Raw genomic sequence first — 57,671 nt, 5'->3', positions numbered from 1 at the left:
CAAAGGAGGGAATCTTGCCTTATATTGTGCATTGACGATGCGTCAAGATTTACAAGAGTTGTTATTAGGCGTTGTCAGCTTTAATGCACCGGGTATCACGAAAGATATTTTTAACCTGTATCAGGAGCGTATTGAAGATAGTGAGTTTCAAAGAAAATTATTAATATTTGAAAATGAAAATGATTGTATATCATCTTTCTTTGAACATATGAAAGAACCATATTATATACGTTCTACATTTCCTTGTGGGACGATGGAAGAACTATATCATAATCATAATCTTTATGCTATGCAGGAATTTCGTCATAATGCATTTCTGTTGGCCGAAAAGAAAACGGCAGTTCCTAAAGTTGTCTATCATTTTGTGAATGATTTTTTTGTGAATTTGAAAGAAGAGCGTTTGCAGAAATTAGTTGCCAGAATGGATGATTATTTTGAAAGTGGTTTATCCATGTCAGAATTGTATCGTGTATTGATCTATCATATCAGTAAATATACATCTTTATTCGAAGATATCGATTATGAGGAAATAAAGACGATTACTTTTCAAGATTTAATCGAGCGTAGAAAAACTAAGCAGTTGTTAGAAAAAGTAAAAGGATTACAGCCGAAAGATGCTTTGCGTAAGGCTTATGATGTAGTAGGAAATTTATCAGCGATCAATAAGCTAAATGAGCTAGATATTTCTCAGATAACCCAAGGGTTTATTCATAATTATGAGCTTTTGATGAATAAGACAACACAAAACTTACAGGATCTGCTGACACAAAATAATGAGCGTATTCTCCAAGCGATGCGCTCTATCCGCAATCGTTCCGCACAAGAAATAAAAGAACAAAACGAGAAAGAGGAAGACTTGCAAAGTGACTGAAAGTATAGTATTCTAATTATGGAATATAGACATCAGAAAGAAGGAATACAATGCCTTTAAAACATGCAATCTTAGGTTTGTTGAATTATGCGGATATGACAGGGTATGACATTGATCGTTATTTTAAATCCAGCATTGCCTTTTTTTGGCATGCGCAGACCTCACAGATTTATAAAGAGCTGACGACATTAACAGATAAGAATTGGGTAGACTCAGATATCGTGTATCAGAGTGATAAACCGAATAAGAAGGTGTTTCATATCACGGAGGAAGGAAAACTCGAATTGCATCGCTGGCTGGCAGATGCAGAGCTATCTGATATTATGAAATATAAAAACCCTTTATTGATTAAAATCTTCTTTTCCAGTGAGATTGATATTGACCAGACCATGCGTTTACTTGAAAAATATATACGTGAATGCTCAGAGGTCATTGATCATATGAATGAGGATTTAAATAAGATACCTGATTTTGAGGCACAGATTCATAAAGATAACGAATCTTTTTATTGGGGAATGACTATGACCTATGGATTTATGTATTATCAGAATGAAATTAAGTGGGCGAATTGGTGTATTGATAAATTAAAAGAAAAGATTTCTTGATCAAAGTGGTGCATGCACATGCATAGAAAGCAAATCCTTGAATTTCAAAGAATTTTTGACACAGCGTGAAAACGTGCTATAATAGCCTTGTAATTACCATATGAAAACAAAGATACGAAGGCAAAGGAGCGTGGAAATATGGAAACGAAGAAGTGGGAAAAACAACAATACTTAGATGTACTTCAAGATAAAAAATGGGAAGCACATAACAAGCAGTGGTTATATATCGAAGTTAACGCAAAAGATTTACTAGAAGAATGTGAACCGGGCATGAAAAATCAGAATGTTTGCTGTAAAGCAATGCTGGAAAGCATGTTAGAGGGTGATGGCTTTATCGTAGAGCCAAAAAATAAAAGTAAATGTGCGGCAAGTCTGACCATTCGCTATTACGTTGATAATCTGAGTCCTGAAAGACGTAAGTATTCTGAAGTAAATTAAGAGTAAAGAAAGCTGTTCTGCAGCTTTCTTTTTAAAGGAGATAAGGATAGATATGGAAAAAATAACAAGTTTCTGTGTAAATCATGATATATTGCCAAAAGGCATGTATATTTCACGTGTCGATGGGGATATCATCACCTATGATTTGCGAATGGTTGTCCCTAATGGTGGAATATATTTGGAGAATGACGGTTTACATACCTTTGAGCATTTATTTGCGACTTATGTACGTAACAGTGCATATGCAGATGAAATTATCTATGCTGGACCAATGGGGTGTCGTACCGGATTTTATTTTTTAGTACGTGATAAAATGACGAAGGCAGAAGCGATTGCCCTTGTTCAAAAGACCATGCAATTCATCAGTAATTATGAAGGAGCTATTCCGGGAGCTCAAGAATCAAAAGAGTGTGGAAACTATTTGGATCATGATTTAACGAAAGCTAAAACGATTGCAAAGGAGTATTTAGAAGTAATTAAGGATTGGCACATCGAGCAGTTAGCATATCCTCAATAATCAAACAAAAGCATGTTGTGGGAAACAGCATGCTTTTGTTTATCTGTTGATAATTAATTAAATGTAATGATCATGGATATCATGATACATGAGGGTAGATGGTATATAAACTTTGCTTAGATCATGGCAGTTACAGTTCTATCCCATATTGCTTAGTAATAAAGTTCAAATCGCTATATAGCTGATCTTTGGAATAGCCATGTGCACGCAGTTCACTGTCTTCTTTTGCGTTTAAATAATCAAAGAAAGCCAAGGCTGTTTTCAAATATTCCAGATTCTTATCTGTGAAATGCTCAACTAAATAGTTCATGGCTTGGGCATAATTGTCTTCTTGGATGAGCTGGTAAATAGTATGATAATAAACTTTTGTCTCTTCGTCCTTTAATTCTTCTTCGACCGTGATTTCTTCAGAGGCCTTGTGGAAAAACATCATGCGAAGCATTTTTGTCATGGAAGAGATTTGCCGCATCATCCAATCGTTTTCAAAGACACTCATGCGATATGATCCGCATCAAATATGATGCCGCCATCCTTACGTGCTGCTTCATAAACTTCCATTACCGTTCGGGAATACTCCAGCTTTTGGTAACAGGTAGTATAATCCTGTTCCGTAAAAAGGCGATTGAATTCTTTTACCTCATAGTACAATGCGATATCGTTTTGCGGCAATGTCAGATTTTCTTCTTTGCCATCCTTATAAATTTTTAATACCGCACATTTACTTGTTTCTGATTCTACAACAGCATAGCCCTTTTCTCCTTGAATCTGCGCCATGCAGCGACTTCTAGTATCTTTTGCCCCAACGCATACAGATGTAAAGCCATCATATTTTAAAATTGCTACCCCACTGGTGTCAATTCCACGCTGGATAGTTGGGAGATACTGTACGGCGTTAGGTTTGCCAAATAAACCAATCGTAAAATGCAGATTATAAATATTAATATCGGATAAAGCACCGCCTGAAAAGGCTGGGCTAAAGACATTTGGAGTCTCACCAGCCAAAAACTTATCATAACGACTGGAATATTGAGAAAAATTACACTGTACCATGCGAATGGTTCCCAGCTCAGGTAATTTCTCTTTCAGCGTCAGATAGTTTGGCATATGAGAAGTTACGATTGCCTCGAATAAAAATAAGTGATGTTCTCTTGCATAGGTATCTAAGATTTGAAATTCTCGGCAATTAGAAGTAAATGGTTTTTCACAAATGACATGTTTACCATGTTGCATCGCCTGTAAGCTATATTGAAAATGTAAGCTGTTTGGTGAAGCTACATAAACAAAATCAATATCCTCACGATTTAACATTGCTTCTAAATCTTCATAGATGTCTTTGATGCCATACTTATCTGCTAGGTTTTGTGCATGCTCTTTCTTCCGGGTATACATGGCAACACATTCCACATCTTCATTTTGTTTTACCGCATCCAAAAACCAGTCAACGATGAATCCGGTACCAATTGTAGCTACTTTCATGATGAATCCTCCTCTTTGTATAATATAAATATATCATAAACCAGAAGGATAATGAATGGACAGTACATATTTTGTTGTAATTGGTGATGATTTTTGTATAATGTAGATGAGGAGAAAAACGGATATGAAAAAAGCATTTACGGTACTTTTTTGTCTGTTGCTTGTTATGGTGATGTCACTTCCTGTTTATGCCAGAGCTGGTGGTGGAGGAAGCGGTGGTGCAAGTGGGGGAGGTGGCTCTTCCGGTGGCACACATACCAATCATACAAGTGATGGTAATAGCAATGTCGGTATACTGGAAGCAATTGCCTTGTTAGTGTTAAGCAGCAGTGCATATTTAGTTTATCGAGGCAAGGTATATAAGAAGAGCAGACAAAGCAAAAAATTGTTAAAAGAAATAGATGATTTAGATGCTGTTTGGGATGAAGATCATATTTACACACGAGTAGAAGAAATTTTTTATGCAGTACAGAATGCTTGGACGATGAAAAGTCTGGAAGACCTTCAGCCATATTTAAGTGATCGGCTTATGGAAAATTGGAAAGCCAAGATTGACTGGATGGATATTCGCAAGGAACGTAATGTTTTGGAAAACATTCAACTATTATCACGTTCATTAGTTGGAATCTATGATGCTTTGGATGACAGTAAAGATATGGCATGGTTTTATATAGAAGGAAAGATGATTGATTATACGATCAACGAGGATGATGGGACCATGCTAGATGGTAATAAACAAGCACAAAGCTTTATCGAGTTTTGGAAGCTGATACGAAAAGAGGATGAATTTTACTTAGATGAAGTGCGTCAAAAAGATGAGATGAACATTCAAGACTTTGTGAATTTCAGTGAGGAGATTGGCAATGAAAACAATGGAAATCGTATGCGGCATCCTTCATGATCAAGAAGGATATTTGATAGCACGTAGAGGAAAAGGCATACATGAAAATATCTGGGAGTTTCCCGGTGGTAAGGTTGAAAGCGGCGAAACAAAGGAAGAAGCTATTCTGCGAGAGTTAAAAGAAGAGTTGAATTTAACCTGTCAGATAATTTGCTATTTGACAAGTATTGAGGATGTGCGTGAAGATGTCATATTGCATGTGCATGCTTATGTTTGTAAGGCAATATGTGGGGAAATGAAGCTAAGTGCACATCATGAGGTGCGTAAGGTTGCCTTAGATGAGATATCTGCATATCCATTTGAAAAAGCTGACACCCCTATTTTGGAAGCTTTAAAAGCGTACGAACACAAGCACCTGTAAAGCTAGTGTATCAAGTATTGAAGATATAAGTGAACTGTATAATCTATCAGTTCTTTTCTTTTGCTTAATGAAACGTGTATAAAAAATTCCTTACATTTCGCAAGGAATCTTTGATGAAAGAAGAAATGCTTTCAGCTTTCCTCATAGGAGGAAGATAGTTTTGTTTTTTTCATTGTCTTCTTTCGTTTTCTGTATTTTATAAGCTGTTCGATTAACATCACTACAGCCAGGTAAATGAAAAGAGGGAATGCAATCGTATTGTTTAGATTCCATAAAGCATGGCAGAAAATAGCGAGCCATAAAGAATGTGTTCTTTCAAATAAGCATATGAAAATAACGGAAATTAGAATGCTTAACACCACAAACCCAAAGATGTCATTTGTATGGCCGCTCATAAGCACAGGAAGGTGTGCAGCAGTAAATAAGATACAACTCATAAGCCCAGCAAAACCCTTACCGCGCTTTGTTTTAAAGGTTGTATACACAATACCGCGATACATGATTTCTTCCCATACCCCAGTCATAAGTAGATACTCGACAACGGTATAAATAAAGCTTGCAGAATCTATGGTTAGATCGCTTGCTAGCAGAAAATAGATAAATATAGAAACTGCAATATACACGATAAGTCCAATAATAGGGGGCCAGAGCATATGTAAATTCAGCCATTGTTTCATTTCCTTACGATAACAAGTAAAAGCCAGTAAAAGAATAGGCAGATAAGAAATTAAAGAAATACCGAATGACGCGAATAAAGATTGCGATGTGGTATCGATAAACAGATAACGGAAAGCGGTAAGCCAACCGATGTACATAAGACAAAAAATAAAGACGCTCTTTTCTTTCTTCAAAATTTGTTTCATAATACTGCCTCCTATATATAAAGAAGATCGTGATATAATAGTTATAGTGTATCATTAAAAAAAGAAAAGATAAAGCTAGCCAATAGTTTTATGCAGCATCTAAATAATAAAACATCTCCTCCATATGCATTAGAATATAGTATAATATACATAATCATAGAAAAGAGGGAACCGTATGCAAAAAACATCTGAAACAAAGGTCTTGCGTGATCCGGTTCATGGCTATATCCATGTGGATCTACAAGTCGTATGGGATTGTATCAATGCCAGAGAAATGCAGCGCTTACGCCGTATTCATCAACTTGGCGGTGATTTTCAGGTTTATCATACTGCAGAACATTCCCGTTTTTCACACTCTTTGGGGGTATATGAAATCGTTCGAAGAATGGTGTATGAAATTGACAGCATTGCAGAATCTTTAAGTGATTATGGCAAAGCAGTTGTTATGCTGGCCGGTTTGTTGCATGATATCGGTCATGGCCCATTTTCTCATGCCTTTGAGGATATTTCTCCCCTTAAGCATGAGGAATATACGGTTAAGATCATTTTAGAAGACAGTGAAATTCATCGCATTTTAGCCAATTGTGATCCCGAATTACCGAATGATGTTGCCAGCATCATTCGGTATGAGAACCCCAAAGAATGTCTAAATCAAATTGTCAGTGGACAACTGGATGCGGATCGTATGGATTACTTATTACGAGATGCTTACTTTACAGGGACAAGTTATGGGAAATTTGATTTAGAGCGCATTCTTAGAACCATTCGTTTAAAGGATGAACGTATTGTGGTAAAACAAAGTGGTATCCACAGTGTGGAAGATTATATCATGGCACGTTATCATATGTATTGGCAAGTATATTTACATCCGGTGGCACGCAGTTATGAGGCATTATTATCAATCATGTTTCAAAGGATGAAGGATGTTGCTAAAAAAGATCCGGATGTTTTGCGTGAAGTTTCGATGTTTCATCCCTTTTTGTTTAAAAAAGAACCTGATATTGAAGATCTCTACCAGATGGATGAGCCAGCTGCCTTTTATGGCTTTTCCCGTTTATTGTATTGCGGTGATGAAATTTTGTGTGACATTGCATATCGTATCTTGAATCGTAAATTATTCGCTTATAAAACAATTGAAAGTGAAAAGGATTATACAGCAATCTGTGATAAAGTAGCGGCAATGGGATATGATCCTACTTATTATGTATATCGCGATGCAGTATCTCAGCGCCCTTACTCACCTTATTCTATTCAGGATAATCCTCATAATATTTTAGTGTTACAAGAAGATGGCAGTATTAAAGAATTGAGTGAAGCAAGTGAAATCGTCAAAGCTTTAACAAGAGCTGATTTAAAGGAAGAACACAAAATTTATTATCCGATTGAACATTTAGCCAATGAAGATGTTCGTATTAAGACGAAAACACACAAAGATTATAAGGAATCGACCATCTGGCAATTATCAGAATAAGGTGTGGCTCTTACAAGATAACGGTTACAAATTTAGCAATTTTACGATTTTCTAGTGAATTCAGATAAGGGATATGGTACAATGAATGAACAGAAAACATGAATGGAGATGAATGCGATGCAACCATCTGAATTAGATATCCTGGAAATCATTTCATCTGTAGGACAGGCACGAAGTTTTTACATTGAGGCTATTCAGGAAGCAAAAAGTAAAAATTATGAGGGATGCAATGAGCTTGTGCGCAAAGGAAATGAAATGTATGCGAAAGGTCATCGGATTCATCAGCTCATGATCCAAGAGGAAGCCGGGGGCAACCATGTAGAGGTAAATTTATTACTGACCCATGCGCAAGACCAGCTTATGAGTGCAGAGAGCTTTAAGATTCTCTGTGATGAATTTGTGGATACCTATCGTCGTCTCGATGAATTAGAAACACAAATTCATCGTGAAAGATAAATCGTTAAAAGCCTTGTTTAGAAGCTAGGATGATAGTAAACATACAGAAGTAGATAGGTGTGCTGCTTCTGTTTTTTTATTCTTACTATTTATGGTACGGTTATCAAGTGTTTATGCCTTTTGCCTCACAAAAGGTTTTCAACAGCGTTCCCTCAACACTTGAGAAAGCGAAAGGTCTGTGTTAAAATGCTCTCAGGAAATAACAGGAGATATGTAATGAAGAAAAAAGCGCTATTTTTTGATTATGATGGTACACTCATTTCTGATGAAACACATACGATACCCAAGAGTGCACGCAAAGTATTGAATAAATTGAAAGATAAAGGATATTTATTGTTTTTGAACACCGGAAGAACAAAAGCAATCCTTGACCCAATCATATCTGAATTGGATTTTGACGGACAAATCTTAGGTTGCGGTAGTTATATCGAATACCATGATAAAGTGCTGTATGATGTGGATGTTGATAAGCAATTATATGAGGCAATTATCCAAAAGGTTGCAGAGTGTCATGTCGATGCCTTCTTTGAGGGAACGCATGCTTTATATATGACACATGGCATTCAATCACCTAGATTATTAAATTTGTTGGAGCGTTATCATGATGCCAATATGGTGATGAAGTCCGTAGATGATTTGGAAGATGATTTTGTGAAGATGTTTGTCAGTTATCAGGATTTGGATAAGGAACAGGAATTTCATGATTTCATCATCCAAAACTTTGAATATATCGACCGTGGGCAGCATTGTGCAGAGTTGATCTTAAAAGGTCATTCTAAGGCAACCGGGATTCAATTTATTATGGATAAATTGAATATTGATATTGAAAACTGTTATGTGTTCGGTGATAGCAACAATGATTTAGCAATGTTTCGTTTTGTGGAAAACAGTGCTTTGTTAGGCAATGCCAATGAGCATCTCCATGAGGAAGTCATGCATGTATGCAGTGATGTAGATCATGATGGTTTAATGGAAGCTGTCAATGCTTTTCAATTATTATAAAGAGCAATCGTAAAGTGTCCTTTCAGTAGGGCGCTTTTTATATACGCAGATATTCAAATATGATATTCTTAAAAAGAAAAGATGGGTTTTAACACAATAAAAATGAATTCTTGTTATCGTAAGGGTAGATATTCTTGCCATTCTTTTATGGTATGGTGTTGGATAAGTAAATGCTTTCTTGTTGGTAAAGAAGATTGCTTTATCGGCTTTTGCAGTGCAACTTATCCCCATAAAATGCAGGTTATAGAAATTAGCTTGTCTTAAAGCGTGAATTCGTTAAACTAAAAGTGAAGAGAGGGAAAGATCATGAAAATAAGGTTGCTGTGTAGAAAAGAAACAGTGGAAAAAGTAAAGACGGCTATCCAAAAGGGTGATGTACAATTTGATGATCATGCGAGTATGGTCTTATATGAAATTAACCATGAGTATGATTACCTGTTGGTAAAAGATGGCGAAGAGCATATGCGCTTGGCAGTGGATGAGATCTTGTATATTGAAAGCATTTCCCAGGAAATACTTGTCCATGCAAAAAGTGGCTGTTATCGTAGTAAGAATACGATGTATCAATTAGAAGCAGGCTTGTATGAAAAAGGTTTTCTGCGTGTTCATAAAGCATATATCGTTAATAAAAAAGCTATTCGTAGGATTCGTACCAATCTTTATATGAAATTCACACTAGTTTTGGATAACCAAGAAGAAATTGAAGTATCACGAAGCTATTATTACCGTTTCAAAGAAGAGATGGGTTTCTAGGAGGTGAACAAGATGAAAGAACAATTAGAAAAAATTTTTGCGCCGCAGAGTACGGAAGGGTTTCTATGCATGCTAGGTATTATAATCTTATTAGGAGTATTGTTGTATGCAGGTTATCGAAAATTTTATGAAAAGCGAATCAATCAAGTGTTGACAGGGAAAAAGGTGCGTATCCTTTCTTTGGAAGCAATCATGATCCTATACTTTATCGCAAGTGTGATTAGCGTATTAGTGTATATGGGAAATGTCTATGCATTACCAAACCAGCAAATTGTAGAAGAAACGTGTAATGTAGAAAATGGCTATGTTGACTTTGGGAACACAAGAGAAGGTGTAGAGAAAAAGATTCAAGAGCTGCATAAGCAGGCAAAAACCTCCTTTATTCATCAAGAGAAAAAGAATAAAGATGGCACGACAAGCATTTATGCGGAAGTAGATGGGAAATCCTATATTTATGCTATCGTATATCCTTACACGTATCCTTTAGAAAATCGTGAGTTCTTTCATGTATCGGTAAATAAGTCAGGAATAGGCGCTAGCTTTTATCAAGAAAGAGTAAAAGGTGAGAATGAGCTAATCGGAATGATCGTAGGGCAGCATAGAAAGAAAAATTGTCCGATTGTTGAGTATGATTTGGAAATCTATAACTTTACCGAAGGTGAAAATAAGCATCCGCTAGATTTAAAACAACATTTCCGTATTGAGAAGGGAGGTATTGAAACAAAATGAAAAAGAAAATAATCGTTATTGTTGTATTGGTTATTCTAGTACTTGGTGGTTATGCCGTTTGCAATGCGACACCGAAAAAGGAAACCATATTGCCTAAAATCAGTTACTATTATGAAATGGATAATGCACATTTCTGGCAGGTTGATTATCTCTATCAGGGAAGTGGAAAATTTGTGGATATTCGCGATTATCAGTGTACTAAAAAGATGGATCCACCTTATAAAATACAGCCTACGAATATCATAAGAGAAGGTACTTGGCAAACATTCTCTGTAATCATGCACCTTTTGGAAAATAGTGATGTGCATTTTAGCGAACTTATATATCAGGAAAAGGATAAGCAAAAAGCTGTGTCAATCGGCGAAGTGCATTTACAAAACCGGAGGGTAAATACATTTGATTTTGATGAAGGAGAATCCCTTGCGATGCGAGTTGAAGGAAAACCAAAAGTGTTAGACCTTGAAATGCATAAGAAAACGAAAGGAAAACTGCAACGTATCGAGTGTGTGAATCCACATGTCAGTGTCAAATGGAAACAAGGAAAGTCAAACGTTGAAGAGAAGAATGTCGGTTATGAGTTAACTTTTCAAATGAAAGATAAAGGATATGATTATTATGCTACCAATCTTCGCTATTATTATTTACAAGATGGTAAAGAAGTCGTCTATAACGGGCAGGCAATCTTTTATTTAAAAGCGGATGGAAGTATCTTTCATGCCAATAATATCGGAGGTAATGCCTTCTTAACAGATGAGATGTCCTAAGGACATCTTTTCTTTTGCCTTTTAATTAGCTAAGATAGGTAAGGAAAGTGGCTGATAAAATCGAAAGAAATCATGCGTAAGGATTAGAAAAGATGACAAGATGTTCATATCCTTAGGAAAGGACAGGAAAAAATGAACAATAAGGAAATCGCCTGTTAATAACAAACGGAAAAGAAATATGGCAGTGGATTTAAAAAGGGTTTCATATTGATAAATAAAACCAATGAAATCATAGAAGGTAGACATAATTAGGATTGTAAAAGTACATGAAATAAAGTAAAATAAATGTGGTAAAACCTTGTATAGTATCATAATTTGGTTGATAGTTTCTACCCGCTGACCTAATCGGTGGACTACAAGGAATCTTTTGACATGGTCATGAAGGTTTCTTGTGAACTTTTCATGTTTTTTTATTTTAGATAACAGAAAGGAAAAGAAAAATGAAGGTATTGGTAATTGGAAAGGGTGGAAGAGAGCATGCTCTTGCACTTGCAGCACATAAAAGTGCTTTGGTAGATGAAGTTTATGCTGCACCGGGAAATCCCGGCATGGCACAGTTTGCGACCTGTGTAGACATCAGTGACAGCGATGTGGATGGTTTGGTTGCATTTGCGAAAAAAGAACAGATAGATTTGACAATCGTCGGACCTGAGGCTAGTCTATCCCTTGGTGTTGTCGATGCATTCCAACAGGCTGGCTTAAAGATTTTCGGGCCTACAAAAGATGCGGCACAAATTGAATCCAGTAAGGATTTCGCTAAGCAGATCATGGTGAAATACGATGTGCCAACCGCTGCTTATGCGACCTTTGATAAAGAAGATGCCGCAGTTGCCTATGTGAAGGCACAAGGTGCTCCTATCGTTATTAAAGAAGATGGTTTAAAAGCCGGAAAAGGTGTTACCGTTGCCCAGAGTGAAGAAGAAGCGTTAGAGGCAATACATATTGCCTTCAGCATTCCCGGTAATAAGGTTGTAATTGAGGAATGTCTGGTAGGTTTTGAGTTCTCTTTAATTTGCTTTGTATGTGATGATATCGTTGTGCCTATGCAGGTGGCACAAGATCATAAATGCGCGTATGATGGAGATAAAGGTCCTAATACCGGTGGTATGGGATGCTATTCACCGGTTAAGAAAATTACACCAGAAATTATTCAAGAGGCAATGGATACCATCATGGTGCCAATGGCCAAAGCAATGGTAAAAGAAGGACATCCATTTACCGGTTTCTTATATGGCGGTTTAATGTTAACGGATAAAGGTATTAAAACTATTGAGTTCAATGCCCGTTTTGGTGATCCTGAAGCAGAAGTAATCTTGCCACGCTTAAAAAGTGATTTCGTTGACGTCATTTTGCATGTGATGAACCATGAGGCTATGGAATTAACATGGGATGATAAGGTAACGCTTGGTGTTGTCTTAGCAAGTGAAGGCTATCCTGCGGGAAGTACTAAGGATGCTGTGATTACAGGCTGTGATGAAGTAGATGCCCTTGTTTATCACATGGGAACGGCAAAAAAAGATGGTAAGTTAGTAACCGCCGGTGGACGTGTCATGATCGTTGTGGCACAGGAAGATACCTTACAGGCTGCATTTGATAAAGCTTATCATGAAGTAGCAAAAATTCAGTGTGAGAAGTTGTTCCATCGCCATGATATTGGCAAAAAAGATATGTAATTGATTACGATCAGAAGGAGGAGCGTCATGTTTAAAACAGATTTGGAAATTGCACAAGAATGCACATTGGAGCATATTCGCGATGTAGCGGCTAAAATTGGTGTTGAGGAAAGTGACTTGGAATACTATGGCAACTATAAGGCAAAGGTATCCCTGGATTTATTAAACCGCAATCAGGATAAAGCGGATGGTAAACTGATTCTGGTGACTGCCATCAATCCAACAAAAGCCGGTGAAGGAAAATCAACGACAACTGTTGGATTGGGAGATGCCTTAAACCGTATTGGTAAAAAGACGATGATTGCATTACGTGAACCATCTTTAGGACCGGTCTTCGGTTTAAAAGGTGGGGCAGCCGGAGGCGGCTATGCACAAGTTGTGCCAATGGAAGATATCAATCTGCATTTCACCGGTGACATGCATGCCATCACAACGGCCAATAATTTAATCAGTGCTTGTTTAGACAATCATATTCATCAGGGCAATGAACTGGATATTGATATTGAACATGTAACTTGGAAACGTTGTCTGGATATGAATGATCGCACGCTGCGCAATATCAATATCGGACAAGGCGCAAAAGCCAATGGTGTAGAGCGTAAGGATGGCTTTAACATCACGGTCGCATCCGAAGTTATGGCGGTGTTGTGCTTAGCTACATCCCTCATGGATCTAAAAGAGCGCTTAGGTCGTATGTTGGTTGCTTATAATACGAAAAAGGAACCTATTTATGTAAAAGACTTAGGCATTGAAGGTGCGCTGGCTATGGTATTGAAGGATGCCATCAAACCAAATATGGTGCAGACATTGGAACATAATCCGGTCTTGATCCATGGTGGTCCTTTTGCGAATATCGCTCATGGCTGTAACTCTATTTTAGCAACTAAGACTTGTCTAAAACTGGCGGATTATACGGTTACGGAAGCTGGTTTTGGCGCAGATTTAGGAGCTGAAAAATTCTTAGATATCAAATGTCGCTTTGGTGGTTTAAAACCAAATGCAGTGGTTATCGTGGCAACGATTCGTGCTTTGAAGCAGCATGGAAATGTCGCTTATGAAGATTTAAAAGAAGAAAATGTCGAAGCTATGTTAGCCGGTTGTGAAAACTTGGCAAAACACATTGATACCGTAAAACAATTCGGTCTTCCTTATATCGTGGCTATCAATGAATTTGCTAGCGATACGCCAAAAGAAGTGACAGCTTTAGAAAATTGGTGTAAAGAGCATCAACATCCAATGTCTTTATCTCAGGTATGGGCAAAAGGTGGCGAAGGGGCTATTGACTTAGCTCAGCAACTGGTTGCTTTATGTGATCAAGAGAATAACTACGCACCTTTATATGCTGTAGAAGACAGCATTGAAGATAAGATTCAGGCAATCGCAACGAAGGTATATGGCGCTGATGGTGTTGATTTTACCGAAGAGGCCAAAGCCCAGATTGCTCTGTATAATGCACTTGGCTGGAATAAGATGCCAATCTGTATGGCCAAAACACAGATGTCTTTAAGCGATGATGCGAAGGTTTATGGTGCACCAAAAGGTTTCCGTATTACGGTACGTGAATTAAATCCATCCTTAGGTGCCGGCTTTATCGTTGCATTAACCGGTAAAGTTTTGACCATGCCAGGTTTACCAAAACATCCGGCAGCCTTAGATATGGACATCAATGAAGAAGGACATATCGTAGGGTTATTCTAATAGAAACAAGTTAAACTATAGTGATTGAAAAAGAAGAAATCATATCCTTGTGTAAGTGATATTAGATTTCTTCTTTTAGGTTGCTTTTTTGTTTTGTACCATAATTCTAAAAGTGTATATCATTAAGATTAAGAAAAGGGGCATACTTACCTTCTTTTTTATAATGCTGTTTTGACTTTTGGTATGCAACAATTCCTACTTATTTTATCGTATCTTTTATGTTTAGAAAGATTATTGTATCCGATAGGGGATAATAAAAGGTTTGCTACTTTCAAGACAGCAAACCTTACGATAGTTCAAGAGTGATCTAATTAACGATGATATAATTTTTTGGTCTGATACTGATCCTCACAAGTCAGATTGACCTTCAGCTTACGGAAGGTTCCTGCATCTACTTGTGATAGGATAACAGTACTATGGGCTTCACAATTCTTTAATTTATCAAGCTGCTGCAATGCCAAATGTGATACCGGATTGGTCGTAGCACTGATAGCAAGGGCGATTAGAACTTCATCGGTATGTAAACGAGGATTGTGATTGCCTAATGACCCCACTTTTAATTTCTGGATTGGTTCAATGATATTCGGTGATATTAAAGGAATGATATCATTGATATTGCCTAATTTCTTTAAGGCATTTAATAATGCTGCCGAACTGGCACCTAATAAAGATGTTGTTTTTCCTGTGACAATGGTGCCATCCGGTAATTCAATGGCAACAGCCGGTGCATTCGTCTCTTCCGCTTTGGCAAGTGCCGGTTTTACACAAGCACGTTCTTCCGGTATGATATTTGCCTGAGACATGATAATTTCTATTTTTTTGATTGTGTCTTCATTGGTATGCCCTTTTTTGAAGTCTACCTTCGCTTTATAGTAACGGCGAATAATTTCCTCAGTACTTGCTTTGCGTGCTGCTTCATCATCGCATATGCAATAACCAACCATGTTAACACCCATATCCGTTGGTGATTTATAAGGGCTTACGCCTAGAATCTTTTCAAACATCGTATTTAAAACAGGGAATATTTCCACATCACGATTATAATTTACCGTTGTTTCACCATAAGCCTCTAAATGGAAAGGATCAATCATATTAATATCATTTAAATCAGCTGTCGCAGCTTCATAAGCAAGATTTACCGGATGTTTTAGAGGAAGATTCCAGATAGGGAAAGTCTCAAATTTCGCATAACCGGCTTTTACACCACGCTTATGTTCGTGGTAAAGCTGTGACAAACAGGTAGCCATCTTACCGGAACCCGGACCCGGAGCTGTCACCACGATTAATGGTTTCGTGGTTTCTATGTATTCATTCTTTCCATAACCTTCATCAGAAACAATCAGCGGAATGTTGTTAGGATAACCGGCAATCTGATAATGCAGGAAAACGCGAATACCTAAATGTTCCAGGTGTTTTTTAAATGTATCAGCGGATGCCTGGTTCGCATATTGGGTAATGACGACACTACCCACATATAAACCGGTATCACGGAAGGCATCAATCAAACGCAGTACTTCTACATCATAGGTGATTCCCATGTCGCTGCGAATTTTATTTTTCTCTATATCACTTGCGCAAACAGCGATAACAATTTCTACTTCTTCTTTCAGTTCTAACAACATTTTTAATTTACTATCCGGCTGAAATCCCGGAAGGACACGTGCAGCATGATGATCATCGAACAGCTTGCCGCCGAATTCCAGATATAGCTTATTGTCAAATTTAGAAATTCTATCTAAGATATGCTTTGATTGCAGTTTTAGATATTTGTCGTTATCAAAAGCGATTTCTTTCATCGTTCCACTCTCCTTTAAATCGTTTAAATCACTAAGTCTTATTATAGCAAAATAATTGTATATTTACTAATTAAAATAGCAAGAAATAAGAAAATTCTAACAAAGGATTTTAGATAGGAAGAATTAGGCGAATAGAATGGGTTTATATAATTTCAATATGTTTGCGAAAGATTATGATGAATACTCCTTTTGCATGCAATATGTAAAAAAGAAAAACAGGCAGGGTAAGGATAACTAAAGTAGGAATAGGCTATTCGCAAACAAAGATATTATGCTGTTACAGGGTATCTTTTCATAGTGTATTTGAAAAGTCAATAAGTGTATACGGTATTTAAAAGCCAATAAGTGTATACTTTATGGACCGTTTCTACAGTATGATTGATGATGATATTCATGAATACAATAATTGCCATTCGTTTTAACTTATCCAATGTGAAATAGGTGTTTGCTACCTATATGTCCAATAGCTATGTAAGTAATTTCTTAGGAAAGCATGACGATATGGAATCAAGCGAGAAAGCAAAAAGAGTTATAATTTAAGGATGTATAACAATATATGGAAAATCGCTTTTCTTTAAAAAGCTATGTTATAATTATGTATAGGCAATTACCGCTTTTCATTGTGCTTCATAGGGAAATGTGAATTTGTCTATTTTCTCATAGCTATACGGGATAAAATGTTTTATAATAAGAATGCACTTTTTTACACGCAACTATCACGAGTGATAGATTTCATAATAAAATAGTAATACTGGAAGGAGATAAACATGGAAGAAGTTATCAAAATAGAAGGTGGACATAAATTGAATGGTACCGTGCGCATCAGCGGATCAAAAAATGCGACGGTAGCACTTATACCAGCAGCAATATTAGCAAACGGACCGGTTACGATATGTGGGGTACCAAGTATATCCGATGTAGAATCTTTATCTGTACTCCTTCGTGATCTTGGGGTTGTTGTCGATATACGTTCCTCTGACAGCATTGTCATTGATCCGACACAGATGGAAAATAAACCTTTGATCCATGAAGCGGTAAATAAATTAAGAGCATCCTATTATTTTATGGGGGCATTATTAGGTAAATATGGCCATGCGGAAATTCGGATGCCCGGCGGTTGTTACTTAGGCCCTCGTCCGATTGATTTACATTTAAAAGGATTTGAAGCATTAGGAGCGACCATTCATTATGATCATGGAGCATATATCTTAGATGCACCACAATTGATCGGGAATAAAATTTTCTTGGATATTGCCAGTGTCGGGGCTACGATCAATATCATGATGGCTGCTGTTCATGCACAAGGCAGAACAACCATTGAAAATGCCGCAAAAGAACCTGAGATCATTGATGTGGCTACGTTATTAAATAAGATGGGCGCAAAGATACGTGGAGCAGGAACGAATGTCATCACGATTGATGGTGTTGAGGCATTAGGCGGCTGTTTCCATGAAATTATACCTGATCGTATTGAAGCAGCGACATATATCGTATTAGCAGCAGCAGCGGCCGATGAGGTTGTTGTGGAAAACGTCATTCCACAGCATTTAGAGTCCTTATTAAGCAAGCTGCATGAAATCGGTGTTGATATTAAGGTAGATGTAGATCGCCTAATTATAAAAGGGAATACGGGAAATTTAAAAGCAACAGATATCAAAACACTCCCATATCCTGGCTTCGCGACAGATATCCAGCAACCGTTAACGGCATTACTGACACAAGCACATGGACAGTCTATTGTGACGGAAACGATCTATACAGAGCGTTTTAAACATTGTCAGGAGTTAGCAAAGATGGGGGCTAATATTAATGTGATGATACCAAGCTCATTCATCAATGGACCGACACCATTATCCGGTGCTGAAGTGTCTGCAACCGATTTGCGTTGTGGAGCATGCCTTGTCATTGCCGGATTGATTGCGGAAGGAACGACAACCATTCGTAATATTTATCATATTGAAAGAGGTTATGAACACATTGATGAAAAACTGAGTGCTTTAGGTGCTAAGATTTGGAGAGAAACGATAGAGTAAAATAGAGCAGGTAAAAGCCTGCTTTTCTAATAGCGAAAGGATTGCTTTATTTCGAACCTTCCTAAGCAGGAGAGGAAAAAAGGAGTATAATGAAGATGACGATATGTCAAAGGAGGAGCATTGAAATGAAGCGATTAATCGTTAATGCCGATGATTTCGGTTTCGATGAGGCAGTAAACTATGGCATCCTGAAAGGCTATCAGGAAGGCATTGTTACATCAACATCTATGATGGCAAATATGCCCGGATTTGCGCATGCGGTCACATTGGCAAAGCAGCATCGCGATTTAGGTATCGGTGTCCATTTAACCTTAACCTGTTACTATCCGTTAGGTAAGGGGTATAAGAGCTTAACAAGAAGGGATGGTTCCTTTAAAAAACAAGGGGATATCAATGAATTTGACGAAGAGGAAATGTATGAAGAACTAAAGCTCCAAATTGAAAAAGTGTTGGCATCCGGTTTGCATCCTGATCATTTAGATTCTCATCATCATATCCATACCTTTCCTCATGTGCAAGGAGTATTTGAGCGGCTGCAAAAGGAATATGATCTGCCGGTGCGTGGTGGGTTTCAATACGAAACAATGATGCCACATGCACTCTTGCTTGATCAGTTTTATGCAGATGGTGCAACAATTTCAAATCTGAAACAAATTGTGGATTCTTTAGAGGAAGCAAACTGCTATGATTTAATGTGTCATCCGGCTTATCTCGATATGTTTTTACAACAAACAACTTCCTATAATATACAACGTATAAATGAATTGGACATATTATGTAATAAGGATTTAAAAGAGTATTTACAAGCAAAAGGAATACAACGATTGCGTTATAGTGATTTATAAGAAAAGATGAGGTGAGGGTCATGTTAAGGGTGGCAATTTTAGAAAGTGAAGAAATGGTAAAAAATATCTTATTCATTTTAGGGGATATTTTAAAGGATGAAGATTGGACCTTTCAGTATTTCGCAAAGTTGTCACAATTTGTGAAAGCCCAACAGCAGAAAGAATATCAGATTCTTATTCTTCAAGATAAATTTGACACGCAAAGAATTGCCGGCACCTTTATTCAACCTTATCCGGAACGTGTTGTCATATTTACAACGGTAGAAGAAAAACGTTATGAACATGAAGTTGGCAACTTTGAACGTATTTTATATATCGATCGTAGACGATTACGACATGAATTACAGCGTATTGATCCTTTTGTGCGAAATTTATTAGCCAATCAGGAAGAATATTTTTTCTCTTATAACCATATCAGTGTACCTTTGAAAATCAGTGATATTTATTACATTGAAAAAGACAATAAAAACCTTGTTTATCATACAAAACGAGGAGAATTCAGTGAACGCAAGAGTATTAAAGATGCTGAAAAGTATTTTGAAAAATATCACTTTTTACGGATTCATTCCAGTTTTTTGGTTAATTTGCAATATGTAACGCGATTTGAAACAGAAAGTGTATTTTTGCAGAAAATAGAATTACCTTTTGCAAGAGCTAGACGACCGGAAGTCATTGCCAAAGTAAGAGATTTCACTAAGCATACATAAAGTAACAGATTATTCCAAAAAAACGCCAGATTTTCCACTTCTCTTTACATAATCAGATTGACGAATATAATGAAAGTGTAAAGAAAAAGAAAACAAAAGAAAGCGGTGAGAAGATGGGAACGTTTGATCGTTGAATTATGGAACTTGTCCAAGGCTGATGCGTGAAAGGGTATCTTGTAGAGGTATTCCATCAGAGGAAAGTTATTTCAATATCATAATCTCAACATAATTTAGGAAAATACGGTGAGGATCATCGGAAGTTAAAGCCTGAAGAAGTACTGGTGACAGCAGACAAGGTATCAGGAAACGATAACAGTGATGTTATCACTCATAGGGATATGAGGAAACTCCATAGTATTGTTCCATTAGGATTATAGAATTTATCAAGAAACTACTTCGTAATAACAATAGATGTATAAGGGTGGTGAGAAGATAAATTATATAAATCATGTTAAGATAATTTCGTTGTAAAGAGAACCGTAAGAAAGTGTTTCACATATTGGTTGTGTAAATAGTAGTAATTACGTAAGTGTATCAAACAATGAAAGGGTAACATGATATTCACAAACGTTAAGTATACTGATGAGATTTGAGCAGCGTCATTGGAATTCAAGCAAAGTCAGGAGAAATCAAAAGCGTAAGTGAAAATGTGAAACATAGGCAATAAGAATGCAGTAAGGTGAAATAACTGCGCTAGATAAGGAAATAGGAAAAGACCTATGTGGACATAATGAAACAGATACGTAGCGCTATTCTTGATTGATGTATTGTAATTTGATGGAAATCGCGAAGTAAAAAGATGAATATCTTATACAAAGACATGAAAGAGAATGGTCGTGATAAACATACAAATAAATAGTAGAGCCTTCTATACAAGTGAATTGAGATAGAAGGCTTTTTTTAGTGACAGATTGACTCCTAATGATTCTGAATATTCGAATATCATTTATGTTAAAGATGTAAATTGATAATCATAAAAAGAGAACTGTAACGCTTAACAGTTCTCATAATAGGAAATGAAGGGTAATGTTATGAAACTATTCTCCTAGCTCTAATGTAGCTACTAGAGGATTGTGGTCAGACAATTTAGAAGGAATCATTTTAACTTCTTTGATCGTGATGTTTTTTGACACAATGATGTTGTCGACACTGTTTACTTTCATAGTATCATCAACGCCATTATACGTATCTAACCATTTGCCATCTAAACCATTGGCAATATGATATTTTTCTTTAAATGCATCAAATTCTTTTGTGGACTGATCGGCATTAAAATCACCAACTGCAATTACATATTTGCAAGTATCGCTGTCCATGGCTTTCATTAAGGTTTCCATCTGCTGTTTGCGCAATTTCTGATCTTCATAGCTTAAATGAGTGTTATAGAAGGCGATTTCTTTGCCGTCTTTTTCAATCACGACACGCTGATATAAACGTGGTTCAATAGGATTCTTTGCGGATACAGCATCCATCTTTGCTTCGGATTCTTTATTGTCTGGATCATAGTCTTTGTAAGCATCCGCCAATTCCTGTGCGATTTCTTTACCAGCAAATAAATCGCTATACAATTTAGTAGCATCTTTGCTCTTGAATTCATATTTCGATACTGTCGCAATACCATATTCACCACCGGAGAAAGCGATGGCATTTGAGAAGAATGCATCCTTGTAAGGATCAACTTTGAATTTGCTGACTACATCATAGTGATTACGTCTTGTCATGTTATCGACTTCTTGAAGTCCGAAAATCTCAACACCGTTTTCTTCCAATAATTTACGCTGTGCATCTACATCTGGCTGTGATTTTGCGTCAATGTTGTTTGATGCGACAACCAGTGTATTGCCGCTTGTTTCCTTTTTGTCCTTGTCGGCATTGTTGTTAGAACATCCTGTTGCAGTTGCTAATAAAGTCATGGCACATAAAGCACATAATAATTTTTTCATAGTTTCCTCCTGTTTTACGAACATAAACATGTAAAGCTGGATCCAGAGCAGAACGATATCTACATGAAACTACAAAAAAAGGCATAAGTTTTTCCCCAAAAACTCATGCCTGATTGAACAGTAACACGTTTTATCATTTCGCTTCTAACTTTTACACACAAATGATAAGCGTTTACATTTCGTTTGTCAATCCCTTTTTTTAAAAAATTTTTATTTGCGATATTTACAATTTGTGAAAAAATGTTATCATGAAAACGTTTTATAATTCTAGAAAAGGAAGTGGTTTCATGACTTGGTATCGAAAATTATGGGTTGCCTGTATGCCTCTTTTGTTGTTTCTTCCTATAGTTTCCATCGTGGCTAGTATCAGTCAGCTACTAGCTGAAATCCTTCCTTTTATGACACTATTTGTTCGTCTGGATGCCTTGTATGCTAAGGCGCTGCCTTTCTTACTGGCAGGCTTTGTATCTTATCAGTTTTGTAGACATAAGGATGGCAGTGTTGTCTTATCCGCAATGATTGCTTATTTACTCATCATCAGTGTTTTACAAAGTGAGGTTTTGAATGAGGCTTTTGCTTATCAATGGCATGTAGATGTGGCTGTAGATTATATTCAAAATCCATTGACTGCCATCTTATGCGGATTGGTTGCGGCAAAGCTATTTGAGCGGTTTTCACAAGTACAGTTACCCAAAAGTCTGGCTTTTTTCAGTGGACGTCGTTTGGTCCCGATATTAACTATTTTCATCATGTTGGGATTGGCTGTTCCGTATTACTTTATCTGGACATTTACAATACGTCAATTGTTCTCTTTAACAGCTGTATTATATGAGCATGGAATAGTTGGGGCAAGCATTAGTAAAGTACTGAATAGTGGACTTGTGATTGTTGGTTTACGTGATATCAGTGATGGTTTTTATATCCTTCCCGGTTTTCAGAAGGGCATTACCGTCATGCAATATGGTGTAATGCCTGCATTTATGCTTTCCTGGATGGTATTCCTTCTTCATAAGAAACGATATCCCATGGCTATTTTTGTGAGTTTGTGTCTGTTACAATGCCTCTTATCACAGGCTAGTGACGCTTTTGTGTTGTATTTGTTTATCAGCGCACCGCTATTATGGCTTGTATATTGCATAGGGAGTGGCTGTATATTTTATTTGGCTTACTTTTCTGTTTCAGGTGGATTGCTGACGGTCGTTTTTGGTAGTATCTATATCAGCTTGCTATGGCTTTCTTATAAAAGACAGTGGCTTTATTTACCCCAGGAAGAGCGTGGTGCTATCCATGATGAATATGTCGTAGAACTGTTAGAAGTTTTTGGCGGCATGGAGAATATAAGAGTGATGAAAGTGATGGATCGCAGCTTATTTATCACTGTGTATGACATGGATTTTGTAGATGAACAACGATTACTAAAGCTGTGCGCTTATCATCTTGCAAAGGATGAATACTGCTATGAATTGGCGGCAGGTAACCAGGCATTTGCTTTGCAGCAAGCGTTGCAAAGGTTACAGGAAAAAGAATTACAGCAATTGCTGTTGTAAAAGGAGGGACATCATGCAAATCATACATGTTTACAACAACAATATTGTTTCGGCAATTAGAGGCAAACAGGAAATGATCATTGTCGGAGCAGGAATCGGCTTTCATAAACGGCCCGGCGATACGGTAGATGAAAAACGCATTGAAAAGACATATACCTTTGAAGATGAACAGAAAAAACAGCTGCATATGCTGTTGGAACGTACACCTATTTTGTATTTTCGAATTGCTGAAGTCATAGCCCGTAAGGTATGCGAGACTTTAAAAATAGAAGTGAGCCCACAGCTATTGATCTCATTGAGTGATCACATCCATTATGCGGCAGAACGTAAGAAACAGAATATCAATGTCCCTAATTTCATGTTAAATGAAATCAAAACATTGTATAAAAGAGAATTTAAAGTGGGTCTGTGGGCGTTAAAGCTCATTCAGGCAAATACGGAAATCAGTTTCCCAGAGGATGAGGCTGGTTATATTGCCATGCATATCGTCAATGCCACATTAAACAATGGTGGGCGTAGCAGTAATGTATCAAAAATCTTACGTTTCATTAAAGATGTACAGCGAATCGTTGAGGAAACGTATCAGGTTCATCTTGATGAGAATGAACTTAACTTTTCACGTTTTATTACGCATTTAAAATTTTTGGGACAGCATATGTTTTCAAATCAAAAGACGAAAAAAGAAGAGCTTGGCGATTTGTATGCCTTTTTGATAAAACGCAATGATAAAATGGAACATTGTATTCATCAGATCAGAGAAACGATCAAAGAAAAATATCATTATGAGCTACAGGAAAATGAACAGGTGTATCTGATGATCCATATTGGAAAGCTGATTGATTAAGATGAAACTACAGAAATTAGGAAGAGCCCTCATGTTGCCAATCGCCGTCTTCCCGGCTGCGGCATTGCTTATGGGGATTGGCTATGCATTAGAAGAAAGTGGTATGGAAAATCTATATTTTATGGCAATGATCTTGCAGAAAACAGGAAATGTTATCATCTCCCAGATGCCAATGATTTTTGCGATCGGTGTAGCTTATGAACTAAGTGATGATAAAAGTGGTTTAGCTGCCTGTAATGGATTATTATGTTTTCTTATTATCACCAGTTTGCTTTCGGTATCGAATGTCTCTTTTTTAGAAGATACCTTGCGCTTTCGGGTAGATGAAGCTTTTGGCAATATTAATAATCAGTTCATTGGGATTTTAAGTGGTCTGTTAGCTGCATTTAGTTATCGTCGTAAACATGTTTCTACAAACTATTTACCTGCTGATTTTAGGGTCTTGGTTTATACCTCCATCTTTGCTATGCTTTGTTCCATCGTTTTATATATCGTCTGGCCTCTCATTTTTACATTGCTTATTTCCATTGGCACCATGATCAAGGATATGGGACCTTTGGGCGCAGGTATTTATGCGTTTTTAAATCGCCTGTTGGTTCCATTGGGATTACACCATATGTTAAATTCTATCTTTTGGTTTGATGTGATCGGTATTAATGATATTGGCAATTATTGGGCAGGCACGGGAATACGCGGAGTCACGGGCATGTATCAGGCAGGGTATTATCCAATCATGATGTTTGGTGTGGTAGCCATGGCTTTGGCGATGTATCAATGCTGTTTTATTACGCGGAAAAAGAAGATGAAGCCGTTTTTTGTATCCTCTGCTATTGCGTCGTTTCTCACCGGTGTTACGGAGCCATTAGAATTCTCCTTTATGTTCTTATCTCCATTGCTCTATGTGATGCATGCTTTACTGACTGGTATTTCGGTGTTTATGGCAGCCAGCTTACAATATATTGCAGGCTTTAGCTTTAGTGCCGGGGCTATTGACTTTGTATTGGCGAGTTCGCTCCCTATGGCAGTAAAACCATATATGCTATTCGTTCAAGGTGGGCTTTTCTTTGTGATATATTATGTGCTATTTCGATTAATGATCAAGAAATTTGATCTTTGTACTCCGGGAAGAGAGAATGATCAAAATGAGCCGTTTCAAGAAGGAAGTATTGCTGCTGAAGATTTGAATGAGATGGCAAAAGTCATCATTGAAGGCTGTGGCGGGGCAGAAAATATCATTGCGATTCATTCCTGTATCACACGTCTTCATATCACATTAAAAGATCAGGATAAGTTTGTTTTTAAGCGCATTCGTCAAAATGGTGCTGCCGGTTATTTAAAGACAAAAGAAGAAATTCAGATTGTGTATGGTGCGCATGTGGATGCTATCATGGATGTATTAAAAAATTATCAATTGTAATCAGTTAAACGACGGGGAAGCCATGCAACGTATAGAAAGATACAGAAAACTTCATGGCAATTCTTTCAAAGATTGCTTCTTTTTATGATGCCCATCATTGAAAATCATAAACTTAATGTTTTGTTCATACGGTAAGTTTGTTATAATAGTAGATGCTGGAGGGATACTATGTCCAATACATTTCATAAAGAAGATTTTTTTCATGTTGTAAAATCATATGGCATAACTTTGCAGGATACGCAGCTGCAACAATTTGCCATGTATGCTGCTATGCTCCTTGAATGGAATCAAAAAATGAATTTGACGGCGATTACGGATATGGATGAAATCTATGAAAAACATTTTCTGGATTCTATATTGCCCTCCTTTGATGTAAAACTGAAGGGTACTTTCTGTGATGTTGGGGCAGGTGCTGGGTTTCCTAGCATCCCTTTGAAAATCGTTTACCCTGACTTAGAAATTACGATTGTAGAAACATTAGGAAAACGAATTACTTTTTTAGAAGCTCTGTGTCATCAGCTGAAGTTAAACAATGTGCATTGTGTACATGCAAGAGCTGAAGATTATGCGAAAGAACATCGGGAAAGCTTTGATATCGTCAGCGCAAGAGCGGTTGCAAACTTAACAATGCTTTCAGAATTATGCATTCCGTTGGTAAAGGTAGGCGGTATGTTTTTGGCATTAAAGGGTGCCAATGCGCAAGAGGAGTATGCGTTGGCTGAAAAAGCAATTCGCCTTCTTGGATGTGAGGAGAAACGCAGGGATGAAAAAGTGCTGTCGGATGGTTCCAAAAGGGTCAATTTTGTCTTTGAAAAGGTAAAGAAAACCCCATTGAAATATCCAAGAGCATTTGCGCAAATAAAGAAAAATCCCCTTTGAGGAGGAATAGAATGGAAGATACAAAGATGATAGCAATCGATTTGATTGAACCGAATCCATATCAGCCACGCTTGGAATTTGATCAAGACGCGCTAATGGATCTGGCACAATCAATTCGTGAAAATGGTTTGATTCAGCCAATCACCGTACGAAAGGTTAATGATAAATATCAAATCATCGCCGGTGAACGTCGATTCCGTGCATTACGTTTAAATGGTGCTGTGGAAGTACCGGCAAATATTATGGATGCTGATGAAGTACAGATGGCAGAAATGGCATTGGTTGAAAATATTCAAAGAGAGAATTTAAGTGCCATAGAAGAAGCCAAATCGTATGTGGAAATCATGAAATATGCTGGCATTAATCAATCGCAGCTGGCTTTACGTGTAGGTAAATCACAAAGCTCTATTGCCAATAAAATTCGCTTGTTAAATCTGGATGAGGAAGTACAGGAGGCAGTCAGTGCACGCCGTATCAGTGAACGTCATGCCCGTGCTTTGTTAGGCTTAGATGAAGAAAAACAGAAACAGACATTGCAGAAAATAGAAAAAAGAGGTCTGACCGTTGCACAGACAGAAAAATTATTAAAGGAAGAGGCACAAGGGCCAAAACCAAAGAAAAAAGTTATGCTGAAAGGCATTAGTAAGAGTATACGTATTGCTTTAAATACCATTCATCAAGCGGTAAGCATGGTGAATCGGGCAGGCTGTGAGGCACTCATGCAGGAAGAAGAACGTGAGGATGATGTCATCATAACCATACGCATTCCGAAATAGAAAGGTCTGGTTACATATGGGAAAAATTATTGCTGTTTCAAATCAAAAGGGGGGCGTTGGTAAAACGACCACTTCGATTAATTTAGCGGCAGGGTTAGGATATTTAGGTAACAAGGTTCTGTTGGTAGACTTTGATCCACAGGGCAACGCAACACAGGGAGTCGGTGCTGAAGTAGGTGAAGATAAACTTTCTGTATACAATTTGATTATGGAACATTATGAGGTGAGAGACATTCGTAAAAAGTTATCATCACCTCCGATAGATATCATACCAGCTAATATATCTTTAGCAGGTGCCGATTTGCAGATGGTAAAATTTGAGGTTGGAAAAGAAGAATTATTAAAAAACAAATTAGAACCGATTAAGGATGAATACGATTTTATTATCATTGACTGTCCGCCTTCTTTAGGCTTGTTGAATACCAATGCCTTAACGGCGGCAGATTCGGTTATTATTCCAGTACAGTGTGAATATTATGCGTTGGAAGGTGTGACACAACTTTTATTAACGATTCGTCTGGTACAGCAGCTGTTTAATAAGAATCTGATGATTGAAGGTGTGATCTTAACGATGTATGATGGACGTACGAAATTAAGCGTAGAAGTGCAACAGGAAGTTCGTCAGCATTTCAAAGATCGTGTATATAAAACCTATATACCTCGAAATGTAAAATTAAGCGAGGCACCATCACGCGGTATGTCGATTTTTGAATATGATGTACGTTGTGAAGGAGCAAAAGCATATGCCGGATTAGCGAATGAGGTTGTCCGCATGAATAAGAAGGCGAAGGCCAGATAGGAGGTAAGCGTCAATATGGCAAAAAAAGAGAACAATGCCAGACTGGGCAAAGGACTATCGGCTATCTTTGGTGAAGATGTCAGCAATGTTTTAGAAGACATTCAGCAAGGGAAAAGCGAGGTTCATGAAGACAGCAAGTTTGAGGTGGATGTTAAGGATGTAAAACCAAATCCTTATCAGCCAAGAAAACACTTTGATGATGATAAGATTCAGGAATTGGCAGATTCGATTAAATTACATGGTGTGTTTACACCAATCTTAGTTAAAAAAGCAGTCAAAGGTTATGAACTAATTACCGGTGAGCGTCGTTTACGTGCCAGCAAGCTAGCTGGGTTAAAGCGTATTCCGGCCATCCTGATGGATTTTGATGATCAGCAGATGATGGAGATTGCCTTATTGGAAAACATTCAGCGTGAAGATCTGAATGCTATTGAAGAGGCGCAAGGCTATGAAAAGCTGATTAAGAAACTAGGATATAAACAGGAAGAATTAGCACATCGTATTGGGAAATCCCGTGAACATGTTGCCAATATGTTACGATTATTAAAATTGCCTGCATCTGTGCAACAGCATGTAGTGAATAATGAACTCAGCATGGGGCATGTACGCGCCCTGTTATCCTTGAAAGATCCAAAACTCATGGAAGAGGTAGCGCAAAAGGCAATACAATTGCATTTATCTGTGCGTGCCGTGGAAACGCTTGTTAAAAATATGAATGAGCCTAAGCCGGAACCGGTGAAAAAAGAGCGAGACGTTAATCTGGATCAGGTAGAGAAACGATTACAGAGTCGTTTTGGCACAAAAGTAAAAATTGATGAAAAACAAATTGTCATTAAGTATCATGGCAACGATGACCTCAATCGTGTACTTGAGATGATTGGCGGATTAGATGAAGAAATGTAAGAAAGATGCGATGTATTCGTGTCTTTTTGTTTGCGAATTTTCATGGTGATAAAGACGATAGAAAGGACTATAGTATAACTTTTAGTAATAAAAAAAGAATTGTGATAGTACAATCATATGCACAATTCTTTAGGTCGTATAAAAAATTATTTGTTTTTTAAAATATTATGCCGGATATAAGCAATGGTCTGATCTAAACCATGATCTCTTAAATATTCTAATATATGCTGTGTCAATGCTTTTGTGTTAGGATGCATCATGACTCTGTCATAACCGTTTAAGAAGTATTCTAAAGCACTGGCATCGGTATAGTTTTCCTTTTGATAGGTCATGGATGCCGCAATACGATCGCAAATCATCTCAACAACGTAGTTGACAGGCATTTCAATAGCAATGACACCATTTTTTACATTTCCATTGTCCAACCAGTATTCCCAGTGATGACGATTCCGTCCTTTATGATGCAACCATCCAAGGGAATACCCTTTTACTTCTTTTTCTCGATTAATAGGGCTGCGAAAGCCTTGATAATAGGTAACTCCTGCCCAAAATTCAACAGGTGAATATTTCGATAAATCGTGTAAGATTCCTTGCTTATATAAATGGCAGCGAAAGCATAATTTAGTTACCAGTATTTTATGATGATTGATCGTTGAAAGATGTCCCCAGAAACGATTCATAATAATCTCCTTCCTATGTGAATTTATAATGTCAGAGGTATTTTAACACAAATAAAGAAAAAGGGAAGAGTGGAATGATGATCGATCATAGATGGGTATTTGTATGGGGAAGGTCTTATATCCTCTCTTATGATTATCAAAAAGTTGTAAAAAAACGCATGACCATCACATATCCTTCACATTCGCGCGTTATAGTATAGGTACAGGCAGACTTACTGCTTGTGTGGTAATGGAAATCGTTTCCCCATCCCTATAGTAATAGTAACAACAGCTATCATGTTTACATAATTTTATAATTTCCATTACCGGCCTTCATGCTTAAGACCTCTATCCCTCGTAGAGGTCTTATTGTATGTGCTCTTTAATAAATTAACACAGAATTCAAATACAATTCATATGTTTTTCACAAAGCTGTCTTATACTAAAAGTACAAGGTAAGTAATACCTTGAAAGACTTTGGTAATGGTACTTACTCCCTCGTTTGCATTTGTTCATTCCATAAACAAACCGCCATTACCTTTCCATAAAAAACGACTCCTTACTACTTCAAGGAGTCATTTTTAGCTGAATTACTGCTTTTTTTATGTTGTATGATCCATGCATGTATCGGTATAAAGATGATAAACAGGATCAAAACAATTGGTAAGATTGCATTCCATGGTGTTGAGAACTTCTCGATATAACCTTGGAAGAAAATAAAGATGACGATGACAGGCAGTATGAAACTGACGTAGCCTCGTATCCAGCTAGGAAACTTTAGCCCTTTTCCTGTATTTGCTTCACCAAGGAAATTTTTCCATCCCCAACCATAACGGAAGGTACAGAATAATAGATATAATAAGGAACCTAATGGTAATAAATTGCTGGAAACGATGAAATCTTCTAAGTCCTGAATGGTTGTTCCTTCACCTAATGGCTGTAAGAAGGATAGAATATTAAATCCTAATGCACAAGGCAGTGATAAAATCAGGATGGCAAAGAAATTTACCCATACGGCTTTCTTTCTTGACCAACCGCTATCCATAGCAAAGGCAACGATATTTTCAAATACGGCAATAATGGTCGTTAATGCTGCAAAAGACATAAATAAGAAGAATAAGGTTCCCCATAAGCGTCCTTGAGCCATGGCATTAAAGACATTTGGCAATGTCACAAATACCAATCCTGGGCCACTTCCGGCATCTACACCAAAAGAGAAACAGGAAGGGAAAATAATCAAACCGGCAATAAAGGCAACTAAAGTATCTAAGATACAGACATTCAGACTTTCACCTAGTAAAGAACGATCTTTTCCGATATAGCTGCCAAAGATAGCCAACGCTCCGATACCCAGACTAAGCGTAAAGAAGGCTTGACTCATTGCCGCAAAGATGGCGTCCCATAAGCCGTTTTCCATCATTTTACCAAAGTCAGGCACTAAATAAAACGTTAAACCTTCTACAGCATCTGGTAAAGTGACAGCGCGTATCACCAGTATCAGCATAACAATAAATAAACAGGACATCATATATTTGGAAATCTTTTCAACCCCATTTTGTAATCCCTTGCTGCAGACGAGAAAGCCGATCATGGTAATTACGACCATCCAAAACAGGTTCTGCGCAGGACTTGCGAGCATATCATGAAATATCTGCCCCACTGCTTCTGTTGACTGGTTTTCAAAAGTGCCACTTATCATTTTCAAACAGTAATTCAACATCCATCCGCCAACGGTCGTATAAAACATCATCAGCATGTAATTACCGCCGATTGCCACATATTTGATGAAATGCCATTTTGTCTTTTTTGGCTCTAGTACATCAAAAGATTTTGCGGCCGATTTCATAGATGCGCGTCCTACGGAAAATTCCATTACCATGATAGGTAAGCCTAACAGCATCAGAAATAATAAATATAGCAATACAAAGGCAGCTCCGCCATACTGGCCGGTGATATAAGGAAACCGCCAGACATTCCCCAGTCCGACTGCACATCCCGCTGAGATTAGGATAAAGCCTAAGCGCGATGAGAATTTTTCTCTTGTTTTCATACATTCACACCCTTTTATGCATAATTTTATCGGTGTATATAAGGAAAGTCAATCTTTAATTCGGCTTTGTCATGGCAATTGTATTACTTTTTAGGAAATGGTATGAAAATTTAAGAGATACGTGATATACTATACGACGTAAAGAGGTGTAAAGATATGGAAATGCATAGAAATTCCCGCTGCTGGTGTGGCAGTGGCAAAAAATATAAACAATGTCATGAAAAGTTTGATGAAAAAATTCGCGAATTTGCTAGAAATGGCGAGATTGTGCCAGATCGCAGTTTGATCAAAAGTACAAAGGATATTCTTGGTATCAAAAAGAGTGCTGCTATTAACACCGGTGTACTTGATCATGTCGCAAAGCATATACATGTCGGTATGAGTACCGGTGATATTGACCGATTGGTGTATGATTACACAGTAAGTCATGGGGCAATACCTGCTCCTTTGAATTATGAAGGCTTTCCTAAAAGTGTTTGTACATCGGTTAATGATGAGGTATGTCATGGTATTCCGGATGATGAAATCATCTTACAAGAAGGCGATATCGTCAATGTAGATGTTTCCACCATTTTTCATGGTTATTACTCCGATGCTTCGCGAATGTTTATGATTGGTGAAGTGAGTGAAGAGGCAAAGCGTTTGGTACAAGTGACGAAAGAATGTCTGGAAATCGGTATAAAAGCTGTCAAACCTTGGGGGCATGTAGGCGATATTGGAGCGGCGATTCATGAATATGCAACGAGCAAAGGTTATAGTGTCGTGATAGATTTTGCCGGACATGGCGTTGGGAAAGCATTCCATGAGGATCCTATCGTTTCACATGTAGGGCGTAAGGGAAAAGGCATGATTCTGGCTCCCGGTATGGTGTTTACTATTGAACCGATGATCAATGAGGGAGATTATCATCTCTATATTGATGAAGATAATGGATGGACATCTTATACGGCGGATGGCAAGCTTTCTGCTCAATGGGAACATACCTTACTGGTAACCGAAAAAGGTGTTGAAATTTTGACATATTAAACAAGGGGGTTGCCCTTGTTTTTCAAATAGGAAAAGATTATAGCAAGTAGTATTGGAAAATGGAAGGAAAATGATATGCGAGTGATATTACAAAGAGTGCGGCATGCATCCGTTACAATTGATGGACAAGTGCATGGCGCCATTCAAAATGGTTTTTTAGCTTTGGTAGGTATTACCCAGAGTGATGATGAAGGCATTGTGAAGAAAATGGCAAAAAAATGTGCTGAATTGCGTGTCTTTGAGGATGAACAAGGAAAGATGAATCGTGGGTTATCGGATATTCAGGGAGATATTCTTTCAATTTCGCAATTTACATTGTATGCGGATTGTAAGAAGGGAAGACGTCCCGGTTTCGAGAAAGCGGCACACCCTGCACAGGCAAACCCGCTTTATGAGCTCTTTAATAAAGAATTACGTTCTTATGGATTGCAAGTACCAACAGGCGTGTTTGGTGCTGATATGAAGGTAGAATTGCTGAATGATGGTCCGGTTACGATCATTTTAGACAGTGCAGAATTATAGGAGGCTAAGTGTATGGCAAATGTGATATATGGCAGTGATATTGCTAAGCAAGTAAAAAAAGATCTGCGCTTGCGGATCATGAAGTTAAAAAATGAGCAAAAACGACTCCCTAAGCTTGTTGTCGTTTTGGTAGGAGAACATCCTGCCAGTGTATCTTATGTGAAAGGGAAAGAGAAAGCTTGTCATGAAATCGGCATGGAAAATGATCTCATTTTACTGCCGGCTACCACAAGTGAAGATGAATTGTTACAGATCATTCATCAGTTGAACACCGATACCAAGGTGGATGGTATTTTGGTACAGCTTCCTTTGCCTGCACATATGGATGAGCATGTGATTCTACATGCGATTGATCCAAAAAAAGATGTGGATGGCTTTCATCCGGTGAATGTAGGGAAGATGTTATTACAAGAACCAACGTTCCTTTCCTGCACGCCAAAAGGTATTATACGAATGCTAGAGGAAATCGGCATGACAGATTTAAGCGGGAAACAGGCTGTTGTTCTTGGACGTAGTAATATTGTTGGTAAACCGGTTGCACAACTTTTATTAAATCATAATGCAACGGTAACCATTTGTCATTCCAAAACAGAGGATATTAAAAGTATTACCAAACGTGCGGATATCTTAGTTGTATCGGTTGGAAAAGCGCGTCTTGTAAAACGTGATTGGGTAAAACCAGGTGCTGTCGTAATTGATGTCGGTATCAACCGTGATGATCAAAATAAGCTGTGTGGGGATGTTGATTTTGCAAACGTTAGTGAGGTTGCTGGTTATATAACTCCTGTGCCGAAAGGGGTGGGGCCTATGACCATTGCGATGTTGCTAGAAAATACTTTGCAATCCTATGAACAAAGAGAGCATGTTTCATGGGACGAACGATAAAAACTATGATACAATGAAGATAACTTAAATAAAGAGAAGGGAATGAGCACATGATAAAGCATGAATATGATTTGAATGACATCGTAGAGATGAAGAAAGAGCATCCATGTCATAAATCGAAATACTGGAAAATTATCCGCATGGGAGCTGATATCCGTATCAAATGTCAGGGCTGCGGTACCAGCGTGTTATTTCCTCGTGTGGAATTTGAAAAAAAATTAAAACGTGTTATTGAACATGCACCAAAATCGGAAGAATGAAACCGCAGCTATCGCGGTTTTTTTAATGCTTTCTCAGCGTGTCTTGCTAACTAAAAGAAACATCAAGAAAGATTCACCTAGTTTTAATAGAGTAATTTAAATCGTAATAAAAGTAATATATACTTGACATAAAGTAATATTGGTTATACTATATAGGTGGAAAGAGAAGTGGTGTTATGGCAAAGAATTTGCGAATAAAGGCCGCAAGAGCAGCAAAAGATATGACACAGAAAGAACTGGCAGAATGTGTAGGTGTTACGCGACAAACAATGAACGCCATTGAAAAGGGAGATTACAATCCCAGTATTCGTTTATGCATTGCGATATGTAAAGCATTGGATAAAACACTGAATGATTTATTTTGGGAGGAATGAACATGGAACAATTTGATGAAAGACAAAAAGCCATACGCAATAAGATTATGACGAAAGCCTTTGCTTTAGCAATTATTCTTTTATGTGGGGCAATCATTTTGAATGAATGTAAGGTCATAGAAATAGGGAAAACCGTAAGCTTTACGGATTATGGCTTTATCACATTTTTTATACTCATCTTATATGTGACGCTATCTTTGATTTGGAAGGATGCTTATGTGGGTATAGTGAATGCTGCATCGATTAAAATAGCTCTATATGGATTTAGCGTACTATCTATTCTGGATATCGATTTATTCATAAAACACAGAATGGAACAAGCGCCAATAGATTATGTAGTTCTTGCTGGAACAATTACGATGATAGCAATCACCATTAGCTTATGGTTAAAGAAAAAAGATTGGGATAATTAAATTCACGAATCAATAAAAATGTATATACAAATACGTGCGCAAACAGTTGCATAACCTTAAAAAAAACGGTAGAATGTTAGAGTTGAGAGGAAGGATAGTATGCCATTAACAGCAGGAATTGTTGGGCTTCCTAATGTTGGAAAGTCTACATTATTTAACGCAATCACAAAATCACAGGTAGAGGCAGCCAATTATCCCTTTGCGACCATTCAACCGAACGTTGGTGTCGTAGAAGTGCCGGATCATCGTATTGATCGTTTGGTAGAGCTGTTTCATCCAAAGAAAACCATCTATACAACTTTTGAATTTACCGATATTGCCGGTTTAGTAAAAGGTGCCAGCAAGGGTGAAGGTTTAGGAAATCAATTTTTAAGTAATATTCGTTTGACAGATGCTATTTGTCATGTTGTCCGTTGTTTTGATGATGCAGATATTACGCATGTCGAAGGCAGTGTGGATCCCATTCGCGATATTGAAATCATTAATCTGGAACTGATTATGGCGGATTTACAGACAATCGAAAATCGCTTAAGCAAAGTAGAACGCAAGGCGATGACAAACAAAGATAAAGATGCGATAGCCGAAGTCAATGTACTAAAAAAATTACAAGCAGCTTTAGAAGCCGGAAAGCCTGTTAGAAGCTTGGATTTGGAAAAGGAAGAACAATTGCTTATCAAAGCATTTAATTTATTGACCTTAAAGCCAATGATCTACATTGCTAATATGTCAGATGAAGAAATCGCAGAGCCAGAAAATAATCCCTATTATCAGAAGGTGAAAGAGCTGGCAGATAGTGAACATAATCAGGTTGTACCTGTATGCGCTAAGATCGAAGAGGAATTGTCTGGCCTGGATAAAGAAGAAAAGAATGCTTTTTTACAGGAATTAGGTATACCAGAAAGCGGACTTGATAAAGTCATCAAAACAGCTTATCAAATCTTAAATCTTTGTACATTCCTAACTGCCGGTGAAGATGAATGTCGTGCCTGGACATTCCGTAAAGGAATGCTGGCACCACAGTGTGCAGGTGTCATTCACACGGACTTTGAAAAAGGCTTCATTCGTGCGGAATGTTACCGCTTTGAAGATATTGATGCATTAGGCAGTGAGCAGGCAATCAAAGAAGCCGGCAAACTACGCTTAGAAGGGAAAGAATACGAAGTGCAGGACGGTGATGTCTTACATTTCCGCTTCAATGTATAAGTATTCGCTATGTAAGTTTCCTACTTAAGTTATACAAAGGATTTTATAGTATCACAAAAAAAGGTAAGTACCACCTGCATGTGGAAACTTGCCTTTTCTTTTTATGCTTTATTTTATAAATTGTACAATGTCTTTCACAAAGGTTACATCTAATCCTGCCTCCTGGTTGTAATCTTTTGGTGAAGGCTGTTCACTACCTTTACTCATTGCGTGATTTGCCGTTGCATACGTACGAATGGTCCAATTCGCTTTTTCAGCAAATGCTTGTTGCCAACGCTTTAAATCCGTTTTGGTCACTTGATAATCACGTAGTCCTTGACAAAGCAGGACCGGCACTTGGATCTTTTCTGCTGTTTTTACTGGATCATATGTGGCCAGATCCATAAGATAAGCTCGTGTCATACCCAAATAAAGCGTATCATCGTGCTTGCTGGAAGCTATTTGTTTGATCTGTTTTCGTACTGTTTCAGCCTCATCCAGCTGCTTTTGTTCCTCAGCATCTACTTTGCCATCCAACTTCGCCAAGTAGGTAAGTTGCTCTACCATGCTGTCTTCGATTGGTCGAGAAGGAGCAGCCATAAAGATATAGCCTGCTATATCCTTTGTTTGTTCATTTAGGCGAGGTAAAATATAACCTCCCTGGCTATGCCCTAACACATAAATACGCTGTTTGTCAATCTGCTTTTGCTGCTGCATCAGTTGAATAGCAGATAAGGCATCTTCTATATATTCCTGCTGTATGGTGTCGGTTTGGGTAAAGGTATTTTCTAAGGTACGCTTATCAAAGCGATACGTCGCAATACCTTGTTTCCCTAATTCCTTGGCAAGCTCATAAAAAGGTTTCTGATTTCCGATGGTTTCATTGTGATCACTGGGACCTGAACCTCCCAACAGGATCACTACAGGAAATTTATCACCTTTTTCAGGCGTGCACAAATAACCTTTTATGTTACCGCCAGTTGCTATTTTTAAATCCATTTCTTTTTGTTTTATGCCATCCATCTTCATCGTTTCTTCAGGAAGTTGATATGGGCGAAAGAAAATACCGGCTATCTTATCACCCGCAAAGGTTACTTGCAGATTGAATTTCTGTTTTTGCGTTATTACCGGTTGAAAAACGGCAACATTTCCTTGATAGGACTGGGCATAAGGTGTCTGTAAAGATACCACACTGCCACAGCTCTTTGAAAAGCTCATAATCTGTGTTTGAAAGTTTTTTTCCTTCACAGCTTTTCCCATTTCATCTAAATACGTAAAGTCATTTTGCAGTGCTTGTATATCGCCATCACAAATGATGTTTGCCAACTTTTCACAGGTTTCTTTTTGCGTTAAGGTAATCGTTACATCCTGTGTCTTTGTCGTATCTGATGCCGACTCTTCATTAGAAGAGCTGCAGCTGCTTAGTATTAAAGTAAAAATTAATAAAAATAACCATCCTGTTCGTTTCATACTTGCACCTCGTTTATATCTCTTATTTTACCATGAAGTAGGAAGAATATAAATGAGAAGTGAGAAAAGTGGACGAAATGGAATATTCTAAAAGAATGTATGAAAAAGAAGAAAAAAGCATATGGCAGTAAGGAATGAGCATATGACAAAAAGGAGAGAGCAGATGACAAATAGGAATGGACATAGGAAATAGAAGAAATAAGCATGTGACAAATAGAATATCACGATACTGCAAACAGATGAGGATGTTAAAGAGAAAACGATATAAGCACAAAAAAAGCAGCATTAGCGCTTGATGAATTCCATCAATGCTTCCATGCTGTTTTTAGCGTCTTCATAACCTTGCTCATATAATGCTTTCAGCTTTTTCTCATCTTTTTCTAAACGTCCAATCGTAACCGGAGAACTAGGGCGAATAACCAAAATACGGCCTTCTTTTTCCATTACCCCTAATTCATCTAACGTGCGATTATAGTTGATATGACGATTTGCTAATGCTTCAACAAACTTTGGATATTTGCGATAACTGCGACGGATGAGAGGAAGAAGGTTGTTTTTTCTCTTGCGATAGTCTTTGCATTGGGTAAGGATTACGATATTTTTCTGATATCCCATTTTCTGGAATTGTTTTACGGGAATGCTATCACATGCACCACCGTCAAGCAACTTTTTGCCATCTACTTCCACAATGCGGGATAATAGCGGTAAGGATGCACTGGCTCTTACATAGATGACATCATGCAACATATTAATGCATTGTAAATATTCGGCTTTTCCTGTTTCCAAGTTACTTGCCACAGCATATAATTTAATGCCAGAGCGATTAAATGCATCATAATCGTAAGGGTCTAATTTGTTTGGAATTTCGTTATACATGAATTCTGCTCCAAATAAATCACCCGTTTTAAGCAAAGACTGCATGCTCATATAACGTTTATCATGCAGGTAGTCTGTATTTGTGCGATAGGCACGTCCACGTTGTTTAGAAGCATAACTACACGCATGACAGGCACCGGCACTGACGCCAATGACGCCATCTGTATATATATCATGATCCATAAGAAAGTCTAACACACCGGCTGTATAAAGCCCGCGCATGCCGCCTCCTTCAAGAACTAAACCTAATTTATCCATATGATCACTTCCTTTGACTGTCCTATTATAGCATATTTTGAATAGGAAAAACCTTTCAATTTGTTCATAAATTTATGTAAAATACATACTTTTTCACCTTTTCATAAAAAAGCATAAAGCATTGAAAAAAAGTGAAAATACTTGTGAAACCATTTAACATATTCACGATTTATTAATTGTAAAACCTCCTATTAAGTGTTAGAATAAACATATAAATTGAAGAAAGGAGCATTGCATATGAAACTCATTTTAGCGATCATGTCAAATGATGATAGTCCCGCAGTTTCCAGTGCGTTGACAAAGGAAAATTATCAGGTAACACGTCTTGCGACGACTGGAGGTTTCCTGCGTGCCGGAAATACTACCTTGATTGTTGGTACGGATGATGATAAGGTTGAACGTGCCATAGAAGTTATTGGCGAATACAGTAGAAGACGTACAGAAGTTGTACCGAGCACTGCATCTTATGATATTGGAAGATATGCATCTTTCCCTGTCGAGGTTCAAGTTGGAGGAGCTACTATTTTCGTAATTGATGTAGAGAAATTTATCAAATTATAATTCGTGATTACTGAATGACCCTTATAATGCTATTTAGCTTTATAAGGGTTTTTTTGTATACACAACACCAATAGTGATAGGTGTTCAGAAAGCTTAGTAGTTTGCATAAACGGTAGATATTTATAAGTTTCTTGAATGATTGTTTACAAGCATCGATTTTCTCGCTTTGCTTTTGTTCATGATACGTTAAATAGTAAAATGAAAGGTTTCCTTTCGTTGAAGTCTTTTGAAAGGATAAGGATTTGGTATTTTCAAAGGGAAGAAAGAACATGTTCAATGAAATGAACTTTTTGACTGTTTTTAACTATACGCAAAAAGAAGCTATTAAATCAGCATACTTGATAGCATGATAAGATGGGAAAAAGAATGTGGCGGTAAAGAAATGTTAGGTGTACATAATTATCCTTGTAAAAGCATCCTTTATGAAATACAATGTAAGGAGTGAGGTGCATAGCATGAAAAAGATAATTGAAAATGTAAGCTTTATGCTGGATGGCACGATGGTTTTTGGTGATCTTTATTTAGAAGATGGTTTTGTGGAGCGCATGGAATTTAAGACACCTAGAGGGAAAGGACATATCGCTATCCCAGGCTTTGTCGATATTCATACGCATGGTTTTCGTGGATATAGCTGTGATGATGAAAATATCGAAAATCTTCGTCAATTGGCCAATGCATATGCCAAACGAGGGGTAACGACATTTTGTCCGACCTTATCTCCACGTCCTTTACAAGAGTATATTCCAATTCTGAAAGCATATCGAAAGGCTTTTCAAGGAAATACGATGGGAGCACGTTATGCAGGCGTTCATTTGGAAGGCCCTTATTTATCAAAAGCGATGCATGGTTTATTAGATGCAAATCAGTTACAAGAAATTGATTTAAATGAATTAGATACATTTCTAAGTGAATATCATGAAGATATCCGTGTGATGACGATTGCCCCGGAATTGACAAATGCCATGGAAGCGATACATTTATTGCATCTATATGGTGTTCAAGTATCAATCGGTCACAGTAAGGCAACGTATGAGCAAATGCTGGAGGCTTTTGAAGAAGGTGCCTCCCAGGTGACGCATCTATGCAATGCTATGCCTGGCATTGATCATCATGAACCGACGATGTTTGATGCCGTGCTCTTATCCCAATGCAGCTGTGAAATGATTATGGATGGTGCACATATACAATCAAAAATGTTAGAATGGCTGATTAAACTGTTGGGTGCAAAACGGGTCATCGCAATCAGCGACGGTACGATAAACTCCGGATTGGCCTATCCTGAAGGTCATGTGCTAGATGATGGCAGTTACATACAACATCATGCAGTTTATAAAGAAGGCGTTCTAAAAGGAAGCTGTATAGACCTGTTGGATATCTTTCGTAAGCTATATGATGCCTATGGACTTGCTGAAAGCATCTTGATGACTTCGCAAAATGCGGCGCATATCGTGAAGAGTTATACAAGTGATATTCGCCTAGGTCATAAGATTGATCTGGTCATACTGGATAGTGAATTGCATTTGTTAGATGTAGTAATAAACGGTCGCAGTGTTTTATAGCATATGGTGCATAATGAGCATCCGATAAACGTAACGTTTTGGATGCTTTTTATTTTGTATGAGGAAGGGGGAAGAGGAAAAAAAGGGTTGTGATGAGAGATGATGTGGATGAAGATGAGCAGATGAAAGTAGTTACTTAAGAAAAATTAAGATTTATTCGTTTTAAGAAGAGAAACGAGATTCAATAGGAAGATGTTGCGGAAAATAAAAAAAGTCTCTTAAATCGCTTAAAAACATCGATTTAGGAGACTTTAGATAGCAACACCTAATGTAAATAAGCAAAAAAGAGAGAAACTCTCTTTTTTTGTTTTTTATACTCTACGAATTCCTGTAATACTCTGTCCGTAAGAAGCCCATTCACTGACACCACTTACAATAACACCCATACTAGGATTTGCTGCATGAACCATCTGTCCACCACCAATGTAAATAGACACATGAGATCCGCCATCCCAAACGATGACATCTCCATACTGCATGTTGTTGTAAGAAACCGCAGAACCCATACCAGCCTGGCCATAACCAGATCTAGGTACGCTTACTCCGACTTGATTGTATGCATAGTAAATTAAACCTGAACAGTCGAATCCAGCAGGACTAGCACCACCCCATACGTAGTTATAACCTACATAAGAAGATGCAATTGATGCAGCAGAACCATTACCGGCATGACCAGCAGGATTCAAATTTGCATTGTTATTCTTTTTTGGAGCTGAATAAGAAGTAGACGCTGCTGTTTCATAAGTTGTTGTTTCAGCTTTCGCTTTCTTCTTTATTTTCTTAGCTACACCCTTCTTATCGAATTTGTAACCATCTTTTTTCGTATCTGTGTAGGCATTTCCATTCTTACTGAAAAGGTACTTCTTACCTTTAATGGTCTGCCAACCTTTTAAACGATAGCCATACTTGTTATAGTACTGAATCATATCGTTTTCATGTGTCCATCCGGATTTTAAAGTACCGTTAGACTGGAAGTTATACTTTTTACCATCAATCTTAGTTTCACTTGTTGCCAGAGAACCATCTTCTTTGAAGTAGACTTTTTTACCATTCAGCTTCATCCAACCTTTCTGGATGTTGCCGTTAGCATCAAAGTTATAAGTCTTACCATCAATTTTCTGTTCACCGGTAACTTTTACACCATACTGGTTATAGTATGTAGTGTTTTCATCTTGCCATCCAAGTAACAGTTTTCCGTTTTTCTGGAAAGCGTACTTGTGACCATCAATCACCACGTCACCACTTACTCGTTCACCGTTTGCGTTGAAATAATAAGTGCTTTCGTTGATTGTTTTCCATCCTGTAACAGCTCTACCTTCATCATTCAGGTAGTAGACAGCACCTGTTTCTTCAAACAGCCAAGCTGTTTTAACTTTTCCATCTACCATGTAGACGCCATCGTGCCATCCGTCTGTATTGGATGCTGCATATACTGTTGTAACAGCAGAGAGCGCTGTAGCAATTCCTAAGACAAGAGCAACTTTTTTTGTGTTCTTTTCGATAAAGTTCATGTTATCACCTCGACATCAACGTCCTCATTGTAACAAAGACTTTTTAATCGTGCAACCCGCATTTTTTGAAAATCTTACGTTTTTGTCACTTTCCGACCCCATTTGAAATCCGCATTTAACCGATGAACAAAGGCTTAATGACATTTTTTAAAATTCTTAAAATTTTTTTTATTTTTTTTTAAATTTGCCTGTTTTTTATTGACTTTCGACAAAAAAGCCCTATTTATCAGCTATTGCGTAAAAACCAGTAGGTAGAGCCGTTACTGGAAGGTACTCCTGTAATCGGATTTACTTGTACTTCCATGATATCATCACTTGGTTGATACCAGATATTTTTCTGATTTTTATACAGTGTGTTGATTGTATCCTGAAAGATCTTTTTACTGTTTGCGTAATATTGTTTTGCCAGCTTGCGATTATCATCAAAGCCACACCATACCCCGATGACATATTCCGGATTGTACCCCATGACCAAGGAATCCCAATCACTCGTTCCGGATTTCGCAGCCATTGTCACTTTCGGCTGATAGCCATACATACTTGGAAACGCATAGCCTTTATTGCGGATATCAAAAGTTGAAGTCAGCAATTGTGAGAGCAGTAAAGTTTCATTTCGCTGCAGCATGCGTTTAGGAGTTGTCTTATGTTCATATAAAACTTTATCATCGCTTGTTACAGATGAAATCATCGTTGGTTTAACATAAAGCCCTTCAGAAGCAAACGTCGTATAAATGCGCGACAGCTCCAGTAAATTCATATTCACAGTGCCTAAGGCTTCACTTGGGTTTGGCTGTGATTGTTTAATGTCAAAATCCAATAGTGCTTGATGCAGGGTATCTTCACCTAAAAACAGATGAGTTTTCACGGCATAGATGTTGTCACTTAATGAAATGGCATTGATCAATGAGATTTTTGCATTGGCATATTGATCATCATAATTGCTTGGGGCATAAGTTTCGTTGTTCGCAAGGCGAAAGGTTGTTTTCTGTGAAGTAAATTGTGTGGCTGGGGTAAAGCCCTGTTGTAAGGCACAGTAATATAACAGTGGTTTAATCGTGCTGGCAACTTGACGCGAAGACTGGCTGGCCCGGTTATATTGGGAAATGGTGTAATCCTTTCCTCCGGCAATTGCCAGGATATTACCAGTAAAGGGCTGAACGATGATACCTGCGGTTTCTAGTTCATCATCCATATCCATGTGAGCCCGTATGGATTTGTCTAAGGCTGCTTGTACATCTGGATCATAGTTTGTATGTACATGGATTTCTTGATCTAAGTCGATGGATAGTTCGTTGAGTTCTGCAATCACGGCATCAACGTAATATTCGTTCAGACCATTTTGACTATCTTTATGGTTTTGTGATAAGACCAGAGGTTCTTGGCGAGCTTGTGCTTCTTCAGCTTTTGTGATAACCCCATGTTCACGCATAAGTTTTAAAATGAGGTGTTGTCGCTTAATAGCATTCTCTTTATGAAGATATGGGGAATAAATACTGGGACCATTTGGAATACCTACTAGCATGGCCGTTTCCCCAACGCTTAAATCTTTCATATCGGAATCAAAGAAATAATGTGCAGCTGATTGTATGCCGTAAATGCCATGTCCAAAGTATGCCGTGTTTAAATAACCTTCTAAAATATCTTTTTTACTGTATTGCATTTCCAGTCTTGTGGCATAGAAAAATTCTTGAATCTTGCGTGAAACCGTTTGTTCATTTGTCAGGAACAGATTTTTGGCATATTGTTGTGTAATCGTAGAACCCCCTTGCAGAATATCCCCATGTACAAGATTTGTTGATAAAGCTTTGATAATGCGAACCGGATCAAAACCGGCATGATAATAGAAGCGCTTATCTTCTACACTGATAAAGGCATCTTGTATGAATTCAGGAATATCGTCAATCGAAGTCCACTGCATATTTTTTTTAAAATTGGATTCATACATGACATTGCCATTGCAATCATAAATCGTGATATTTTTTCTTTGCTCATCCAGGGGCAATCTGTCTATGAAAGCATATGTGTATAACAAGATAAAAGCCGTCAGAATAAAAAAGATACTGCCAAAGATAATTCTGCGAAACCATTTCATAAGCGACACCTCTTTACGATATTAGTTTGAACATCTCCTTGTCTTTTAAACAAACTGATACAGAAAGACGTAGAACTATATATTCTATTAATAGAATATTATAAATATATATGTTGTTTCGTTCGTGCAGAAAAGTTATGCGTATAGAAGCAGGTAAAGCTTTTATATTTAAAAACAGGTTACATATGCAAAGGATGCATCTAATTTCTTTTTCTATAATCAATAAAAAGGATATATTCTAATAATGGAATATAGCGAAGAAGAATAGATTCGTCTAGAAAGAATTCACCACATGTGATATATAGGAATCAAAGCAAGCAATATAACTGCATGACAGACATATATATTATAAGGAAGAGATTTTCTTATGCCCCTATATATTATAAGGAAGAGTTTTTGCTCTAAATTGCTCTATATAATATAAGGAAGACTTTTGCAAGAGAAGGTCCTATATATTATAAGGAAGAGAAATATGAAAAAAGGGCGTGCAAAAATAATCGCTATATAATATAAGGATAGGGAAAAGCCATAATAAAAAGTACTCAACTTGTATCCAAATGATGAAGATACCTCGTTTCGTTTGGATAAATATGATGACGAAGTTTTGGAATAGGTTAAAAAAATAAGATTTAATAAAACTTTCTACACTGCATATTATAAAAATAGAACATCCAATTATAGAATAATATTCCATAATTAGATTATCATGTTGAATAAAAAAGTAAGGGTAAGCACAAAATCATAAAAAAGTTTAAATTTCCATAAAAAAGGCTTGCACCTTAGCCTATTTCTGCTATAATGCTCATGATAAGTGGTGAAAGCATGAAAAAACACGTTACGTTAAAGCAGACACATCTGGGTACAAAGCAGAAAAACATTCTATTTAAAGGCTATTTAGAACTGTTGCCAGAGCAAGACAACATTTCTTTTCATTATATAGAGAGTGATCAAACAACCGTGGTGGAAGTGCGTGCAGAACAAGATAGTTTTTATCTAAAACGCAGTGGCGAAATGATAACTGAATTATGCTTTCGGGAGAATGAAAAAACAAGAGGAACGATCCGTTCGGAATATGGAACCATAGAACTTACATTATTTACGCATAAATATATTCAAAAGGATAATATTATCGCTGTAGAATATGATGTCATGGTGAATGGGGAAGTGAGCGACAGTTTTCGTTTCTTATGTACGATGAAGGAGGTTATGGCATGAATCAGATTGAAACAAACTTAAAGAAGGCGTTAGCAGATGCTGCTAAAAAAGCGTTTGATACAGAAGTGGAAATTGAAAAGATCGTAATTGAAATCCCTAAAGACAAAAGCCATGGTGATTATTCTACAAACCTGGCCATGCAACTGACAAGATTATTGAAAAACAATCCACGTGTCATTGCGGAAGCGTTGCAGCAAAACCTGGATATGGAAGCAGCTGCTATTGAACATTGCGAAATAGCCGGGCCGGGGTTTTTAAACTTCAAAATTAAAAATACATCTCTTGCACAGATTATTAAAACCGTATTGGCGCAAGAAGATAACTTTGGACATAACGAAACAGGAAATCATGAACGTGTAAATGTAGAATATGTTTCAGCGAACCCAACGGGTGATTTACACCTTGGTCATGCTCGTGGTGCTGCATGGGGTGACAGTATTACACGTTTAATGAAAGCAAGTGGTTATGATGTGACACGTGAGTATTATGTGAATGATGCCGGTAATCAGATTGTCAACTTGGGAAAATCGTTGCAGGCACGTTACCGTGAATACTTAGGTCTTCCATTTGTATTACCGGAAGATGGTTACCATGGCGAGGATGTTAGAAAGATTGCCGTTAAACTTGCGCAAGCATATGGTCAGACGTATGCAGAAGAAAATGACGAAAATTTGAGGTTCTTTAAAGAAAAAGGCATCGCGTTTGAATTAGATAAGATTAAGTGCGATCTGGATAATTTCCGCGTTCATTTTGATGTTTGGAGCAGTGAACAAAAGATCAGAGATGATGGAAAAGTAGAAAAAGCCTTAGAAGTGTTGCATGAAAAAGGGCTGACCTATGAAGAAGAAGGTGCACTTTGGTTTAAAACAACACAGTTTGGTGATGATAAAGATCGTGTTTTACGTAAATCTGACGGTTCTTATACATATCTGGTACCTGATATTGCATATCATAAGGATAAGTTAGACCGTGGTTTTGACTTACTTGTTGATTTGCTGGGGGCTGATCATCATGGCTATATCCCAAGATTAAAGGCTAGTATTCAGGCGTTAGGAAACGATCCTGAAAAATTGCAGGTAGATATCATCCAGATGGTTCGACTTGTAGAAAACGGTGAAGAAGTGAAAATGAGTAAACGTTTAGGGAATGCGGTAACCATACGTGAACTCTGTGATGAGGTAGGCGTTGATGCTGTCCGTTATTTCTTTGTACAACGTGCCGTTGATACGCATCTGGATTTTGACCTTGGTCTGGCAAGAAAACAAAGCAATGACAATCCAGTATACTATGCACAGTATGCACATGCGAGAATATGCTCTATTTTACGTCAGGCACCTGATTTTAAGGAAGCAACAAACTATGATTTGCTGACGCATGAAAAAGAAATTTCATTGATGAAATATATCAATGAATTCACAAATGTCGTAAGTGATGCCGCTAAAACAAGAGCGCCACATAAAGTATGTAACTATATACAGAAACTGGCCCAGCATTTCCATAGTTTCTATAATGCATGTAAAGTTATTGACCCTGAGCATGAAGCGTTGTCCGCACAACGTCTGGCTCTTTTAAAAGCTACACGAATCACATTAAAAAATGCACTGTTTCTGATTGGTGTAGATGCCATTGAAAAAATGTAGGAGGAAAAGCGTTTACTATGAAAAAAGCAATGATTGATATAGCCTTCGATCTCATGAAAACTAAGAAAAAAGCTGTTACATTTTTAAAAATATGGGAGGAAGTCTGCCAGATTGCCGGTTTTACAAAACAACAAGAAGAGGATAATATCGCACAGTTCTACAGTGATTTGTCTCTTGACGATCGTTTTGTATGCGTAGGTGAAAACCGCTGGGATCTGCGTGAGCGTCACACATATCATGAAGTTGTTGTAGATACAGAAGAAATTCTGATTGACGAAGAAAGTGATGAAGAATTTGAACATGAAGCTGTGGCTGAGAAAACAGCGGATGAAGAATACTAAGCATGGGGTACCATGCTTTCTTTTGATATTATAGGCATTTTCAAAATTATATGGCAGAAAAGCTTTTCAAAAAGATAAAAATGAAGTAGAATAAGAGTGTAAAATTGACAAGGAGGAATTTAAAATGGCATTAGTTTCTGCAACAGAAATGCTTAACAAAGCACATGAAGGTCATTATGCTGTTGGTGCATTTAACATCAACAACATGGAATGGACAAAAGCAATCTTATTGGCAGCTGAGGAAGCAAAATCCCCAGTTATGTTAGGAGTATCTGAAGGTGCTGCTAAATACATGTGCGGATTTAAAACCGTAGTCGCTATGGTAAAAGAAATCCACGACAATTTGGGAATTACAGTTCCAGTTGCTCTGCACTTGGATCATGGTTCTTACGATGGTGCGAAAGCATGTATCGAAGCTGGTTTCACTTCAGTAATGTTTGATGGTTCTCATTATGCATTTGAAGAAAACTTAGAAAAATCAAAAGAAATGATCGAACTGGCTCATTCAAAAGGTTTATCTATTGAATGTGAAGTTGGTGGCATCGGTGGTGAAGAAGACGGTGTTACTTCCATGGGTGAATTAGCTGATCCTCAGGAATGTAAGACAATTGCTGAATTAGGCGTTGATTTCTTGGCTGCTGGTATCGGTAATATCCATGGTAAATATCCTGCAAATTGGGCTGGATTGAACTTTGAACGTCTGGGCGAAATCCAGAATGTTACAAATGGTAAGCCATTAGTATTACACGGGGGTTCAGGTATCCCTGCAGATCAGATCGCAAAAGCTATCTCTTTAGGTGTATCTAAGATTAACGTTAACACAGAATTACAGTTGGTTTTCGCAGCTGCAACTCGTGAATACATCGAAGCTGGTAAAGACACAGAAGGCAAAGGTTATGACCCTCGTAAATTGTTAAAACCAGGTGCTGATGCAATCAAAGCAAAAGTTATTGCTATGATGGAAGAATTTGGTTCTGCTGGTAAAGCTGAATAATATACAAATCAGAAAATGAAAAACACATCCTTTAAAGTGATGTGTTTTTATATGGTTGATTATGCAGATGGTAGATACTGTATAAGGGAAGATAACATAATAAGGCACCGCCAAAATTCAGAATGAAATCATCAATATCCATCGTACCGGTTAAGGTGAAAAACTGTGTTACTTCAACTGCGATTATGATACATGCTATACAGGGAAGATAACATCTGGCTTTCTTCATACATGGAAATAACTTTGGTAAAAAGAAGGAAAAAGGCATAAATGCAATGAAATTACCAAATAAATTGATAATAGCGATTTGATTGGAAATGGCTGGTATATCGAAAATAATCATCATCTGCTTAATGGTTTTAAAGGGCATAAGATTGGTTCCGTTTTCCCACTGTATCTGCAAGGCCGTTCCATAATTTCCATCCAACAGATTTACTTTATCGCGCGCAAAATCAGCTGAAAAAAATAACAAATAAGCCAATTGGAAGACATATACTAGAAACAGCAACATCCATATCTGATGTTGTGCATCATGGAGAATATCCTCGTTTTCATGAGTGTGGTAAAATATCCATGGGAGGATTCCCAACACGATGATAGAGCCAGTAATCATCAATATGGCATCGTTGGAAAAAGGTGTTTTAAACAAGAGCAGATATAAGGTATGAATCAGTCCGGCCGGTAAGATGCCGAACAGTAGAAAATCTATTATTTTTTGATACTTTTGTACCATAAGAGTCCGCTCCTTTCATAGGACTTTATCATATAAGATTTTATGCGATGTTGCAAGATAAGAAACCTTAAACTTTTCTTAAAGCATATACAAATCATGAATCTGTAGTATAATATGCATGTGAGGTTTAAGATAATGAAATTATATACTTGTGAACAATGCCATGCCCCAATAAAACTAAGTATCCTAAAGGGGAATGTGCATATCGTCTGCCCATCTTGCCATCAGAAGTATCAATTGAATACGATGAGTGTTAAAAAATATATGCTCATACCATTCGTATCTGTGGCAATTGCTGTTAGTAGCAGTTTACAGCTCTTACAGGGGAAAACGATTGATGTTAAGTTTATTTATATATTAGGTGTTTCTTTCGTGAGTGCTGCACTCATGGAATGGCTATGTGTAAAAGCAGGTATCCTGCGTTATGAAAAAAGTGAAGAAATTGGGTGAAACTATGCAGAAAGTAAAGAAAAAAATAGGAACCTCAGTTCAGAAATATCGTTATATTGAAAAGAAAGATTTCGGTGACAGACTTCTTTCTTTTATGTTAGATGTGAGTGTAGCTTTATCTCCCATGATGTTATGGAATATTGTCATGCTTGCCGTCTTAGGAAGCTTAATGAGCTTTTCTGGTGTGAAAGTTGTGAATGTGATTGTCGGTGTCATGATGATCGGGTCCATTTTCTTTTTAAATACTATCATTTGTCGTAAAACAGGTGGACAGAGTCTGGGAATGTATTTATATGATTTTCAGCTTATCAGCATCAGTGGAAAGAAAGCGAATATTCGTCAGATGTATATGCGAGATCTTATTGGTTTTGCAATACCATTTGTAGTGTTGATGCTATTCACTAGTATTTTTGGTGTTATGGCATATTGGCTGTTAAATGGCATCGTGGTACTAGCGGACAAAAAACATCGCTCCTTAATTGATTTTCTGACACGTACCTGTGTGGTTAAAATCGTAGGTTCTACTTTTATAGCAGAGTCAGTAAAAGAAACGGTAAAACAACCATCGATTAGTGAAGCAGCTGCTCAGAAAACCGTTTCTATAAATAGCGTTGATTTGCATATTCATTCCAATTTCAGTATTGGTGCTGACTATAATATCGAAGAAATTTTTCAGAGCGCAAAACGTCAAGGACTTAAAACCATTTCGATCACAGATCTAAATACAACAAAATCAAATGCCATCGCTTTACGAATGAGTGAATTGTATGGAATACGTTATGTGAATGGTGTGGAAATTTTAGCCGATCTGCATGGGCATACAGTACATGTGCTTGGTTATTTTGTAGATTATCAAAATGAATTGTATAGAACGATTGAAAATGATGCTTTATTGGCGGAAAAACGTGCTAGTATACAGCGTGTGCGTCTATTTGAACAATATCTTGGAAAGCAAATCCATGTAGATGATTTGTTGGAAAATAACCGTTTTCAACAGATATCCGGTGAAATGATTGCACGTCATGTTTTAAATCATCCGCGTTTTCAAGACTGTGAGATAATAAAACCCTATTTATTAGGGAAAATGAAAAATCCTTATCACCAGTTAGCAACTGATTATTTTGCGCAAGGGAAACCATGTCATGTAAACGCAAAACATCCATCTTTACAGGACGTCTTAGATGTAATTTCCTTAAGTAATGGTATTGCCATCCTGGCAAATCCATATCCTTTATTTGAAAAAGATGAAAATCTCCTGATACTTGCATTACAGATGGGGATAGAAGGTTTGGAAGTATTCCGTCCAGATTATACGCGCAAAGAAATGGCAACGTTAATGCAATTGGCGAAAGATCGAAAATTGCTGATTACTTGTGGAAGTGATTTTTATAAAGAAGGTACGGGCAGAGCAATTGGAGAGTGTCATTGTCCAAAAGAAGCAGAGCCACTCATCGATATGTTGCTTTACGCGAAAGAGTAAGAAGAGAGTAATCTCTTCTTTTTCATAAGATTTGTTTAGATGAGGCGATAGAAAGGAAAATCGAGGACTTTACATCTCATTATCAAAAAAGGAAGCTTTCAATATTCTTGTAAGGAGCAGTGCCATCTACATAAGCACACAGGTAAGGCTTTTATATCTTCATCTTTTTTCGTGATTTCGTTTTGAAAACCTTGCCAATGGGCAGAATATTCTATATAATGATAACTGATAGAAAGGTAAAGACAGGAAGAGTATTTTTATGAAAGCCTTACAGAGAGTGAATGGCTGGTGAAAATTCACAGGTGAAATAAAAAGAAGATGGCCCTGGAACCGTTTTTCTGAATAGTCAGGAAAAAACGTAGCATCGGCGTTAACGATGTTAAGGTGTACAGCAAGTACATAAATAAAGGTGGTACCACGAACTTTCGTCCTTTGGCGGAAGTTTTTCTTTTATAAGGAGGCGTATGTTATGTGTAAAGAATGTAAAAAAGGTAAATATTATATCACAACTGCAATTACGTATACATCCGGCAGACCACACATTGGGAATACATATGAAATTGTATTAACCGATGCCATTGCCAGATATAAACGTCAGCAAGGCTATGATGTGTTCTTCCAAACCGGAACGGATGAACATGGACAAAAGATTGAAGAAAAGGCAAAAGAAGCCGGTGTAACACCAAAGGAATTCGTAGATAAAGTTGCCGATATCGTACGTAAGAATTTTGATATGATGAATACTTCTTATGATTATTTTGTACGTACAACGGATGAAGGACATGAACGTCAAGTACAGAAAATCTTCAAAAAGCTGTATGAACAAGGCGATATCTATAAAGGAAAATATGAAGGCATGTATTGTACTCCATGTGAATCCTTCTGGACCGAGAGTCAATTGATTGATGGAAAGTGTCCGGATTGTGGCAGACCTGTACAAAAGGCAACAGAAGAAGCTTACTTCTTCAATTTGCAAAAATATGCACCTAAGCTAATCAAGCATATTGAGGAACATCCGGAATTTATTCAGCCAGAATCTCGTAAGAATGAAATGATCAATAACTTCTTAAAACCGGGATTACAGGATCTATGTGTTTCCCGTACATCTTTTAAATGGGGTATACCGGTAGACTTTGATCCAGATCATGTTGTGTATGTTTGGATTGATGCATTGAGTAACTATATCACTTCTCTGGGCTATGATGCTGATGGTAATCATGGCGAAAACTACAAGAAATATTGGCCGGCAGATGTGCATATCATAGGTAAGGATATTCTTCGTTTCCATACGATATATTGGCCAATCATGCTGATGGCCTTAGGGGAACCACTGCCAAAACAGGTATTCGGTCATCCTTGGCTGTTGGTTGGCGATGGCAAGATGTCAAAATCAAAAGGCAATGCCATTTATGCGGATGAATTGGTCCACTATTTTGGTGTGGATGCGGTACGTTATTTCGTATTGCATGAGATGCCATTTGCACAGGATGGAACTATTACCTGGGATTTGATGGTCGAACGAATAAATTCTGATTTAGCAAATGTCTTGGGAAATCTGGTAAACCGTACGATTTCTATGCAGAATAAATATTTTAATGGTGTAATTTCTAATCCATTAGAACGCGAGGATATTGATAAGGAACTGATGGACTTAGCGTTGGATACACCAAAACGAGTAGCTAAGAAAATGGAAACATTGCATGTCGGTGATGCCATTGAAGAAATCTTTACTTTATTAAAGCGCTGCAATAAATATATTGATGAAACAACACCTTGGGTATTAGGTAAAGATGAAAGTAAGAAAGATCGCTTGGCAACTGTATTGTACAACCTATTGGAAAGCATTCGTATTGCCGCTGTCTTACTAAGCAGCTTTATGCCGGAAACTGCTGAAAAAATTCTGGATGAATTAAGTACATCAGAGCGTTCTGCTGAAAGTCTGGAAGAATTCGGTAATTTGGAATGTGGACATACAGTAGATGCGAAACCAGAAATTCTGTTTGCCCGTATCGATGTCAAAGAATTTATGGAAACCTTAGAAAAGGATAAAGCAAAAGAAGCAAAGGAAGCTGCTAAAGCAAGTAAAAAAGCAGAAAAGAAAGAAGCAATCGAACCTTCTGAAATCACCATTGATGATTTCACAAAGATTGAATTGAAGGTAGGTACGATTATTGCGGCTGAAAAACATCCAAAAGCAGATCGTTTGCTTGTTGAACAAATTGATTTGGGTACAGAAACACGTCAGATCGTCAGTGGTATCGCAAAAACATTTGAACCAAAAGATGTCATTGGTAAAAAAGTCGTTGTCGTCAGCAATCTGAAACCGGTGAAATTGCGTGGAGTAGAGAGTCAGGGCATGATTCTTTGCGCAAGCAATGATAAGGATTTAGATATTGTGACGATTCTAAAAGATTTGCCAAATGGAACGAAGGTGAGCTAATTGGATAGCAAGTATGTGATGTTGTCAATGGGAACGGATATCTTATTGATTTTTATCTCCATCTATTTTATTTATCATGGAGTACACACGGATCAAATCGTCTTTTCCGTTATAGCGGCTGTTTTATTGATTATCGCAGTGATTCGTCTGATTATCTTTGCAATTGCTTTTATGAAGCATGGAGATGAATAAGGCTATATGGATGTGAAACAAAAAACCGCATTGTATAGCGCTGCAGTTGTTTTGATGATAGCCGGTGGTGGCTTTCTCTTAAAAGGGCTGTCCTCTAGTAACATCGCATTTCTTTTGATTGGTAGTATTTTATTGGCTATGGGAATTGCCAGATATCTCATGGTGAAAAAACTTATGAAGGAGCATGAAGATTGATCGTCTTTGTGCTTCTTTTTTTATTATTTTTAATTGTTATGGAAAATCTTATTGTGATGTAGAAGGAACAATTATTTCTTACGATAATTTCAATATCTTAGTTTCGCCGTCAAAAAGAATTGATAATTTGTGAATTAGCTAAGTTCCGTTATCACTTTTCATCATCTGTTGTTAGTAAGAAATAGGCTTACAAATGAGAATAGCTTAAAGCCGGTTGAAGAGAAATATACAAAGAAATACATATCGATCCTTGACAGATATGAAAATATGGTATACTGTATTAGTGTACTAGATACAGTAATACAGTTGGAGGTGAGATGATGTTTCTCATAGATGTACAAAGTAAAACGCCAATATTTGAACAATTAAAAAAACAGATATTGGAATTTATCTCCATTCAGGTCTTGTCACCTAATGACAAGTTACCCTCTGTACGTTCGCTTGCATCACAATTAGGTGTAAATCCCAATACGGTTGCCAAGGCATATCAGGAATTGGAAACACAAGGCTATATTTATACCGTGAAAGGGAAAGGCTGCTTTATCTCAGATAATGATACAGACGCACAGATTCGCTTAGAAAAAATGAAGGAATTTAAAGATAAGGTAAAAGAAATGAAGAAATATCATATTGGGAAAGATGGTCTTTATCAGACAATCAATGAAGTTTATGAGGAGGAATATCATGATTGAAATAAAAGCGTTATCTAAAAATTTTGGTTCTCATATCGTGTTAACAGATGTAAATCTGAACATTCCGGATGGTAGTGTGTTTGGTTTGATCGGGCCCAATGGTGCCGGAAAATCTACATTGCTGCGCATATTGTCAGGAATCGTGAAACCGGATGTCGGTGGGGTTTTATATGATGGAAACAATGTATATGAAAACCCTGAAGTAAAACAAAATATCCTAATGATCAGTGATGATCCACATTATTTCTTCCATGCCAGCATAGCAGATATGAAAGAATTTTATAAAGTATGGTATCCGCAATTCAATGAACGTATTTATCATCAGTTTCTTTCAATCTTTAAATTAGATGAGAAAAAACCGATGGCAGATTTCTCCAAAGGTATGAAGCGACAAGCTTTTATTGCCATTGCGCTTGCGATTGCACCTAAATATTTATTTTTAGATGAAGCCTTTGATGGGTTAGATCCTATTATGCGTCTTACCTTTAAACGAGCTATCATGGAAATGATTGAAGAAAAAGAAATGACCGTGATTATCAGCTCACACAATTTACGAGAGATGGAGGATATTTGTGATAGCTTTGGTATTTTGGAAAATGGGAACATTTCTACCAGTGGTGATTTAGATACAACAAAGGATAATATCCATAAGATTCAACTGGCTTTCCCAAAAGAAAAAGAGAAAGAAGACTTTGCTCAGCTTGATCTGTTATCCATTCATATTCAATCCAAAGTCGTGAATCTTGTCGCAAAAGGCAATATTGATAAGATTCAGAATTATTTAAAAACCATGAATCCATTGATGATGGAAATACTGCCGGTGAATTTAGAAGAAATCTTTATTTATGAAATGGAGAGAAAGGGGTATGGTCTGTATGAATAAGCTCTTTAATCAACAATATTTCAAATATTTATATAAAAGTAATCGACGCCTGCTTATTCTGATCTGGGCAATCTTATTTATTTGTATCTGTTTCTTTACTACCATTTTCACGATAAATGATTTTACTGCTTACAGCGAAGTACAAGCATTTGTCACTGCAATGAGTGGGTTCTGTGGTATTAGTATTTCGATGTTTGTGCCAATTTATTTCTTTCGCTTCCTTTATCGGAAACGCAGCTGTGATTTATATTACGGCTTGCCGATTCGCAAAAAGGAATTATTCTCTACAACCTTTCTCTTTGGCTATCTGGCTATCCTGATCCCGATTGCAGTATACTTTTTATCAACTTCGATCATTGCCAGCCAATTCATGAATGTGTTATCCTCAACAATCTTAATGAACATCAAGGTCATGGGTTTCTTTGCTATCTTCATGTTATGTATACAAGCTATCATTTGCTTTTTGTGTATTCGATGTAACACGATGATGGATGCTTTATTTATTAGTGGAACTTATGTGATTTTACCTTTTATCTTATACATTTCGATGAACATCTTCTTAAAGGAACAGGTAAATGTCATCACACTAGGCTATGGGAACTATATAGAATATATCTTTAATACAGATACTATTTTAACGTTTCTAAGTCTTCCTTATGCGGCATTGCGAAATGTAGCTTACCTTTTTGATTATTCACCAGATTGGTTATCCATCTTTTATTGGATCATCCTCTGTGCGATTGCTCTTTATTTCGCCTATCACTATTTTATCAATCGAAAAGCTGAAGATAGTGAGCAGCGTACAACATTCTGGTTGGGCTATTCATTCATTATTCTTATCGTAACCTTCTGTATGATTCTAGCTGTCCAAACAGCGAGAGGTGTTTCTCTGCTTGTCGGGTTAACGATTATATTCTTTATGTATTTATTCCTTGTTTTCTTTTCAAAAAGGAAAATCGTCTTAAATATAAAAACGATTACTGTCTTTGTCGGTCTGCTTATTGGCAGTGCAGCATTTGGTCAGGCATTCCAATATACACATGGCTTTGGCGTAGTACAAGAATTACCACAGTTGGAAAAAATAAGTTCGGTAAATATAGAAGTTGTAATGAGCCAAGAAATTAACCATAATAAAACGACTATAAATGGACTTTCCTTAGTAGGTAAGACAAAGAATGAAACGTTAAATAAAAGCATCTATGAGCTGCACAATGATGTGCTAGATGTCTGCACAGATAAGCATGAGGGTGGCTCAACACAAATTACCTTCCTATATACGTATCGTAACGGACGATATATGAGTCGAACTTATAGTATAGGAGATGCTGTAACAAAGGGAATCATCCTACCTAAATTTGATGAATATCATGAAGAGGCTAAGCAAGGTAAGATCAATGCATCCGTAGACTATACGTATACTGTTTCAAATGATGTGATAAATTATTAATGAATTCTGTCATAAGCCTTTCTTATGATGATTATGAAGTGGGGAATGGCTATAAAAATTTAATGTATTTTACCATCTTTTTCGCGAGAAACACTTGCGATTTGAAAAAACCTGTCTTTAGAAGTTAAAAGTAAAAAAATGGTGTAAACTCGAAATTATAGCTAACGAGTATGCATCATTTTTATTTGTTTATTGGTAAGATAA

General features: G+C 37.3%; 57 protein-coding genes, 1 riboswitch and 1 other annotated feature (1 of these 59 running past the window's edge). Of the genes, 45 read left to right on the top strand and 12 right to left on the bottom strand.

Going from position 1 to position 57,671, the window contains the following annotated elements:
* From EDD61_RS11080 to EDD61_RS11065, 4 genes are all read left to right on the top strand, one after another.
* Positions 1-871, top strand: the 3' portion of a protein-coding gene (locus tag EDD61_RS11080) for an Mbeg1-like protein (protein ID WP_117547710.1). It extends 449 nt beyond the left edge of the window; only the last 871 of its 1,320 coding nucleotides appear in the window; its start codon lies off the left edge, out of view; it ends in the stop codon at positions 869-871.
* 50 nt (positions 872-921) lie between these two features.
* On the top strand, positions 922-1,476 hold the full coding sequence (locus EDD61_RS11075) for a PadR family transcriptional regulator (RefSeq protein WP_008691134.1): 555 nt from the start codon (positions 922-924) through the stop codon (positions 1,474-1,476).
* A gap of 138 nt (positions 1,477-1,614) precedes the next feature.
* Positions 1,615-1,914, top strand: coding sequence for a hypothetical protein (locus EDD61_RS11070; RefSeq protein WP_008691135.1), 300 nt, complete (start codon positions 1,615-1,617; stop codon positions 1,912-1,914).
* Between the two features lie 52 nt (positions 1,915-1,966).
* Complete coding sequence (locus tag EDD61_RS11065) at positions 1,967-2,431, top strand: S-ribosylhomocysteine lyase (protein WP_008977764.1); 465 nt, start codon at positions 1,967-1,969, stop codon at positions 2,429-2,431.
* 130 nt (positions 2,432-2,561) lie between these two features.
* On the opposite strand, the gene EDD61_RS11060 is transcribed toward EDD61_RS11065, so the two are convergent.
* Together EDD61_RS11060 and EDD61_RS11055 are read right to left on the bottom strand one after the other, a co-directional pair.
* Complete coding sequence (locus EDD61_RS11060) at positions 2,562-2,927, bottom strand: DUF6483 family protein (protein ID WP_132225397.1); 366 nt, start codon at positions 2,925-2,927, stop codon at positions 2,562-2,564.
* Entirely contained in the window at positions 2,924-3,907 is a 984-nt protein-coding gene (locus EDD61_RS11055; RefSeq protein ID WP_132225395.1) for a Gfo/Idh/MocA family protein, read from the bottom strand. The genes EDD61_RS11060 and EDD61_RS11055 overlap by 4 nt, the downstream gene beginning before the upstream one ends.
* 124 nt (positions 3,908-4,031) lie before the next feature.
* On the opposite strand from EDD61_RS11055, the gene EDD61_RS11050 reads away from it, so the two are divergent.
* The gene (locus EDD61_RS11050; protein WP_132225393.1) at positions 4,032-4,808 is read left to right on the top strand and encodes a Tim44 domain-containing protein; all 777 of its coding nucleotides are present in this window, start codon (positions 4,032-4,034) and stop codon (positions 4,806-4,808) included.
* Positions 4,771-5,169 carry a (deoxy)nucleoside triphosphate pyrophosphohydrolase gene (locus tag EDD61_RS11045; protein ID WP_132225391.1) on the top strand — a complete coding sequence of 133 codons (399 nt, stop codon included), beginning with the start codon at positions 4,771-4,773 and terminating at the stop codon, positions 5,167-5,169. Before EDD61_RS11050 ends, EDD61_RS11045 begins: the two co-directional genes overlap by 38 nt.
* Before the next feature lie 131 nt (positions 5,170-5,300).
* Here the strand turns inward: EDD61_RS11045 and EDD61_RS11040 are convergent, their stop codons facing one another.
* Positions 5,301-6,032, bottom strand: a complete 732-nt coding sequence (locus EDD61_RS11040) for a CPBP family intramembrane glutamic endopeptidase (RefSeq protein WP_132225389.1) — start codon at positions 6,030-6,032, stop codon at positions 5,301-5,303.
* Between the two features lie 175 nt (positions 6,033-6,207).
* Here EDD61_RS11040 and EDD61_RS11035 point away from each other — a divergent pair, with 175 nt between their 5' ends.
* The 8 genes from EDD61_RS11035 to EDD61_RS11000 all read left to right on the top strand — a co-directional run bounded on the left by EDD61_RS11035 (position 6,208) and on the right by EDD61_RS11000 (position 14,578).
* Positions 6,208-7,503 (top strand): HD domain-containing protein, encoded by a 1,296-nt coding sequence (locus EDD61_RS11035; protein ID WP_117547706.1) that lies wholly within the window; start codon positions 6,208-6,210, stop codon positions 7,501-7,503.
* 117 nt (positions 7,504-7,620) lie between these two features.
* On the top strand, positions 7,621-7,959 hold the full coding sequence (locus tag EDD61_RS11030; RefSeq protein ID WP_132225387.1) for a PTS sugar transporter subunit IIA: 339 nt from the start codon (positions 7,621-7,623) through the stop codon (positions 7,957-7,959).
* 216 nt (positions 7,960-8,175) lie between these two features.
* Positions 8,176-8,961, top strand: coding sequence for a Cof-type HAD-IIB family hydrolase (locus EDD61_RS11025; protein ID WP_132225385.1), 786 nt, complete (start codon positions 8,176-8,178; stop codon positions 8,959-8,961).
* Positions 8,962-9,267: 306 nt separating this feature from the next.
* The gene (locus tag EDD61_RS11020; protein WP_008977755.1) at positions 9,268-9,714 is read left to right on the top strand and encodes a LytR/AlgR family response regulator transcription factor; all 447 of its coding nucleotides are present in this window, start codon (positions 9,268-9,270) and stop codon (positions 9,712-9,714) included.
* Positions 9,715-9,726: 12 nt separating this feature from the next.
* Positions 9,727-10,443: a hypothetical protein gene (locus tag EDD61_RS11015; RefSeq protein ID WP_008977754.1), complete on the top strand. Its 717-nt coding sequence runs from the start codon at positions 9,727-9,729 to the stop codon at positions 10,441-10,443.
* A complete protein-coding gene (locus EDD61_RS11010; RefSeq protein ID WP_132225383.1) occupies positions 10,440-11,207 on the top strand; it encodes a hypothetical protein in 768 nt (255 codons plus the stop codon). Before EDD61_RS11015 ends, EDD61_RS11010 begins: the two co-directional genes overlap by 4 nt.
* 278 nt (positions 11,208-11,485) lie before the next feature.
* A riboswitch (purine riboswitch) is annotated at positions 11,486-11,583 on the top strand.
* 64 nt (positions 11,584-11,647) lie between these two features.
* Positions 11,648-12,880, top strand: coding sequence for a phosphoribosylamine--glycine ligase (purD, locus tag EDD61_RS11005; protein ID WP_132225381.1), 1,233 nt, complete (start codon positions 11,648-11,650; stop codon positions 12,878-12,880).
* Between the two features lie 27 nt (positions 12,881-12,907).
* On the top strand, positions 12,908-14,578 hold the full coding sequence (locus EDD61_RS11000) for a formate--tetrahydrofolate ligase (protein WP_132225379.1): 1,671 nt from the start codon (positions 12,908-12,910) through the stop codon (positions 14,576-14,578).
* Between the two features lie 311 nt (positions 14,579-14,889).
* On the opposite strand, the gene EDD61_RS10995 is transcribed toward EDD61_RS11000, so the two are convergent.
* The gene (locus EDD61_RS10995; protein WP_117547701.1) at positions 14,890-16,374 is read right to left on the bottom strand and encodes a DUF1846 domain-containing protein; all 1,485 of its coding nucleotides are present in this window, start codon (positions 16,372-16,374) and stop codon (positions 14,890-14,892) included.
* Between the two features lie 767 nt (positions 16,375-17,141).
* Between EDD61_RS10995 and EDD61_RS10990 the strand changes: the two genes are divergently transcribed.
* The 3 genes from EDD61_RS10990 to EDD61_RS10980 all read left to right on the top strand — a co-directional run bounded on the left by EDD61_RS10990 (position 17,142) and on the right by EDD61_RS10980 (position 19,959).
* Complete coding sequence (locus EDD61_RS10990; protein WP_008691173.1) at positions 17,142-18,407, top strand: UDP-N-acetylglucosamine 1-carboxyvinyltransferase; 1,266 nt, start codon at positions 17,142-17,144, stop codon at positions 18,405-18,407.
* Between the two features lie 125 nt (positions 18,408-18,532).
* The gene (gene chbG / locus EDD61_RS10985; RefSeq protein ID WP_008977749.1) at positions 18,533-19,252 is read left to right on the top strand and encodes a chitin disaccharide deacetylase; all 720 of its coding nucleotides are present in this window, start codon (positions 18,533-18,535) and stop codon (positions 19,250-19,252) included.
* A gap of 20 nt (positions 19,253-19,272) precedes the next feature.
* Positions 19,273-19,959 (top strand): LytR/AlgR family response regulator transcription factor, encoded by a 687-nt coding sequence (locus EDD61_RS10980; RefSeq protein ID WP_020991098.1) that lies wholly within the window; start codon positions 19,273-19,275, stop codon positions 19,957-19,959.
* 1,037 nt (positions 19,960-20,996) lie between these two features.
* On the opposite strand, the gene EDD61_RS10975 is transcribed toward EDD61_RS10980, so the two are convergent.
* Entirely contained in the window at positions 20,997-21,902 is a 906-nt protein-coding gene (locus tag EDD61_RS10975; protein WP_008691176.1) for an endonuclease/exonuclease/phosphatase family protein, read from the bottom strand.
* Positions 21,903-22,189: 287 nt separating this feature from the next.
* Here EDD61_RS10975 and EDD61_RS10970 point away from each other — a divergent pair, with 287 nt between their 5' ends.
* From EDD61_RS10970 to EDD61_RS10940, 7 genes are all read left to right on the top strand, one after another.
* A complete protein-coding gene (locus tag EDD61_RS10970) occupies positions 22,190-23,449 on the top strand; it encodes a PTS transporter subunit EIIC (RefSeq protein ID WP_132225377.1) in 1,260 nt (419 codons plus the stop codon).
* 13 nt (positions 23,450-23,462) lie between these two features.
* Complete coding sequence (locus tag EDD61_RS10965; RefSeq protein WP_132225375.1) at positions 23,463-24,293, top strand: PRD domain-containing protein; 831 nt, start codon at positions 23,463-23,465, stop codon at positions 24,291-24,293.
* A 1-nt stretch (position 24,294) separates the two neighbouring features.
* Positions 24,295-25,710, top strand: coding sequence for a PTS transporter subunit EIIC (locus EDD61_RS10960; RefSeq protein WP_226897107.1), 1,416 nt, complete (start codon positions 24,295-24,297; stop codon positions 25,708-25,710).
* 168 nt (positions 25,711-25,878) lie between these two features.
* Complete coding sequence (gene rsmG, locus EDD61_RS10955; RefSeq protein ID WP_008977745.1) at positions 25,879-26,589, top strand: 16S rRNA (guanine(527)-N(7))-methyltransferase RsmG; 711 nt, start codon at positions 25,879-25,881, stop codon at positions 26,587-26,589.
* A gap of 11 nt (positions 26,590-26,600) precedes the next feature.
* Positions 26,601-27,365, top strand: a complete 765-nt coding sequence (locus tag EDD61_RS10950) for a ParB/RepB/Spo0J family partition protein (protein WP_008691186.1) — start codon at positions 26,601-26,603, stop codon at positions 27,363-27,365.
* 16 nt (positions 27,366-27,381) lie between these two features.
* On the top strand, positions 27,382-28,164 hold the full coding sequence (locus tag EDD61_RS10945) for a ParA family protein (RefSeq protein ID WP_008691188.1): 783 nt from the start codon (positions 27,382-27,384) through the stop codon (positions 28,162-28,164).
* 15 nt (positions 28,165-28,179) lie between these two features.
* Positions 28,180-29,067: a ParB/RepB/Spo0J family partition protein gene (locus EDD61_RS10940; RefSeq protein ID WP_008691189.1), complete on the top strand. Its 888-nt coding sequence runs from the start codon at positions 28,180-28,182 to the stop codon at positions 29,065-29,067.
* Between the two features lie 146 nt (positions 29,068-29,213).
* Here EDD61_RS10940 and EDD61_RS10935 read toward each other — a convergent pair whose 3' ends face one another.
* Both EDD61_RS10935 and EDD61_RS10930 read right to left on the bottom strand, forming a co-directional pair.
* On the bottom strand, positions 29,214-29,747 hold the full coding sequence (locus tag EDD61_RS10935; RefSeq protein ID WP_008691190.1) for a DUF5662 family protein: 534 nt from the start codon (positions 29,745-29,747) through the stop codon (positions 29,214-29,216).
* 541 nt (positions 29,748-30,288) lie between these two features.
* The gene (locus EDD61_RS10930; RefSeq protein ID WP_117547693.1) at positions 30,289-31,776 is read right to left on the bottom strand and encodes a sodium-dependent transporter; all 1,488 of its coding nucleotides are present in this window, start codon (positions 31,774-31,776) and stop codon (positions 30,289-30,291) included.
* Positions 31,777-31,932: 156 nt separating this feature from the next.
* On the opposite strand from EDD61_RS10930, the gene EDD61_RS10925 reads away from it, so the two are divergent.
* The 7 genes from EDD61_RS10925 to ychF all read left to right on the top strand — a co-directional run bounded on the left by EDD61_RS10925 (position 31,933) and on the right by ychF (position 36,459).
* A complete protein-coding gene (locus EDD61_RS10925; protein WP_008691192.1) occupies positions 31,933-32,802 on the top strand; it encodes a methionyl aminopeptidase in 870 nt (289 codons plus the stop codon).
* A 75-nt stretch (positions 32,803-32,877) separates the two neighbouring features.
* A complete protein-coding gene (dtd, locus tag EDD61_RS10920) occupies positions 32,878-33,324 on the top strand; it encodes a D-aminoacyl-tRNA deacylase (RefSeq protein WP_008691193.1) in 447 nt (148 codons plus the stop codon).
* A 12-nt stretch (positions 33,325-33,336) separates the two neighbouring features.
* Positions 33,337-34,209 carry a bifunctional methylenetetrahydrofolate dehydrogenase/methenyltetrahydrofolate cyclohydrolase FolD gene (folD, locus tag EDD61_RS10915; RefSeq protein ID WP_132225373.1) on the top strand — a complete coding sequence of 291 codons (873 nt, stop codon included), beginning with the start codon at positions 33,337-33,339 and terminating at the stop codon, positions 34,207-34,209.
* A 50-nt stretch (positions 34,210-34,259) separates the two neighbouring features.
* On the top strand, positions 34,260-34,469 hold the full coding sequence (locus tag EDD61_RS10910; protein WP_008691195.1) for a DUF951 domain-containing protein: 210 nt from the start codon (positions 34,260-34,262) through the stop codon (positions 34,467-34,469).
* Positions 34,470-34,645: 176 nt separating this feature from the next.
* The gene (locus tag EDD61_RS10905) at positions 34,646-34,843 is read left to right on the top strand and encodes a helix-turn-helix transcriptional regulator (protein WP_117547690.1); all 198 of its coding nucleotides are present in this window, start codon (positions 34,646-34,648) and stop codon (positions 34,841-34,843) included.
* 2 nt (positions 34,844-34,845) lie between these two features.
* On the top strand, positions 34,846-35,256 hold the full coding sequence (locus tag EDD61_RS10900; protein WP_008977741.1) for a hypothetical protein: 411 nt from the start codon (positions 34,846-34,848) through the stop codon (positions 35,254-35,256).
* 99 nt (positions 35,257-35,355) lie between these two features.
* Positions 35,356-36,459: a redox-regulated ATPase YchF gene (gene ychF / locus EDD61_RS10895; RefSeq protein WP_008977740.1), complete on the top strand. Its 1,104-nt coding sequence runs from the start codon at positions 35,356-35,358 to the stop codon at positions 36,457-36,459.
* 108 nt (positions 36,460-36,567) lie between these two features.
* Here ychF and EDD61_RS10890 read toward each other — a convergent pair whose 3' ends face one another.
* Positions 36,568-37,908 carry an alpha/beta hydrolase family protein gene (locus EDD61_RS10890; protein WP_132225371.1) on the bottom strand — a complete coding sequence of 447 codons (1,341 nt, stop codon included), beginning with the start codon at positions 37,906-37,908 and terminating at the stop codon, positions 36,568-36,570.
* Positions 37,909-38,193: 285 nt separating this feature from the next.
* Complete coding sequence (locus tag EDD61_RS10885; RefSeq protein WP_132225369.1) at positions 38,194-39,042, bottom strand: patatin-like phospholipase family protein; 849 nt, start codon at positions 39,040-39,042, stop codon at positions 38,194-38,196.
* 237 nt (positions 39,043-39,279) lie between these two features.
* Between EDD61_RS10885 and EDD61_RS10880 the strand changes: the two genes are divergently transcribed.
* Both EDD61_RS10880 and EDD61_RS10875 read left to right on the top strand, forming a co-directional pair.
* The gene (locus EDD61_RS10880; protein WP_008691205.1) at positions 39,280-39,603 is read left to right on the top strand and encodes a cyclic-di-AMP receptor; all 324 of its coding nucleotides are present in this window, start codon (positions 39,280-39,282) and stop codon (positions 39,601-39,603) included.
* A 455-nt stretch (positions 39,604-40,058) separates the two neighbouring features.
* Entirely contained in the window at positions 40,059-41,162 is a 1,104-nt protein-coding gene (locus EDD61_RS10875; protein ID WP_132225367.1) for an N-acetylglucosamine-6-phosphate deacetylase, read from the top strand.
* 311 nt (positions 41,163-41,473) lie between these two features.
* Here the strand turns inward: EDD61_RS10875 and EDD61_RS10870 are convergent, their stop codons facing one another.
* Positions 41,474-42,673: a C40 family peptidase gene (locus tag EDD61_RS10870; RefSeq protein WP_008691209.1), complete on the bottom strand. Its 1,200-nt coding sequence runs from the start codon at positions 42,671-42,673 to the stop codon at positions 41,474-41,476.
* A 226-nt stretch (positions 42,674-42,899) separates the two neighbouring features.
* Positions 42,900-44,765 (bottom strand): transglycosylase domain-containing protein, encoded by a 1,866-nt coding sequence (locus EDD61_RS10865; RefSeq protein WP_132225365.1) that lies wholly within the window; start codon positions 44,763-44,765, stop codon positions 42,900-42,902.
* Positions 44,766-45,587: 822 nt separating this feature from the next.
* Between EDD61_RS10865 and EDD61_RS10860 the strand changes: the two genes are divergently transcribed.
* From EDD61_RS10860 to fba, 4 genes are all read left to right on the top strand, one after another.
* On the top strand, positions 45,588-45,980 hold the full coding sequence (locus EDD61_RS10860) for a DUF1934 family protein (RefSeq protein WP_017144535.1): 393 nt from the start codon (positions 45,588-45,590) through the stop codon (positions 45,978-45,980).
* Entirely contained in the window at positions 45,977-47,620 is a 1,644-nt protein-coding gene (gene argS / locus EDD61_RS10855; RefSeq protein WP_132225363.1) for an arginine--tRNA ligase, read from the top strand. Before EDD61_RS10860 ends, argS begins: the two co-directional genes overlap by 4 nt.
* Before the next feature lie 17 nt (positions 47,621-47,637).
* Positions 47,638-47,961 carry a DNA-directed RNA polymerase subunit delta gene (rpoE, locus tag EDD61_RS10850; protein WP_008691215.1) on the top strand — a complete coding sequence of 108 codons (324 nt, stop codon included), beginning with the start codon at positions 47,638-47,640 and terminating at the stop codon, positions 47,959-47,961.
* 124 nt (positions 47,962-48,085) lie between these two features.
* Positions 48,086-48,955 carry a class II fructose-1,6-bisphosphate aldolase gene (gene fba / locus EDD61_RS10845; protein WP_008691216.1) on the top strand — a complete coding sequence of 290 codons (870 nt, stop codon included), beginning with the start codon at positions 48,086-48,088 and terminating at the stop codon, positions 48,953-48,955.
* A 31-nt stretch (positions 48,956-48,986) separates the two neighbouring features.
* Here fba and EDD61_RS10840 read toward each other — a convergent pair whose 3' ends face one another.
* The gene (locus tag EDD61_RS10840) at positions 48,987-49,688 is read right to left on the bottom strand and encodes a VanZ family protein (RefSeq protein WP_132225361.1); all 702 of its coding nucleotides are present in this window, start codon (positions 49,686-49,688) and stop codon (positions 48,987-48,989) included.
* A 135-nt stretch (positions 49,689-49,823) separates the two neighbouring features.
* Between EDD61_RS10840 and EDD61_RS10835 the strand changes: the two genes are divergently transcribed.
* The 8 genes from EDD61_RS10835 (at position 49,824) to EDD61_RS10800 (ending at position 57,467) form a co-directional block, all read left to right on the top strand.
* Positions 49,824-50,138 (top strand): hypothetical protein, encoded by a 315-nt coding sequence (locus EDD61_RS10835; protein WP_008691218.1) that lies wholly within the window; start codon positions 49,824-49,826, stop codon positions 50,136-50,138.
* Positions 50,113-51,618, top strand: coding sequence for an RDD family protein (locus EDD61_RS10830; RefSeq protein ID WP_132225359.1), 1,506 nt, complete (start codon positions 50,113-50,115; stop codon positions 51,616-51,618). The genes EDD61_RS10835 and EDD61_RS10830 overlap by 26 nt, the downstream gene beginning before the upstream one ends.
* 230 nt (positions 51,619-51,848) lie before the next feature.
* Positions 51,849-52,054, top strand: a binding site (T-box leader).
* 33 nt (positions 52,055-52,087) lie between these two features.
* A complete protein-coding gene (metG, locus tag EDD61_RS10825; protein ID WP_008691220.1) occupies positions 52,088-54,058 on the top strand; it encodes a methionine--tRNA ligase in 1,971 nt (656 codons plus the stop codon).
* Entirely contained in the window at positions 54,059-54,250 is a 192-nt protein-coding gene (locus EDD61_RS10820) for a hypothetical protein (RefSeq protein WP_008977731.1), read from the top strand. It begins immediately after the preceding gene.
* Positions 54,251-54,256: 6 nt separating this feature from the next.
* Positions 54,257-54,445, top strand: coding sequence for a hypothetical protein (locus EDD61_RS10815; protein ID WP_008691222.1), 189 nt, complete (start codon positions 54,257-54,259; stop codon positions 54,443-54,445).
* A 320-nt stretch (positions 54,446-54,765) separates the two neighbouring features.
* Entirely contained in the window at positions 54,766-55,137 is a 372-nt protein-coding gene (locus EDD61_RS10810) for a GntR family transcriptional regulator (RefSeq protein ID WP_008691224.1), read from the top strand.
* Positions 55,130-56,020, top strand: a complete 891-nt coding sequence (locus EDD61_RS10805; protein WP_008691225.1) for an ABC transporter ATP-binding protein — start codon at positions 55,130-55,132, stop codon at positions 56,018-56,020. The genes EDD61_RS10810 and EDD61_RS10805 overlap by 8 nt, the downstream gene beginning before the upstream one ends.
* Positions 56,013-57,467 carry an ABC transporter permease gene (locus EDD61_RS10800; RefSeq protein WP_243642721.1) on the top strand — a complete coding sequence of 485 codons (1,455 nt, stop codon included), beginning with the start codon at positions 56,013-56,015 and terminating at the stop codon, positions 57,465-57,467. Before EDD61_RS10805 ends, EDD61_RS10800 begins: the two co-directional genes overlap by 8 nt.
* Positions 57,468-57,671 lie beyond the last annotated feature (204 nt).

Source organism: Longicatena caecimuris, assembly GCF_004341945.1.
Taxonomy (GTDB): Bacteria; Bacillota_I; Bacilli_A; order Erysipelotrichales; family Erysipelotrichaceae; genus Longicatena; species Longicatena caecimuris.
The sequence above is the reverse complement of the archived record's forward strand: the minus strand, read 5'-3'. Positions and strand labels throughout refer to the sequence as shown.

What these genes read in the sequence shown, in the direction of transcription:
- EDD61_RS11075 (WP_008691134.1), top strand. Translation starts at nt 922, where the DNA reads ATGCCTTTAAAACATGCAATCTTAGGTTTGTTGAATTATGCGGATATG.
- EDD61_RS11070 (WP_008691135.1), top strand. Translation starts at nt 1,615, where the DNA reads ATGGAAACGAAGAAGTGGGAAAAACAACAATACTTAGATGTACTTCAA.
- EDD61_RS11065 (WP_008977764.1), top strand. Translation starts at nt 1,967, where the DNA reads ATGGAAAAAATAACAAGTTTCTGTGTAAATCATGATATATTGCCAAAA.
- EDD61_RS11060 (WP_132225397.1), bottom strand. Translation starts at nt 2,927, where the DNA reads ATGAGTGTCTTTGAAAACGATTGGATGATGCGGCAAATCTCTTCCATG.
- EDD61_RS11055 (WP_132225395.1), bottom strand. Translation starts at nt 3,907, where the DNA reads ATGAAAGTAGCTACAATTGGTACCGGATTCATCGTTGACTGGTTTTTG.
- EDD61_RS11050 (WP_132225393.1), top strand. Translation starts at nt 4,032, where the DNA reads ATGAAAAAAGCATTTACGGTACTTTTTTGTCTGTTGCTTGTTATGGTG.
- EDD61_RS11045 (WP_132225391.1), top strand. Translation starts at nt 4,771, where the DNA reads ATGAAAACAATGGAAATCGTATGCGGCATCCTTCATGATCAAGAAGGA.
- EDD61_RS11040 (WP_132225389.1), bottom strand. Translation starts at nt 6,032, where the DNA reads ATGAAACAAATTTTGAAGAAAGAAAAGAGCGTCTTTATTTTTTGTCTT.
- EDD61_RS11035 (WP_117547706.1), top strand. Translation starts at nt 6,208, where the DNA reads ATGCAAAAAACATCTGAAACAAAGGTCTTGCGTGATCCGGTTCATGGC.
- EDD61_RS11030 (WP_132225387.1), top strand. Translation starts at nt 7,621, where the DNA reads ATGCAACCATCTGAATTAGATATCCTGGAAATCATTTCATCTGTAGGA.
- EDD61_RS11025 (WP_132225385.1), top strand. Translation starts at nt 8,176, where the DNA reads ATGAAGAAAAAAGCGCTATTTTTTGATTATGATGGTACACTCATTTCT.
- EDD61_RS11020 (WP_008977755.1), top strand. Translation starts at nt 9,268, where the DNA reads ATGAAAATAAGGTTGCTGTGTAGAAAAGAAACAGTGGAAAAAGTAAAG.
- EDD61_RS11015 (WP_008977754.1), top strand. Translation starts at nt 9,727, where the DNA reads ATGAAAGAACAATTAGAAAAAATTTTTGCGCCGCAGAGTACGGAAGGG.
- EDD61_RS11010 (WP_132225383.1), top strand. Translation starts at nt 10,440, where the DNA reads ATGAAAAAGAAAATAATCGTTATTGTTGTATTGGTTATTCTAGTACTT.
- purD (WP_132225381.1), top strand. Translation starts at nt 11,648, where the DNA reads ATGAAGGTATTGGTAATTGGAAAGGGTGGAAGAGAGCATGCTCTTGCA.
- EDD61_RS11000 (WP_132225379.1), top strand. Translation starts at nt 12,908, where the DNA reads ATGTTTAAAACAGATTTGGAAATTGCACAAGAATGCACATTGGAGCAT.
- EDD61_RS10995 (WP_117547701.1), bottom strand. Translation starts at nt 16,374, where the DNA reads ATGAAAGAAATCGCTTTTGATAACGACAAATATCTAAAACTGCAATCA.
- EDD61_RS10990 (WP_008691173.1), top strand. Translation starts at nt 17,142, where the DNA reads ATGGAAGAAGTTATCAAAATAGAAGGTGGACATAAATTGAATGGTACC.
- chbG (WP_008977749.1), top strand. Translation starts at nt 18,533, where the DNA reads ATGAAGCGATTAATCGTTAATGCCGATGATTTCGGTTTCGATGAGGCA.
- EDD61_RS10980 (WP_020991098.1), top strand. Translation starts at nt 19,273, where the DNA reads ATGTTAAGGGTGGCAATTTTAGAAAGTGAAGAAATGGTAAAAAATATC.
- EDD61_RS10975 (WP_008691176.1), bottom strand. Translation starts at nt 21,902, where the DNA reads ATGAAAAAATTATTATGTGCTTTATGTGCCATGACTTTATTAGCAACT.
- EDD61_RS10970 (WP_132225377.1), top strand. Translation starts at nt 22,190, where the DNA reads ATGACTTGGTATCGAAAATTATGGGTTGCCTGTATGCCTCTTTTGTTG.
- EDD61_RS10965 (WP_132225375.1), top strand. Translation starts at nt 23,463, where the DNA reads ATGCAAATCATACATGTTTACAACAACAATATTGTTTCGGCAATTAGA.
- EDD61_RS10960 (WP_226897107.1), top strand. Translation starts at nt 24,295, where the DNA reads ATGAAACTACAGAAATTAGGAAGAGCCCTCATGTTGCCAATCGCCGTC.
- rsmG (WP_008977745.1), top strand. Translation starts at nt 25,879, where the DNA reads ATGTCCAATACATTTCATAAAGAAGATTTTTTTCATGTTGTAAAATCA.
- EDD61_RS10950 (WP_008691186.1), top strand. Translation starts at nt 26,601, where the DNA reads ATGGAAGATACAAAGATGATAGCAATCGATTTGATTGAACCGAATCCA.
- EDD61_RS10945 (WP_008691188.1), top strand. Translation starts at nt 27,382, where the DNA reads ATGGGAAAAATTATTGCTGTTTCAAATCAAAAGGGGGGCGTTGGTAAA.
- EDD61_RS10940 (WP_008691189.1), top strand. Translation starts at nt 28,180, where the DNA reads ATGGCAAAAAAAGAGAACAATGCCAGACTGGGCAAAGGACTATCGGCT.
- EDD61_RS10935 (WP_008691190.1), bottom strand. Translation starts at nt 29,747, where the DNA reads ATGAATCGTTTCTGGGGACATCTTTCAACGATCAATCATCATAAAATA.
- EDD61_RS10930 (WP_117547693.1), bottom strand. Translation starts at nt 31,776, where the DNA reads ATGAAAACAAGAGAAAAATTCTCATCGCGCTTAGGCTTTATCCTAATC.
- EDD61_RS10925 (WP_008691192.1), top strand. Translation starts at nt 31,933, where the DNA reads ATGGAAATGCATAGAAATTCCCGCTGCTGGTGTGGCAGTGGCAAAAAA.
- dtd (WP_008691193.1), top strand. Translation starts at nt 32,878, where the DNA reads ATGCGAGTGATATTACAAAGAGTGCGGCATGCATCCGTTACAATTGAT.
- folD (WP_132225373.1), top strand. Translation starts at nt 33,337, where the DNA reads ATGGCAAATGTGATATATGGCAGTGATATTGCTAAGCAAGTAAAAAAA.
- EDD61_RS10910 (WP_008691195.1), top strand. Translation starts at nt 34,260, where the DNA reads ATGATAAAGCATGAATATGATTTGAATGACATCGTAGAGATGAAGAAA.
- EDD61_RS10905 (WP_117547690.1), top strand. Translation starts at nt 34,646, where the DNA reads ATGGCAAAGAATTTGCGAATAAAGGCCGCAAGAGCAGCAAAAGATATG.
- EDD61_RS10900 (WP_008977741.1), top strand. Translation starts at nt 34,846, where the DNA reads ATGGAACAATTTGATGAAAGACAAAAAGCCATACGCAATAAGATTATG.
- ychF (WP_008977740.1), top strand. Translation starts at nt 35,356, where the DNA reads ATGCCATTAACAGCAGGAATTGTTGGGCTTCCTAATGTTGGAAAGTCT.
- EDD61_RS10890 (WP_132225371.1), bottom strand. Translation starts at nt 37,908, where the DNA reads ATGAAACGAACAGGATGGTTATTTTTATTAATTTTTACTTTAATACTA.
- EDD61_RS10885 (WP_132225369.1), bottom strand. Translation starts at nt 39,042, where the DNA reads ATGGATAAATTAGGTTTAGTTCTTGAAGGAGGCGGCATGCGCGGGCTT.
- EDD61_RS10880 (WP_008691205.1), top strand. Translation starts at nt 39,280, where the DNA reads ATGAAACTCATTTTAGCGATCATGTCAAATGATGATAGTCCCGCAGTT.
- EDD61_RS10875 (WP_132225367.1), top strand. Translation starts at nt 40,059, where the DNA reads ATGAAAAAGATAATTGAAAATGTAAGCTTTATGCTGGATGGCACGATG.
- EDD61_RS10870 (WP_008691209.1), bottom strand. Translation starts at nt 42,673, where the DNA reads ATGAACTTTATCGAAAAGAACACAAAAAAAGTTGCTCTTGTCTTAGGA.
- EDD61_RS10865 (WP_132225365.1), bottom strand. Translation starts at nt 44,765, where the DNA reads ATGAAATGGTTTCGCAGAATTATCTTTGGCAGTATCTTTTTTATTCTG.
- EDD61_RS10860 (WP_017144535.1), top strand. Translation starts at nt 45,588, where the DNA reads ATGAAAAAACACGTTACGTTAAAGCAGACACATCTGGGTACAAAGCAG.
- argS (WP_132225363.1), top strand. Translation starts at nt 45,977, where the DNA reads ATGAATCAGATTGAAACAAACTTAAAGAAGGCGTTAGCAGATGCTGCT.
- rpoE (WP_008691215.1), top strand. Translation starts at nt 47,638, where the DNA reads ATGAAAAAAGCAATGATTGATATAGCCTTCGATCTCATGAAAACTAAG.
- fba (WP_008691216.1), top strand. Translation starts at nt 48,086, where the DNA reads ATGGCATTAGTTTCTGCAACAGAAATGCTTAACAAAGCACATGAAGGT.
- EDD61_RS10840 (WP_132225361.1), bottom strand. Translation starts at nt 49,688, where the DNA reads ATGGTACAAAAGTATCAAAAAATAATAGATTTTCTACTGTTCGGCATC.
- EDD61_RS10835 (WP_008691218.1), top strand. Translation starts at nt 49,824, where the DNA reads ATGAAATTATATACTTGTGAACAATGCCATGCCCCAATAAAACTAAGT.
- EDD61_RS10830 (WP_132225359.1), top strand. Translation starts at nt 50,113, where the DNA reads ATGAAAAAAGTGAAGAAATTGGGTGAAACTATGCAGAAAGTAAAGAAA.
- metG (WP_008691220.1), top strand. Translation starts at nt 52,088, where the DNA reads ATGTGTAAAGAATGTAAAAAAGGTAAATATTATATCACAACTGCAATT.
- EDD61_RS10815 (WP_008691222.1), top strand. Translation starts at nt 54,257, where the DNA reads ATGGATGTGAAACAAAAAACCGCATTGTATAGCGCTGCAGTTGTTTTG.
- EDD61_RS10810 (WP_008691224.1), top strand. Translation starts at nt 54,766, where the DNA reads ATGTTTCTCATAGATGTACAAAGTAAAACGCCAATATTTGAACAATTA.
- EDD61_RS10805 (WP_008691225.1), top strand. Translation starts at nt 55,130, where the DNA reads ATGATTGAAATAAAAGCGTTATCTAAAAATTTTGGTTCTCATATCGTG.
- EDD61_RS10800 (WP_243642721.1), top strand. Translation starts at nt 56,013, where the DNA reads ATGAATAAGCTCTTTAATCAACAATATTTCAAATATTTATATAAAAGT.